Below are 56,824 nucleotides of genomic sequence, written 5' to 3'. Positions count from 1 at the left end.
AAGAAGGACACAGAACTCAATTCGGATAGCGGCCGCGCCGACGGTGAAGCACTCCAGAACGGCGCTGGCCGAATGATGATGCCTGAGTACCGCGACGCCTCCTTGAGGCCGGAACATTATCTGAACAGCAGCTGGCAGACCTAGCTGCCGGTAAGGACGTGGTAGTCGGAAAAAGACCGAATGGCGTATCTCTATCAACTTTCACAATCCCTCAACGGTAAATCGCCCGAAGAGATCAAGGCCATTGAGGCTGCCCTGCCGGAAGATCAACGCAAAGCCCTGGCACAAAGTCTACTCATCGTATCGAATGCCCACGCTTTATCGGGTGCACCCAATACCGAGGGCGTGACCGACACTACCCGCGATAACTTCGTTCCAGCCGCTGGCAGCATATCGAATCTTCCCGACGGAGTAGTCAAGGAGCTAACACGCGATGATCGCTTTACGCCAACCACGGCGACTCCGTCTTGGGGCCAAAAGGCATTTGATAGTACCATCGGCGCCGTCCTCGGGGGTGATCCCAACGCTCACGATGTGCAAACAGTTCATATGAATGGCGTGGCGGGGCTACAGGATGTTAAGGACATCTTTACGCCAGCAGGATCCGGATATGCGAATGGCAGCGAGGCAACCAAAGCCATGCTCGCGACTGCGTCGCAATACGCGAACGCAGACATTGACCACCCATACGCCAGCAGCGACGCTCACGGATCATTGAAAGGGGCTCTTGCTGATGTGGTTCAATACGCGGGCTCCAATGATCACGTCAGCATGCGCGATCTGACCAGCGACGATCAATTCCTGCGCGGACTGTTGCAAGAACATTGGGTCGAAAACTCCAATAAGATCGGAGATGCATTCCGGTGGATAGACGACGATCCCTCAAATAAGGTGAACGGCACGACCGCCAACGAAGTCGCTCATTATATTGCCGACCACAAACCGCAACTGGAAAATTTGCCCGGCGGAGGAGGCACGTTCGGGGATAAGAATCCAGGGGTTGCATCTGGAGTTGCCGAAGCCTTGTCTCCTTACGTAGGACAACTCGCCGGATTAAGCGGTCCAGAAAACGGTATCGAACATTTCAAGAATTCCGGCGAAAGCAGCGCGGTCGGTATGAGCGATATGTATTCAGTACTCGACCAGAACCATGAATCCGCCGGCATTATTAACGCTGCAACAAACAACGCGTACCACAATATTCTCGCCGACACCGCCAAGAACGGCTACAACAGCTACGACCTCGAGGTTGGCGGGCGGCTTCTCGATTCCATGTCACTAGGGGCTCAAGATTCCGACCTCTTCAACCGTGAGACCGCGCAGTGGGAACAAGCCGTAAAGGAAGGCGACGAGAAAGACAACCTCGGTAAATGGAAGGATCTCATCTCACTCCTCCCGGAGGGCGACAAAGGATGGGCATTGGCGCAAGCCGGGCTTGGCCTCGACGCCGGACCCGGACAAAACCCGGCGACAATAGCCGGTGGCGATATCATGCGATCTCTCATCGAAAACGCCAGTCCAGCCGAGAACACCGCACAGTACCGCAGTTCAATCCTTGAGGGTCTCATGCAGAAGCACCCGGCTATCGCTGACGATCCGTCGCTCACCCCACTCTTAACCGACGGCAAACTCGATCCCGACAAGTTCCTCAACAACAGCAATGCCTCCAGAATTATAGCCAATTGGTTTGATAACAACGCTAACGCAAATGGAGTGAACGAATCAGATTGGAAGACCGCGATTAGTAATGGCCAGGATAACGACAACTGGGGATAGGTGGATGGCTTCCAAAATTGGCAGATTTCACAAATGCTGGGCGACCAGCATCGCCGCGATCACGTTAATATCGTGCTCCCCTGCTGATTCCATCCCAGAAAAACCTGCTACACCACTCCCAGAAACAAATAACCGCATAACTTCCCGTTGGATAGAGAACCCTACAGTGGACCTCATGTCAGCGGACGGGACGTTCATCAGGGCGGTGATGGAAGCGCAGCGGGCGGCGGACCTCGCGCTGGTACGCAAGCGTGAAGCTCTCGACAACACGGGTTTCCCTGGCTTCGCACGTGCTTTCAACAACCCCGAACTGGCCGACGAATACTTCTCTCTCCCCAACAAAGGATGGTCCTACGCTGGGACCGACTACTACGAGGTAGTGGAGTTCGGCCGAGATGGCGAGATGCGGACAGCGGGTGTCTGCAACTACAAATCGATGACCGCATCCAAGCGTCCTGGCAATGACCTGTACGAAACAGTGGCCGCGGACAATTACGGGTTTGGGTCGATCATCACCTACGGACCAAACCCCAACCTCCCCACCGAGAAACAGCACACACCCCCGGCGATGCAGCGCGGCCCCGCGAACCGCCCCACTGATGACGTCTTCGGGACATGGGTGATCACCGACATCACCGCTCTGGTTGGGGGGCGATTGCCTTGCGGCAAACCAGCGCCAGGTACACCTCCGGGCCGAACTGATCGCCATACCTCGCCCGAGCCGCCGGCATCTCTGCCGCCAGACCCCGGTTGGCCCGACGGTGAACCTAGCTAGACAGAGCAGACCGCGACGTGCAATCGCCTCTATGCTCGTCTGCCTGGTTCCCGTTGTCTCAGCGTGCAACCCGGCTCCCGAGGCATCACCGAACGCTCCCGCGGCCAAGACAACGTCCAATCCGGTCCGGCACGAACTCGAACCGTTGACCAAGCGCTTTCCTGCACTCGGATCGCCGGTCTCGGCATCGTGGGTAAGCGGCGATATGGGTGACCCACGAGTGCCCGGCCCGTCGTTGTACTGGATCGACGCCATCATCGAAGTGAGCCCAGCGACCGCGGACCGTTTGAAGGCGACGCATCGACCCGTTCCGACCGCCGACCAGCCCGACGTCTGGGAAACCCTGCGCGGCAACCTGCCACAGGGCGGTTACCTCGCCAGTGACCAGTTGGACCGGGCATTCCGATCCACCAAGATCAACGCGCACGTATTCCTGGCCGCGGACGCACCCGTCGTCATCATCACCGCCACCGGCGAGTAGCCCGTCGCGCACATGCCAAGCTGGCAGGCATGACTGACGACGTACGTGAACAGGGTCTGCGCGTCCTCCAGGAGATGGTGCCGCATCTGCCGGCCGACGTTGTCGAGCCGGACGGAACCTTCGGCGACGAGCTGATGGCCATCGGCGTCGACAATGTCTTCGGCCGGCTGTGGAGCCGTGACGGGCTCAGCCGCCGTGACCGCAGCCTGGTCACCATGGGCATCCTGATCGCCCTGCGGGCCACCGATGAGTTCGAGTCGCACGTCAGGATCGGCCTGCGAAACGGCCTCACCGAAGATGAGATCGCCGAGGTCATCTACCACGCCAGCGGCTACGCGGGATTCCCCGCCGCGAATACCGCCCGCAACGTGGCGCGTGCAGCGCTGAGCAAGGACTAAAACCTATGCGTTGACTTTGAGCTGACGCCGCAATTGTGCGAGTAGCGGTGTGCGTGGTTTCAAAGTCAACGACCAGCCCAAAAGAAATGGAGCCACCCAGGGGAATCGAACCCCTGACCTATTCATTACGAGTGAATTGCTCTACCGACTGAGCTAGGGTGGCGCACCCGGCAGACCGGGCGGCACCACTTTACGGCAGACGCCGCCCAGGACCCAACTCACCCACGTAGCGCCTGCCCGACGGTCGCCACCATGGCATCGACGGCGAACTTCGGCTTGACGTTGACGGCCAGGGCCTCGCGGCAGTCCAGCACCGCCTCGATACAGCGCAGCAGCCGGTCCGGGGACACATGGTCGGCCATGGCAGCCGCTTTCTCGGCCATATCCGGGTGGTTGGCGGTCACCGCCGTGGCTCCCGACGACACCAGCAGGGCATCGCGGAAGTAGGTCGCCAGGTCGATCAGCGCCCGGTCCAACGCATCGCGGGAGGCCCGGGTCCGGCGGGATTTCTGCCGGCTCTCCAGCTCCTTGAGCGCTCCGGCGGCACCCCGGATCGTGCCCGCGGTGCCTTTTCCGGTCCCGCCGGCGCCCAGGGCGGTCTTGAGCTCCTCGGTCTCGGTCTCGTTGCGCCCCGCAGTCAGGGCCAGTGCCTCGGCCTCGGCGACGGCGACCATCTCCTCGGCCGCGGCGAACGCCCGCGCCGGGGTCGCGGCGTCTCTGGCCAGACCCAACGCGCGCTTCCGCCGCTCCCGGGCCTCCGGATCGGTGGCGAGCCGTCGAGCCCGGCCCACATGGCCGCCGCTGACCGAGGCGGCCCAGCGGGCATCCGCCTCCGGCAGCCCGTCACCGGAGATCAACACGTCGGCGATGGCGTCCACCGACGGCGTGGCCAGCGCGACGTGCCGGCACCGCGAGCGCAGCGTGATGGCGATGTCCTCGGGATCCACCGACGGTGCGCACAACAGGAACACCGTCGCGGCCGGCGGTTCCTCCACCACCTTGAGCAGCGCATTGGCAGCGCCCTCGGTGAGCCGGTCGGCATCCTCGATCACCACGACCTGCCAGCGTCCGGTCCCGGGCCGGCGCGAGGCGATCTGGACGATCCCGCGCATCTCCTTGACCGCGATCGACAACCCCTCGGGCACGATGCGGCGCACATCGGCGTGGGTTCCGGCCATAGTCGTCGTGCAGGCCCGGCACTCACCGCACCCCGGCGGCCCCTCTGACGTGCACTGCAAGGCCGCCGCGAAGCACAGCGCGGCCACCGAACGCCCCGATCCCGGCGGGCCGGTGATCAGCCACGCATGTGTCATAGTCCCGACAGTGGTGCCACTGTGTGGCGAATCACCACGGGCCGCCGACGCGGCCGCCACCAGCTCCTGTTCGACCGCGTGCTGGCCCACCAGCCGCGAAAAGACCCCGCTCATCGTCCCCAACAGTAGTGGTCAAGCCGACACAACCACGTCACAGCAGGCGCGCAACGTCCCTGCGGCCCGATACGGTGAACGGGTGACCGCGGAGGCAATACCCACGAGGCGAATCAACGCATTCGTCCGGTGGGTGGCCCGTACCCCGTGGCCGGTATTCACGCTGGGCATGTTGCAGGCCGACATCATCGGGGCGCTGTTCGTGCTGGGGTTCCTTCGCTTCGGCCTGCCACCCGAGGACCGCATCCAGCTCCAGGACCTGCCGGTGCTCAACCTGGCGATCTTCCTGACGTATCTGTTCGTGTCGTTCACCGTCGGCGCCTACCTGGCCCTGCGGCTGCTGATCCCGGTGATCCGGTGGCAGCGCCGCGACACACTGCTGACCAAATCCGACCCGGCCATCACCGAACTGGCGCGCGTTCGGGCGCTGAAGATGCCCTTCTACCGCACCCTGATCAGCGTCACGAACTGGTTGCTGGGCTCGATCGTGTTCATCGTGGCCAGCTGGCCGGTGGCCAGCAAGTCCGCTCCCGTGGTGCTCGTCGCCACCGCGCTGGGGGCGACCGCGACCGCGATCATCGGCTACCTGCAATCCGAGCGGGTGCTGCGGCCGGTCGCGGTGGCCGCGCTGCGCGGCGGGGTTCCGGAGAACTTCCGGGCCCCCGGGGTGATCCTGCGTCAGGTGCTGACCTGGGTTCTCTCGACGGGCGTGCCGGTCCTGGCCATCGTCCTGGCCCTGGTGGCCAGCAAGTTCTCGATCCTGACCGCATCCGCGGACCGGCTGAACACCCCGCTGTTGCTGCTCGCCGTGGCCGCGCTGGTGATCGGACTGTCCGGCACCGTGCTGGTGGCGATGTCGATCGCCGACCCGCTGCGCCAGCTGCGCTGGGCGCTGGGAGAGGTGCAGCGCGGCAACTACAACGCGCATATGCAGATCTACGACGCCAGCGAGCTGGGTCTGCTGCAGGCCGGATTCAACGACATGGTGCGCGAGCTGGCCGAGCGGCAACGGCTGCGTGACCTGTTCGGCCGCTATGTCGGTGAGGACGTGGCCCGGCGCGCCCTGGAACGCGGCACCGAACTAGGTGGCCAGGAGCGGGACGTGGCGGTGCTGTTCGTGGACCTGGTGGGTTCGACGCGGCTGGCGTCGACGATCCCGGCCGGCGACGTCGTCAACCTGCTCAACGAGTTCTTCCGCGTCATCGTCGACACCGTCAATCGTCACGGCGGGTTCGTCAACAAGTTCCAGGGTGACGCGGCCCTGGCCATCTTCGGTGCCCCCATCGAGCATCCCGACGCCTCCGGCGGTGCGCTGGCGGCATCCCGTGAACTCCACGACGAGTTGCTCAGCGTGCTGGGGACCGATACCGAGTTCGGCATCGGAGTCTCGGCCGGCCGCGCGATCGCCGGCCATATCGGTGCTCAGGCCCGGTTCGAGTACACCGTGATCGGGGACCCGGTGAACGAGGCCGCGCGCCTCACCGAGCTCGCCAAGCTGGAGGAAGGCCACGTGCTGGCCTCGGCGATCGCCGTCAGCGGGGCACTGGACGCCGAGGCACTGAGCTGGGATGTCGGTGAGACCGTCGAACTGCGCGGTCGCACCGCGCCCACCCAACTGGCGCGTCCGATGAACCTGGTCCTGCCAAAGGATCTCGAGCGCGACGTCACCGACAGCGACGTCTCCACCTAAGCGGTTCAGGCCTTCTTTGCAGCGGCCTTCTTGGCCGGAGCCTTCTTGGCAGCGGTCTTCTTGGCGGCAGCCTTCTTCGCCGGCGCCTTCTTCGCGGCCTTCTTCACCGGCCCGCGGGCCCGGCGATCGGCCAACAGTTCCGAGGCCCGCTCGTCGGTGATCGAGGCGACGTCATCGCCCTTGCGCAGGCTGGCGTTGGTCTCACCGTCGGTGACGTAAGGGCCGAATCGCCCGTCCTTGATCACCATCGGCTTGTCCGAAGCCGGATCGATGCCCAGCTCACGCAGCGGCGGGGCCGCAGCGGCCTGACGCCCACGGCGTTTCGGCTCGGCGTAGATCTTGAGTGCCTCGTCGAGGGTGATGGTGAACATCTGCTCCTCGGTGGCCAGCGAACGAGAGTCGGTGCCGCGCTTCAGATATGGGCCGTATCGACCGTTCTGCGCGGTGATCTCCTCGTTGTTCGCCGGGTCGACCCCGACCACCCGCGGCAACGACAGCAGCTTGAGCGCGTCGTCAAGGGTCACCGTCTCCAGATCCATGGTGCGCAACAACGATCCGGTGCGCGGCTTGGGTCCGGTCGGCTTCTTACCCTTCTTGGCCGGCGTCCCCGCTGCGCCGTCGTCGGGACCTTCCTCGGGAGCCGGGAGGATCTCGGTGACATAGGGGCCGAATCGTCCGTCCTTGGCGACGATTTCGTGTCCGGACACCGGATCGATACCCAGCACCCGGCCCTCTTGCGGTGTGGCGAAGGCCTTTTCGGCCAACTCCAGCGTCAGCTCGTCAGGGGTCAGCTCGTCCTTGAGGTTGGCGCGCTGCGGCTTGAGCTCACCCGGATTGTCCGGATCGGCGATCATCCGCTCCAGGTACGGACCGTTGCGGCCCACCCGGACCACCACTGCGCGGCCTTCTTCGTCGTCAAAGAGCTTGATGGAGTTGACTTCTCGGGCGTCGATACCCTCGAGGTTCCCGCCGACGAGATGCTTGAGCCCACCGGCGCGCGCGATCGAGCCTTCGACGCCGTGGTCACCGCCGAAGTAGAAATTCGACAGCCAGTTGGTGCGCTGTTCCTGGCCGTTGGCGATCTCGTCGAGCTCGTCCTCCATGGCCGCGGTGAAGTCGTAATCGACCAACCGGCCGAAGTGCTGCTCCAGCAGGCCGACCACGGCGAACGCGACCCACGACGGGACCAGCGCACTGCCCTTCTTCACCACGTAACCGCGGTCCTGGATGGTCTTGATGATCGAGCTGTAGGTCGACGGACGGCCGATACCGAGTTCTTCGAGGGACTTGATCAGCGAGGCCTCGGTGTAGCGGGCCGGCGGGCTGGTGGTGTGTCCGTCGGCGGTCAGGTCGGCGGCGTCGACGCGCTGGCCCTGGGTCAGGTTCGGCAGCCGGCTCTCGGCGTCGTCGGCCTCACCACCTGCCTGCTCGTCGAGGCTCTCGACGTAGGCCTTCAGGAAGCCGGCGAACGTAATGGTGCGGCCGGACGCGTTGAAGACGACCTGTTCGCCGCCCCCCGCGGTCCCGGCGATACGCAGCGACAGCGTCGTGCCGCGCGCGTCGGCCATCTGCGAGGCCACGGTGCGCTGCCAGATCAGCTCGTAGAGCCGGAACTCGTCGGTGTCGAGCTGCGCATGCAGCTGGCCCGGGGTCTGGAACACGTCACCGGCGGGGCGGATCGCCTCGTGCGCCTCCTGGGCGTTCTTGACCTTGCGGGTGTACTGCCGCGGCGTCGGGTGCACGTACTCCGAGCCGTACAACTGGCCCGCCTGGTTGCGCGCAGCGTTGATTGCCGACTCCGACAGCGTCGTGGAGTCGGTACGCATGTAGGTGATGTAGCCGTTCTCGTACAGGCGCTGCGCGATGCTCATGGTGCGCTCCGAGGAGAACCGCAGCTTGCGGGCGGCTTCCTGCTGCAGCGTGGAGGTCATGAACGGCGCATAGGGCTTGCGCGTGTAGGGCTTCTGTTCGACGGAGCTGACGGCCAACTGAGCGCCGCGCAGACCGGCGGCCAGTGCCCCGGCGCTGGCCTCGTCGAGCACCAGCACCTCATCGGGCTTGCGCAGCTGGCCCAGCGAGTCGAAGTCACGACCGGCGGCGACCCGGCGGCCGTCGACGGTGTTCAGCTTGGCGGTGAACTTGGGCGGCGCAGCACTGGCGTCGGAAACGGACGCGTCGAGTTCGGCGGTGACGTCCCAGTACCCGGCGCTGCGGAACGCCATGCGCTCCCGCTCACGCTGCACGATGATGCGCGTGGCCACCGACTGCACCCGGCCTGCGGACAGCTTCGGCGCGACCTTCTTCCACAGCACGGGCGAGACCTCGTAGCCGTAGAGGCGGTCGAGGATGCGTCGGGTTTCCTGCGCGTCGACCAGGGCGATGTCCAGGTCACGGGGGTTTTCCGCGGCGGCGCGGATGGCGGGTTCGGTGATCTCGTGGAACACCATCCGCCGGACCGGCACCTTGGGCTTGAGTGTCTCCAGGAGATGCCAGGCGATCGCCTCACCCTCGCGGTCACCGTCCGTCGCGAGATAGAGCTCGTCGACGCCCTTGAGCAGGTCTTTGAGCTCGGTGACGGTGCTCTTCTTCTCCGGGCTGACGATGTAGAGCGGTTCGAAGTTGTCGTCGACATTGACCCCGAGGCGCGCCCATGGCTCGGACTTGTACTTGGCGGGCACGTCAGCGGCATTACGCGGCAGGTCACGAATGTGCCCGCGGGAAGATTCGACCACATAATTGGAGCCCAGGTAGCCGGCTATCTTGCGCGCCTTGGTCGGCGACTCGACAATGACGAGTCGCCGGACGTTCCCCTTGCTACCGCTGCCGCTATCGCCAGCCAACGTGCCTACGCTCCACTTCTATAGTTGCCGCGCCACGCCCGGCAACTGACAATTTCGCATTACCCGCGAGCCTACGCAAACTGGCTCTCCGCGTGTCCACCATTAAATACGTGGCCAATGCGCCAACGCGGAGGCATCCCCGGGTGGTTCCCCCACGTTCTCCACCAGGCGTGACAGGCGTCTTCGACCGCTGATCCGCAGGGCCGGATGGGATCCTCGGGTCCCGATCAATGTCGGGGCAATCCCGACCCGCATCATGGCCGCGGCCAACGCCGCGTGGGTATCGGGGGCGTGCGGGTCCAGGCCCAGCAGGTACCGGTCGTCCCCCTCCGGCGAGCCGGCCGCCAGCGCCCAGGCCCGCAGCTCACGAGAGCCCGGCAGCCACCCCGGCGGCACGGTTTTGACGGCCCCCCGCGTCCACTCGCCGGCGATCAACATCAACTGCGGATCCAGCGCGGTGCGCACCAGCGGGTTGTTCTCGTCGGTCCGGGAAATTTCCGACACCAACCCGGCCTCGCTGATCATCTGGGCCAGGCCCTGGGCCCGCCACATCTCGTCGACGACCACCGAGATCCGGGCTGCCTGCCTGACACCGTTGCCGGCCAGCACAATCTGTCCCGGCCCGGCGAGCACCCCGGTCAGGTCGGCCACCGCGGGCGGCACCGACTCGGCCGAGAAGAAGGACAGCTGACTCACAAATCGACACTAGGCCAGTGCGGGCCCTAACAACGAGAACACCCCCGCGGTGTCCGGTACGGACTCTGCGGGGGTGTCTGTGTTGGGTTTGTCTCAGACGGCCCGAACACCCGTGGCCTGCGGGCCCTTCGGGCTCTGGCCAACCTCGAACTCAACCTTCTGGTTCTCCTCCAGGGTGCGGAATCCGCTGCCCTGGATTTCCGTGTAGTGGACAAACACGTCGGCAGAGCCGTCCTCCGGAGCAATGAAGCCGAAGCCCTTCTCCGCGTTGAACCACTTCACAGTTCCCTGTGGCATCTTTTGTTCTTTCCTTCTCTTCAACCGGGTGCGGTCCACCGACTTCCGGTGCACCGGGCCCGTTCCGACCGCCATACCAACGCGCGAGTCGACCGGAACTGACCCGACCTACAACCCTCGCAGGAACCGCGATCGCAACGACGATCCTGCGTGTGCGAGTACAAACACAGAAGCTGCGACCGCGATCAGTCAACCATGTTCGGGGCCACTGCAACAGTCTCGGTATGCGGCGCGTGGTGAACAATTCGTTTACAAATCCGGGCCGATGTCGGTGGGATAGATCGAGGGAGGACGAACGGTGCGTGATCAGGGGTCGGATTTCGGCCGTGAGCTGCTGGCTTGCGCTGTCGACGGCACCCCTTCCGGCGAAGATCCGCTACGCCATGTTGCGGATATCCCGCCGCGACACGGCAAACCCGGTCAGTGGCCGGAATGGGCCAATCCGGAGGTCGTCCAGGCCTTCCGAGACCGCGGAATCAGTGCGCCCTGGTCGCATCAACTCGCCGCGGCCGAGTTGGCACACGACGGACGGCACGTGGTGGTGTCCACCGGAACCGCATCGGGCAAGTCATTGGCCTATCAACTACCGATCCTGTCGACGTTGGCCGAGGACCGGCAGGCGCGGGTGCTCTACCTGTCCCCGACGAAGGCGCTCGGACACGACCAGCTGCGCACCGCACAGAATCTTGCCGACACCGTCACCGCCTTGCGCGACGTCGCACCGGCCCCCTATGACGGTGACAGCGCCACCGAGGTGCGCCGGTTCGCCCGGGAGCGGTCGCGGTGGATCTTCTCCAACCCGGACATGATCCACCTGTCGCTGCTGCGCAACCACGCCCGCTGGGCAGTGTTCCTGCGTCACCTCAAGTTCATCGTCGTCGACGAATGCCATTACTACCGAGGCATTTTCGGCTCCAATGTGGCCATGGTGTTGCGCCGGCTGCTGCGGTTGTGTGAGAGATATTCCGCCGACGGCGCTGGTTCTTGCACGCCGACGGTCATCTTCGCGAGTGCCACCACGGCATCACCGGCCGAAACCGCCGCCGAGCTGATCGGGCAGACCGTCGCCGAGGTGACCGAGGACGGATCACCGCAGGGCGCACGCACGATCGCACTGTGGGAACCGGCCCTGCTCGACGACCTCACCGGCGAGAACGGCGCGCCCGTGCGGCGTTCGGCCGGCGCCGAGGCCGCGCGGGTGATGGCCGATCTCATGACCGAGGGGGCACGCACCCTGACGTTCGTCCGGTCCCGGCGCGGCGCCGAACTCACCGCGCTCAGAACGCGGGCCCGACTGGAAGACACCGCACCCGAGCTGGCCGATCAGGTGGCGTCCTATCGGGCGGGCTATCTCGCCGAGGACCGCCGCGACCTGGAACACGCGCTGACCAACGGGCGGCTGCGCGGGCTGGCCACCACCAACGCGCTGGAACTCGGCATCGACATCGCCGGTCTGGACGCGGTGGTCATGGCCGGGTTTCCCGGCACCGTCACCTCGTTCTGGCAGCAGGCCGGCCGGTCCGGCCGGCGCGGGCAGGGCGCCCTGATCGTGTTGATCGCACGCGACGACCCCCTGGACACCTACCTGGTGCACCATCCCGCGGCGCTGTTGGACAAGCCGATCGAGCGGGTGGTGATCGACCCGACGAATCCGCACGTACTGGGCCCGCAATTGCTCTGCGCCGCGGCTGAGCTGCCACTCACCCGGGCCGAAGTGCGGTTGTGGAATGCCGAGACTGTGGCCGAAACGCTGGTCGACGACGGGCTGCTACGGAAACGCCCCAGCGGTTACTTCCCCGCCCCCGACGTCGATCCGCACCCGGCCGTGGACATTCGCGGCTCCAGCGGCGGTCAGATCGCGATCCTGGAGGCCGACACCGGCAGGATGCTGGGCAGTACCGGCGCCGGGCGGGCGGCGGCCTCGCTGCACCCCGGCGCGGTGTACCTACACCAGGGCGAGACCTATCTGGTCGACTCGTTGTCCTTCGAGGACGGGGTGGCGTTCGTGTATGCCGCCGACCCCGGTTACAGCACGTTCGCCAGGGAGTTGACCGACATCGAGGTCACCGGCCCGGGTGAGCGCAGCACCTTCGGCCCGGTCACCGTGGGCCTGGTTCCGGTGTCGGTGACCAACACCGTGGTCGGCTACCTACGTCGCCGCATCGACGGCGAGGTGATCGATTTCGTGGAGCTGGACATGCCGCCCAGCACCCTGGACACCATGGCTGTCATGTGCACGATCACCCCGGAAGCATTGCAGGACAACGGCGTTGACCCGCTAGCCATGCCGGGCAGTCTGCATGCCGCCGAACACGCGTCCATCGGCCTGATGCCCCTGGTGGCCAGTTGCGACCGGGGTGACATCGGCGGGGTCTCGACGGTATCGGGGCCCGGTCCCGGAGAGTTGGCCGGGCTGCCCACCATTTTCGTCTACGACGGCTATCCCGGCGGTGCGGGTTTCGCCGACCGCGGATTCCGCAATCTCGGTACCTGGTGGGGCGCGACGGCCGACGCGATCGAAGCATGCGAATGCCCACACGGTTGCCCCTCGTGCGTGCAGTCACCGAAATGCGGCAACGGCAACGACCCCTTGGACAAATCGGGCGCGGTAAAAGTACTCCGCCTGGTGCTCGGCGCGCTGAGTACAACATCCTCAGCGGACCCCCGACCGCATTGACGACCGACCCCTCGACGGCCGACTACGCGGATCTGCAACTGCATGGCTGCATTCGGCCACGCCGAACACACAGACGGTGCGACGAACGGTCGGACAACGCGATCCGTTCCCAATCCCGGAGGCCGGGCGCAGTGGCAAATTACGTGAACTCACTCATGTTTGCAACCCCACAGACCTCACTTCGGAGATCTGCGACCGTAATCCGCAGTTCGTCGCCGCGGATTACGTCGCCCTCGAGTGGCAAGACAGCTACGGCAGCGCCGGTAAAATCCTCCCCATGACCCACGACTGGCTGCTCGTGGAGACACTGGGTGGCGAGCCTCTTGTGGTCGCACGAGGTCTACAGACGAAGCACCTCGTCCCGATCAGTGTGTTTCTGCGCCGAAATCCGCACCTGATGGCGATCCAGAGCGCGATCAGGGAAAGCGTCCAGGCCGGCCAGGGCGTCAGCACCATCACGCCCAAGAATGACCGCGTGATCCGCACCGAGGTGGTGCGGATGTCCGACGGACACATCCACGGGGTCCACATCTGGATCGGGCCGACCGACGTCGACCCGCCCCAGCGCCCCATTCCCGGCCCGCTGATCTGGGACCTGACCGCGGGCGTGGCCACCGACACGCCCGAATCCCTCCGCAACAGTGGGATGAACCCGGACACCGAAGCCACCCACGACCGGACCTTCGCCGACGACCTGCCGTCCCGCGACCTCAACGGCAGCGAGGCCAAGGTGCTGGCCATGACCGTCAAGCCCGTGGTCGGCCGCACCTTGTGCACCACCTGGGACGTCACCGACTACCGCGGAGAGCTCATCACAGTGGGATTCGTCGCCCGGGTGACCCTGGAACCTCACGATGACGGCTCAGACCGACTGATCTGCCGGGCGATGAACTGGCGTGGCGAACGCGAGCATCCGGCGCCACCCACCGACAACCTGGCCCAGCGCATCCTCAACGGCCTGGCCCAGCCCGGCGTGCACCGGGCCCTGGTCGGCCTCGACGACTGGAAGTTGCTCAAATGGCTCGACGAGCCCGCACCGTTCTTCGACTGGCGTAACAACGAGGGCGGGCCGGCCCGCATCCACTCGGCCGACGCCCGACACATGGCCCGGATGACCACCGATTTCTCCGATGGCGTCGCCACCGCCGTATTGCGGATGCGCGCCGAGGACGGCGGCTGGCAACCGGTGCACATGACCGTCAACCGAATCGAACTCGACCACGACACCTACGCGGGGCTGATCGCCCTTCGGCTTCCGACCGACGACGAAGTCGCCGCGGCGGACCTCGACCGGCTCGACTAGGCAGCGGTGTCCACCGGTCCGGCGCGAGCAGTGGCGCGGGCCGGGCCGACGCCCCATCGGCCGAGGCGAACCGGAACCGACACCTCGAGCACCACGTCGAGCCCCTCGATCCGGCAGGCGCCGAGTACCGAACGCATCCGTACTGCGATCCGAGTGGCCTGCGCGCACGCTGCGTCCGGCCCGGACACCACCGTGCCGGCTGCGCCCAGGGCGGCCAGATCCGCCACCGACTGGGCCCGGTGCCGGGCCGTGACGGCGGCACCGAGGTAGGCGCCACCCGTGGCGAACGCGATGAGCATCGCGATCATCGCCGAGGCCAACAGCGTGGCCGAGCCTCGCTCACCCGACACCTGGTTCGGGTGCCGCTGCCGCCTCGGCCGACACGGTGAACCCCGGCAGCGCCGTGGCGGCGCTGACCCGGGCCACCACCAGGCCGCCGTCGCGACCGACATGTACCACCGCGCCGGACGGAGCGACCCGGCGAGCGGCCGACGACGCCGCTTCGCCCTCACCACGGGCGGCCAGCCGGGCCGCCTCGCGCGCCGCGTCGATGCAGCGGATCTGCATGCCCACGGCACCGAGGCCGCCGACACACAGCACCAGGACCGCCACCAGGGTGGCGATCGCAAAGGCCGCCTCGACGGTGACCGCACCCCGGTCATCCAGCCGGTCATCCAGCCGGTCATCTAGACGCTGGTGTTCAGCGCCCGGCTGATGATGTTGGTCAGCGCGCTGACGATCGAATCCCCCGTAACCACCGTGTACAGGATCGCCCCGAACGCCGCCGCGGCAATGGTGCCGATCGCGTATTCCACGGTGGACATTCCCGATTCGTCCACCACCAGCAGCGCCGCCCTGGCATTCGCCCACTGAATCATGTTTCCCGCCATGATATTTCCTCCCTCTGCGATGTGTACTCACAACAAACCTGAACCCAGCACGTCACCGGCCAGGCCGGCCACCACGGGGATGACGCCCAGGCACAGGAACGCCGGCAGGTAACACAGGCCCAACGGTCCGGCGACCAGTACCGAGGCACGTTCTGCCACCGCATCGGCCGCGGCAGTGGCATCGTGCCGAGCCTGGGCAGCCAGCTCGGCCACCCCGTCGGCCAATGCACTGCCCGAGGCCGCCGAGCGTCGGGCCAGCCGCAACAGGGCCTCGGCGTTCTTGTCCTGCGACACCACGTCACCGCCGCCGGCCCACGCCCTGGCCGGGTCCGCCCCGAGCGCGAGCAGCTCAGCTGCGCGGCGCAACATCGGCGCCAGTGTCGGTGGAGCCGATGCGGTGGCGGCCGCAGCCGCGGTCGACACCGCCATCCCCGCGGCCAGACAAGCGGAGAACAAGTCGAACGTCGAGGCCGCGGCGAGCGGATCATCGGTGTGCACCCGCCGCGTGTCCACCCTCGTCGCCGGTGCGGGTGCGGCGCGGGACCGTACCAGGGCCGGATCCGCACCGATCAGCAGCGCGGCAGCGAGGAACATTGCTGCCCAACTCATCTCAACGCCCGTTCGATGATTCGGTCCGACCACATCAGTCCGGCGCAGGCCAGCAGGACACCGATCACCAACAGCCAACCCCCCACGCCCGGTCCGCACAGAAAAGCCAGGGGCTGAGCACCGATCAACTGCCCCAGAGCAATCCCGACCACGGGCAGCCCGGCCAGAACCGCCGCCGTCGCCCGCGGGCCCGACATCGCCGCCTCGACATGGGAGGAAAATCGTTCGCGCTCAACGATGTCGCGCTGCGCGGCGTGCATGAGAGTGACGATCGAAAGTCCGTATACGTGGGCCAGCCGCCAGCAGACCGCGAGCCGTTCCCAATGCATCGGCGACTGCGATGCTGCCGCAACATCTTCCAGCCCGGCCGCGACATCGGCACCCAGGCGGGCCCGCGCGGCGACAGCTCCCATGCCTTGACCTACCGGCCCGGCCACCTCGCCGGCGGCAGCGTCGAAGGCGTTGACCGGGTGGACACCGGTGCGCAGTTCACCCACCAACACGTCCAGGGCAGCCTGCAGAGCCGCTGATTCCTCTTGTCGCTGCCGCCGCACCGCGCGGCGCCTGCGGCGTACCACGACCGTGCCGGACAGCAGGGCCGTCACCACAGCTACGGGCAGCGAAACCAACCAGGCCAGAACGACTCCCAACACCACCAGGATGGGCGCTGCGCGCACGCGGTGCCCATCCGGTGCATCCGCCCGCCGTAGCGCAGCCGCCCGGCGGGGCGTGGCCGGCCACAGCAGAAGTGCGGCGGCCAACGCCAGTGCACCCGCGGTCACGGCGATACCCGCTTTTCGACGAGGGCATGGAGAGTCTCTGCGCCACAGCCCACACCCGTGTCGGCGTGCCACGCCGTCACCACCTCCAGATCACCCCGGACCGCCCGGCGCAGTACCGCGATCTCGACGAGCCTGCGCCGACCGGCGCCGTCACGCCCGACGTGAAGCAGCACCTGCACGGCCGCGGCGAGCTGGCTGATCAGTGCGGCGCGGTTCAGCCCGCCGAGCGCACCGAGGGCCTCCAGCCGGGCCGGCACTTCCGCGGGATTGTTGGCGTGCACGGTGCCTGCCCCGCCGTCGTGACCGGTGTTGAGCGCGGCCAGCAGATCGACCACCTCGGCCCCACGAACCTCACCCACGACGATCCGGTCCGGACGCATCCGCAACGCCTGTCTGACCAGGTCACGCACCGTCACCTCACCGACGCCCTCGACGTTGGCGCCCCGCGCCACCAGCGTGACCAGATGCGGGTGCGGAGGGGCCAGTTCGGCGGCGTCCTCGACGCAGACGATGCGCTCATCGGCGGGTACGGCACCGAGTGCTGCGGCCAGCAGCGTGGTCTTTCCGCAGCCGGTACCGCCCGAGATCAGAAACGCCAGCCTGGCCCGGATGATCGCGCGCACCAGTTCGGCGGCCCGCGGTGGGATCGCCCCGGACCGGGTGAGAGTGTCGAGATTCTGGGTGGCCGGACGCAACACCCGCAGTGACAGGCAGGTGCCTGCGGCCGCGATCGGAGGCAACACCGCGTGCAGCCGCACGGTGAACGGGCCGATTCCGCTGAGTTGACCGTCCACCCACGGCTGCGCCTCGTCGAGGCGGCGCCCGGCCAACAGCGCCAACCGCTGGGCCAGCCTCCGGACCGCGCTCTCGTCGGGGAAACGCACCCCGCTGCGGTGCAACCCGTTGCCGTCATCCACCCATACCGCGTCGGGGCCGGTGACCAGCACATCGGTGGTGGTCGGCGCGCACAGCAGAGGTTCCAGGACACCGGCGCCGGTCAGCTCGGTCTCCAGCAGCCGAAGGTTGCTCAGCACCTCGGTGTCTCCGAGCAGACCGCCGGACTCCGCCCGAATCGCGGCGGCAACCACGCCGGGGCTCAGCGGAGAGGCTTCGGCCACCAGTCGTTCGCGTACCCGGTCGATCAGCGAGGCACTCACGCCGGCTCCTGCACGGGGTGACCAGCCAGGACCGCCAGCACCCGCCGCGCGGCCGAACCGAGCGGCGATCGTGACCGCACCCGTAGGCCGCCGCGCTCCAACACCTCGGCGATACCGGCCTGTGGACGCATCGATGCGAGCAGCGGCAGGTCCACGATGCGGGCCACCTCGGTTGCCCGAAGGCCGCCTGGTGACGGGCCCCGCACCACCACCCCGGTATTCGGGTTGCAGGCGAGCATCCACGGCCGCGCGGCGGTTGCGGCGGTGCACGAGCGCACGTCGGCCGGTGTCACCAGGACCACCAGATCGGCTGCGTTCAAAGCGGTTTCGGCCGCCTCGGTGGCGCGCCGCGGCACGTCGCACACCACCGTGACACCGCCCCGGCACCCCGCCTCGATGACCGCGGCCACCGGCTCGGCCGCGATATCGGCACCCGAGCGCCCGCTGGAGAGCACGCTGACCCCATCGCGACAGGGCAGCGCGTCGCGCAGGGCCGGATAGCCCAACCGGCCACCCTGCAGGGCCAGGTCCGGCCAGCGCAGACCGGCCAGGTCCTCACTGCCCGCCACCAGGTCGATGCCACCGCTCCAGGGGTCGGCCTCGATCAACAATGCAGCCGGCGCCGATTGAGCCAGCGCCACCGCGAACACCGATGCACCGGCGCCGCCCCTGGCGCTCACCACCGCCACCGCGGGGCCGCGACCACCGTCGTCACAACAGGCCGCCTCGGACAGTGCCGCCACGAGATCGGCGTCCTGGGCAGGCAGTGTCACCACGTGCTGGGCGCCGACGGAGATCGCAGCCTGCCAGTCCTCCGGCTGCGGATCGTCGCGACCGACGAGGACCACCCGGGTGCGACGGGGCAGGCCCCGGGCGGCGCACCGCACTGCCGCCGAGGCATCGAGCAGCACGGCGGCAGCAGCCGTCCAGGCCTTGCGTCCGGAGGGGTCGTCGACGAGGACGAGTCCGACGCCTGCGGCAGCGGCCACCCGGGACACGTCCTCACGCAGCTGGGGGTCACCGATCAGCGCCAGCACGGTGCCGGACGGGCTGATCGAACTGCTCGGAATGGCCATATGCCCAGCCTGCGGGCAACGACAGGGCCGGCACCATCACCAATCCGCGGATTGTGGATGAACTTCGGCCTGTGGATCAACGCCGGGCCGAGGACGCACCGGGCGACACGCTGAAAACGCGGTTCCGCAACCACAGCGTCCGGGCCGACCGGGGTTATTTCCCCCCAGAAAAGGGACGACCCCCGCCAGGGGGGGAGGAGGCGGAGGTCGTCGTGTATCAGCCCCGGGGGGTCGGGCTGATACACCCTCGGCATAAGCCGAGTAATGCTCACTATACACACGGAACTGCCAAAACATGCAAGGGACACCGGTGCGGGCTACCACGCGGGATTCCGGAATCGCCGCCCGAAAGAATGTGTCGTGAACTGCCATTTTGCATTCACAGCCAGTACCGCGGCCGTAGCTGCCTCTATGCTGGCGCTCGTGACCGCTTCCGATCGGGCTGCCGAGGAATTGACCACACCGCAATCCGGGCCGGCCAATGATCGGCCGGTGCGCACCGCGGCCTTTTTCGACCTCGACAAGACCGTAATCGCCAAGTCGAGCGCGTTCGCTTTCAGCAAACCTTTTTTCAATCAGGGCCTGTTGAACCGTCGGACCGTATTGAAGTCGACCTATGCCCAGTTTCTGTTCCTGATGTCGGGTGCCGACCACGATCAGATGGACCGGATGCGCAGCTACGTCACGAACATGTGCACCGGTTGGGACGTCGAGCAGGTCAAGTCAATCGTCGGCGAGACCTTGCACGACATCGTCGACCCGCTGGTCTTCGCCGAGGCCGCCGAGCTGATCGCCGACCACAAGCTGTGCGGCCGCGACGTCGTGGTGGTGTCGGCCTCGGGCGAGGAAATCGTCGCGCCGATCGCCAGGGCGTTGGGCGCCACCCATGCGATGGCGACCCGGATGGTGGTCGAAGAGGGGCGCTACACCGGCGAGATCGCGTTCTACTGCTACGGCGAGGGCAAGGTCGAGGCGATCCGCGCCCTGGCCGCACGCGAGGGCTACGCCCTGGACCACTGCTACGCCTACTCGGATTCGATCACCGATGTTCCGATGCTCGAATCGGTGGGCCACCCCACCGCCGTCAATCCCGACCGTGGCCTGCGCAAGGAGGCCGCATCGCGCGGCTGGCCGGTGCTGACCTTCACCCGACCGGTGTCGTTGCGCGACCGGATTTCGGCTCCGTCGACGGCCGCCGTCGCCACCACTGCGGCCGTCGGGATCAGCGCCCTGGCGGCCGGCGCACTGACATATTCGCTCTTGCGCCGCTTCACATCCTGAACTACCGCGTGTCGTTGCTGACGACCTCGGCGTAACGATCGGAACTCGGGTGCATTTCACCCTTGCTGTGACCGTGGTCACGTAGTACAAAGGAACCACGGAAGCTTGATGAGGCCAAGAGGTAGTCGGAAGAGAAGGCTAAATCTCCCGCACCAGGTTTCCCAGCACGGGTCCCGGCACCCACGCGGAGCACATGCCGCGGAATAGGCAAAAGTGTTGCGGGCCTGCGTGATTGCGGAGAGCGAACGGCCACGACGACTCCTTGGGTGGGGTTGCAGCCGAAGCGCATCGCAAGGACGCCGAGGTCACCCACGCAACCCACCTGGCACGCTTGGTAACCGGTATCCGTGCTAGCGGGCGACGAGCCGAGACATCGTTTCGGAACGTCGCCCGCTTTCGTTTGCTGAGAGCGCCGCGAGCTGCGGGTTCAGCCGGCCGCCGACTGGGCGATCTGCAGCGCTTCGCGCGCACCGTCCTGCAGGGCCTCACTACTGAGCAACAGCCACGCGGTCAGCCCGTCGGCCGTGCCGGAGGCGAATCCCCGTGCAGCAGCCCGGTACTCCCCCGACTTCCGCATCCAGTGCGCCTCAGGAACCCCCAGCCCGTGCGGATCCAGCCCGCTGGCGATGGTCACCAAGCGCGACACCGCGCGTGCCACCACCCCGTCGGCGGTCCCGAATGGAGCCAGGCTGATGAGTTCGCCATGGGCCACCGCGGCCAGCACGGGAGCGGGAACTTTGGAGCCGCCCGTCACGATCTCCGCCAAAAGCTCGAGACGGCGCCCGACGTCAGGGTCGGTCCGCGGCCGGCCCAGGTGCTCGTCGTCGGTGAGGTCGGCTGCGGCCAACGCGTGCAGTCGGGCCAGGGCCTGCATCGGCGCCCGCTGCCACACCCCGACGAGCGAGCTGGCACCGCCTTCCAGTGCCTCGGCGACGCGGATGGCGCCCGCGGTCACCGCATCGGGTTCACCGTCGGCGGACAACTGGACGGCCCCACCGTCGAGCACGGCGGAGGCCCGCGCCGCACGCAGGGCGGCTTCGGCCGCCGTCTGCGGCCAGCCGCGCAGGTTGAACTTGTGTCGATGGGCTCGGCCCAAGGCCTCACGCGCCTCGTCGCTCGCCGCAGACACGCCGGGCAGGTCGACCAGTGGTGCGAGTGGATCGGTCATACGCGAAACGCTAGCCGACCGCTGAACGCCATCTCGCCGACCGTTGGGCGCATCAGGACCGCCGCCCGACAACCGTCTTGCGACGTCCCAACGCCACTGCAACGTTTGGTGACTACGCTCACATTCATGTCACACGCGCCAGCGACGTCTAGCGAAGTTCCGTCAGCCTATCCGCCGCCTGCCAGTTTCGCGGCCAATGCCAACGCGACAGAGCAGTTGTACGCCGAGGCGCAGGCCGACCGGCTGGCGTTCTGGGCCGCCCAGGCCAATCGACTGTCCTGGCAGACCCCTTTCGGCGAGGTGCTGGACTGGTCGGAGGCCCCGTTCGCGAAGTGGTTCGTCGGCGGCAAGCTGAATGTCGCCTACAACTGCGTGGACCGTCACGTCGAGGCCGGCAATGGCGACCGGGTGGCGATCCACTGGGAAGGCGAACCGGTCGGTGACGCCCGCGACATCACCTACGCCCAACTCAAAGACGAGGTCTGCAAGGCCGCCAATGCGCTGGCTGCCCTGGGCCTGACCGCCGGTGACCGCGTCGCCATCTACATGCCGATGGTGCCCGAGGCGATCGTGGCGATGCTGGCCTGTGCCCGGCTGGGCGCCATGCACAGCGTCGTGTTCGCCGGGTTCTCCGCGTCTGCGCTGCGGGCCCGCGTCGAGGACGCCGAAGCCAAGCTGGTCATCACCACCGACGGTCAGTACCGGCGCGGTAAGGCCGCCTCGCTCAAGGACGCCGTGGATGAAGCCGTCTCCGGCCAACCGTCGGTCGAGCACGTCCTGGTGGTGCGCCGCACCGGAATCGACGTGAACTGGACCCAGGGCCGCGACCTGTGGTGGCACGAGGCTGTGGAAAGCCAGTCAACGCACCATGATCCAGAGTCCTTTGATTCCGAGCAGCCGCTGTTTCTGCTGTACACCTCGGGCACCACCGGTAAGCCCAAGGGCATCGTGCACACCTCGGGCGGCTACCTGGCCCAGTCGGCGTACACGCATTACAACGTGTTCGACCTCAAACCCGAGACCGACGTGTACTGGTGCACCGCCGACATCGGCTGGGTGACCGGGCACACCTACATCGTCTACGGACCGCTGGCCAACGGCGCCACCCAGGTCGTCTACGAAGGCACCCCGACCTCACCCACCGAGCACCGCCACTTCGAGATCATCGAAAAGTACGGTGTCACCATCTATTACACCGCACCGACCCTGATCCGCACCTTCATGAAGCTGGGTCGGCAGATCCCGGCCGCCCACAACCTGTCCAGCCTGCGGCTGCTGGGTTCGGTGGGTGAGCCGATCAACCCCGAGGCCTGGCGCTGGTACGCCGAAGTCATCGGCGCGGGCAAGACCCCCGTCGTGGACACCTGGTGGCAGACCGAGACCGGGGCGATCATGATCTCCCCGCTGCCCGGTGTCACCGCGGCCAAGCCCGGCTCGGCGATGACCCCGCTGCCCGGCATCAGCGCCAAGATCGTCGATGACGACGGCAACGAGTTGATCCCCGGCGCTGATGAAGCCGAGCACGTCACCGGTTACCTGGTGCTCGATCAGCCGTGGCCGGCGATGCTGCGCGGCATCTGGGGCGACCCGAAGCGGTTCACCGAGACCTACTGGTCACGGTTCGCCGAGCAGGGCTGGTACTTCGCCGGTGACGGCGCCCGCTACGACTCCGACGGAAACATCTGGGTGCTGGGCCGCATCGACGACGTCATGAACATCTCCGGGCACCGGATTTCCACCGCCGAGGTGGAGTCGGCACTGGTCGGACATTCCGGAGTGGCCGAGGCCGCCGTCGTGGGTGCCTCCGACGACACCACCGGCCAGGCGATCTGCGCGTTCGTCATCCTCAAGGAGTCTGCGCACGGCGGGGCCGACACCATGATCGACGAACTGCGCGCACAGGTGTCCACCGAGATCTCCCCGATCGCCAAACCCCGCGAGATCCACGTCGTGCCCGAACTGCCCAAGACCCGCAGCGGCAAGATCATGCGCCGGCTGCTGCGTGACGTCGCCGAAGGCCGCGAACTCGGCGACACCTCAACCCTGGTCGACCCCAGCGTGTTCGAAGCCATCCGCGCCAGCAAGTGATTCCGCGCTAACCGACCGGGACGAAACCCGTTCCCGGTCGGTTCTTGGCGGTGATGTCTGCCAGCTGCGTGTTGAACGACATCGTCACCGCCGGCGTATGCAGCGGCACGAACTTCACCACACAGGTCGGCAATTCCTCGGAATAGGCGCCGTGAATCATGCCGACCAGCCGGTTGTTGACCGTGACCGGCGCACCCGAGTCTCCGGGCTGGCCGCACACCTGGTTGACGATGGTGCCCGGATCCTTACCCGGCCCCCACGTGACACCGCAGGAGTAGCCCGTCGTTCGGCCCAGCTTGCAGGCGATCTCGCCGAACGCCGGGTCCGGTCCGAGCCCGTCGATCTGGAAACCGTTGACGTTGTTGGTCGGCGTCACCTTGGCCGGATCGAATTCGATGACCGCGTAGTCGAGCAGGTCGTTGCCGGCCACCATCGTGCCCACCACTCCGGCGCTGTCGGCACCTTCAGCCGACACCGTGGCGCCCGGCCCGCCGCAGTGTGCCGAGGTGAAGCCGATGAGCCGGCCGGCGTTGTCGTGCCCGATCGCGGTGAGCGTGCAGAATGCGTCGCCGTTGACCACGATCCCCGAGCCGCCACCGAGCACCACCGGCGGATCGGCATGCGCAAGGGCCGGAGTCAACATCGCAATGGCGGCGATGACCGGGGCACCAATCAACAACTGCCAGCGGTGTCTGCTCGTCAAGTGTCCTCCGATCGACGCGCCCGACCCGCGCAACTCAAGAATGGGCTCAGTCTACTAAGACCCGGATGTCGACCGGGATCGTTAACGGCTTCGTCGCATGGCAACATGAACGCCATGAGCACAGGCGACCGCAGGGACGGCGTTCCGACGACGGTGACCTCGATTCCGCTCGTCGACCCGCATGCGCCCAAGCCGGACCCGTCGATCGGCGACCTGGTCAAGGACGCCACCGCGCAGGTCTCCACCCTGCTGCGCGCCGAGGTGGAGTTGGCCAAGGCCGAGATCACCCGAGATGTGAAGAAGGGTCTGACCGGCAGCGTCTTCTTCATCGCCGCGCTGGTGGTCCTGTTCTACTCGACGTTCTTTTTCTTCTTCTTCGTCGCCGAGTTGCTCGACACCTGGCTGTGGCGCTGGGTGGCCTTCCTCATCGTGTTCGGCCTGATGGTGCTGACCACCGGGGCGCTGGCGTTGTTCGGCTTCCTGAAGGTGCGACGGATCAAGGGTCCGCAGCAGACCATCGAGTCGGTCAAGGAGACCCGCGTGGCCCTGACGCCGGGCCACGACAAGGGCACCGCGGCGGCCGTCCCGGCCAAGCCCGCCACCGACCCGTCAGGCTGGTAATGCCTCCACCCGCCCCGTCGATCGCGAGAATCGACGGGCCGTGGCGGCATCTGCAGGTGCATGCCAATGGGATTCGGTTTCATGTGGTGGAGGGCGAGAGCTCGCAGCCCGACCATGTGGTGGAGGGCGAGAGCTCGCAGGCCGACGCGGACCGCCCACTGGTCATCCTCCTGCACGGGTTCGGCTCGTTCTGGTGGTCGTGGCGACACCAACTCACCGGACTGACCGACGCCCGTGTGGTGGCGGTCGACCTGCGCGGCTACGGCGACAGTGACAAACCGCCTCGCGGTTACGACGGCTGGACCCTGGCCGGGGACACCGCCGGCCTGGTCCGCGCGTTGGGGCACAAGACCGCGACGCTGGTCGGGCATGCAGACGGCGGTCTGGTGTGCTGGGCGACCGCGGCGCTGCACCCGCGTGTGGTCGACGCGATCGCACTCATCAGCTCACCGCACCCGCTGGCTCTGAGGGCGTCCACGTTGACACGCCGCGATCAGGGCCGCGCCCTGTTGCCGTCGATGTTGAGGTATCAGCTGCCGGGCTGGCCCGAGCACACGCTGACCCGCCACGGCGGCGCGGAGTTGGAGCGCCTGGTCCGCACCCGGGCCGGGGCCACCTGGCAGACCAGCCAGGACTTCGCCCTCACCATGAACCACCTGCGTCAGGCCATCCAGATTCCCGGGGCCGCGCACTGTGCACTGGAGTACCAGCGGTGGGCGGTGCGCAGCCAACTGCGCGGTGAGGGTCGGCGATTCATGCGTTCGATGAAACGCCCGATCAACGTGCCGGTGCTGCACATGCGCGGTGACGCCGACCCGTACGTGCTGCCCGACCCGGTGCACCGGACCCAGCACTACGCACCCCATGGACGGTACGTATCGATCACGGGCGCTGGACATTTCAGCCACGAAGAACAACCGGAGGCGGTCAACGGGCAGCTGAGCCGGTTCCTGGCCCAGCTGCACGCCAACTGATCAGGAGTTGATGCAGGTGCCGGTCTGGACCCGCTCGGTGTTGTCGATCTTGGCCAGCTGGTGCTCGACTTCCTTGGCGGTCAGCACGAACCCGGTGTCGACGTCGTCGACTGCCGCACCGAACACCACGCCCAGCACCTTGCCTGCCCGGTTGATCATCGGCCCGCCTGAATTGCCTTGCCGCACTGTGCCTCTGACCGTGTAGACCTCGCGGGTGACGGTGGTGGTGCGGTAGATGTCGGGCCCGTTGAGCTCGATGATCTCGCGCACGCGGGCCGGGGTGGCCAGGAAGTCGCCGCCGCCCGGGTAACCCATCACCACGGCGTCGGTACCCTTCGGGGCCGGTTGGTCGGCGAACTGCAGCGGGGCGATCGGCAGGTTCGGTACGTCGAGGATGGAGATGTCGGCGTTGGGGTCATACGACACCACGCCGGCGTCGTAGGTCTTGCCGTCGGCCTCGATGGTGACGCTGTCGGCACCGGCGACCACGTGGGCGTTGGACATCACCCGGTTTTGGGCGACCACGAACCCGCTGCCCTCAAGCACTTTCTGGCAACTCGGTGCGACGCCACGGATCTTGACCACGCTGGGCCGGGAGGTCGTCACGATGGGATCGGTGGCCAGCGCGGCGTCCGGGGCGTCGACGTTGACGATCGGGGTCCGGCCGAACGGTTCGAGCACATCGGGCAGCCCCGAGGTGTCCAACAGCGCCGACAACCGGTTCGGCACCGAGCGAAGCCAGTCCGGCGCCACCTTGTCGACCTCGGTGAGTACCCGCGAATTCTTCACCGCCGCAGCCAGATTCGGCTGGTCCGAGGAAGTCAGCAGGCTCCCCAGCAACCAGGATGCGACGAGGACGGCGACCAGCATCAGACTCACGCCGACCGCCGAGTCCACCACCCGGAACACGGGGTTTCGGATGGTGCCGCGCACGGCACGGCCCAGCACCACACCGGCGATCTCACCGATCACCACGAGGGCAAGGATCAGGAACAGCGTGGCGAACAGCTTGGTGCGGTCACCCGAGATGTGCGGAATCACGTGCGGCGCCAGCAGCACGCCTGCCACCGCACCGAGCACCACGCCGATGAAGGACAGCAGGGAGCCGAGCGCACCGGAACGCCAGCCGGAAATGGCTGCGACGAACCCGATGCCGAGGATGGCGAAATCGAGCCAGACCGAAGGTGTCATCTATATCCACTTCAACATTGGGCTTAACCGTAACCGTTGTCATGCCCGACAAGGGCCATTGCATCGTCGAGTCCGCGGACATCGTCGGTGTTCCAGGGCTTGGCCCAACCCGCGACGTCGAGGATCGCCGAGATGATCTGGCCGGTGAAACCCCACACCAGCATCTGGTTGAGCAGGAAGGCCGGCCCCGCGAACCGGCCGGCGTTGGCGTCCCGGTACACCATCAGCCGATTCTCCGGGTTGATGAAGGCGCGCACCGGAACCCGCGTGACGACGGCGGTCTCGGATTCGTTGACCACGGCGACCTGCCCCGGGTCGGGCGAGTAGGCCAGCACCGGGACCACGTGGAACCCGGACGGCGGGATGAACATCTTCTCCAGCGTCGCCAACGGGTAGAGCCGGCTGGTATCGATACCCGTCTCTTCCCAGGCCTCGCGGAAGGCCGTACCCACCGGACCCTGGTCGCCGGGATCGGTCGCCCCGCCGGGGAACGCAGCCTGGCCCGCATGATGGCGCAGGGTCGAGGCGCGGACCGTCACCAGCAGGTCGGCATCCTCGGGAAGCAGTGGGGGTGCGCCCTCGGGCGGGCCGGAGAACAGCACCAGAACTGCGGCGTCGCGCAGCGCGCCGGCCCGGGCCGCTTGATTGTTGGCTTCGACGATGCCCGCCAGCACGTCCGGGGGGACCCGCCGACGGTAGGCGTCGGGCACCCGGTCGAGGTTGTCCACCAGCGGTTTGAGCCAGGCCGGGGCGGCATCCGGGAACAGCCCGCCGTGCGTCGAACTCACCCGGGTGCTCCTATCGGCTAGAGCGGATCAACTCGTCGACCGCCGCCGCGATCTCGTCGGCGCTGACGAACGATCTGGGTAGGGTCCCGGCCACGCTACCGTCCGCGCGCAGCACCACGGTCGCAGGCATGACGTTGGGCACCTTGAGTGCGGCCGCCACCAATCGTCTGCCGTCCTGCAGGGTCGGCAGCCGCACTCCGAGTTCGGCCAGGCGGACCAGTGCCGCGGTCTCGTTCTCGTCCTGGTGCACGGTCACGACCAGCACGTCGTCGCCGACACGGCGCTGGTATTCGGCCATCGCCGGCAGTTCGTCGGCACATGGGCCGCACCAGTACGCCCACAGATTGAGCACCACGGTCCGGCCCGCCAAGGCGCGGGCCACATCCACGGACTTCCCGTCACCGGCGCACTCCAGGGTGATGCCGCGCAGCGCTTCGGGGCCCTCACCCTTGCCGGGGCCCGGGCACGGCGGCAGGTCCGCGCGGGCCCGGGGACCGGCCAGGGCCTCGGGGGTATCGGCGTCACGGTGATCACGGGAGGTGGACTGCCCCGCCCCGGCCTGCGGGGCCGGTTCGTCGCGCAACTCCATCCAGAACGCGGTACCCAACGCCACCAGGATCACCAGAACCACCACGGTCCAGCGGGCCGGTCTGCTCATCGTGGGTTCACAGCCCGGCCAGGGCCAGCAGATGCTCGATCTCGGGGCCTTTGACCAGCGCGGCAGCGGTGGGCGGATCGGTGGGCCCCAGTCCGAACGACGGGCAGTCCTTGGCCAGCACACACACACCACACGCCGGCTTACGGGCGTGGCAGACCCGACGGCCGTGGAAGATCACCCGGTGGCTGAGCAGGGTCCATTCCTTGCGTTCGATGAGCTCACCGATCGCGAACTCGACCTTGACCGGATCCTCTTCGGCCGTCCAGCGCCAGCGCCGCACCAGCCGACCGAAGTGGGTGTCGACGGTGATCCCGGGAATGTCGAAGGCGTTACCGAGGATGACGTTGGCGGTCTTGCGTCCCACACCGGGCAGCGTCACCAGGTCTTCGATATTGTCCGGCACCTGCCCGTCGAACCGCGCCACCAACTCCTGCCCCAGCCGGATCAGTGAGTTGGTCTTGTTCCGGTAGAACCCGGTCGGCCGGATCAACTCCTCCATCTCGGCGCGGTCGGCCTGCGCGTAGTCCAGCGCCGTGCGGTATTTGAGGAAGAGCGCCGGAGTGGTCAGGTTCACCCGTTTGTCGGTGCTCTGCGCCGACAAGATGGTGGCCACCGCCAGTTCCAGCGGATTGGTGAAGTCCAGCTCGCAGTAGACGTGCGGAAATGCCCGGGCCAGTTCGCGATTCATCCGTCGAGCCCGACGAACCAGGCCCAGGTGGGTCTCGGTGTCCCACTTCTTGGACCGGCGCGTTTTCCCTGTTGGGGCGGCAGCCTCAGTCACGTCTGTCAGCGTACTGATCTCGTCGGACGTTCTCCTGCGCGGACCGGTGATGATTCGTGACCACGCTGAGACCTACGCCGTGTTAACTACTGCCTTGTGTCGTGGTTGCTGGTCTCGTTCACCCCGGGGTTGCTCATGATGGCGGCGTTCGGGCTCGAGCGACTCGAAGCAGGGTTGGACCGAAAGCCCGGCCCGGCGCCGGCCATGCCGCGGGTCAAGCCGGTGATCCTCGGCGTCGAGAGTGAAGGTTTGCCGACGCGGTACCACGAACCGCAGGCCATAAATACCGGGTTTCCTGCGTCTCGACACGTCAATCGTGTGTAGCGTGGGCTAGTCGCGAAACCGCGTACCTCTAGACTGAGCAGGAATTCTCAGTAAGAGGACAACACACCCAATAGCTTAAGGGGCAACGTGGACGAGATCCTGGCCAGGGCCGGAATCTTCCAGGGCGTCGAGCCGACCGCCGTTTCGGCGTTGACGAAGCAGTTGCAGCCCGTCGACTTCCCGCGCGGGCATACCGTCTTCGCCGAGGGCGAGCCCGGCGACCGCCTGTACATCATCATCTCCGGCAAGGTGAAGATCGGCCGCCGTTCACCGGACGGCCGCGAGAACCTGCTGACCATCATGGGTCCGTCGGACATGTTCGGTGAGCTGTCGATCTTCGACCCGGGGCCCCGTACCTCGAGCGCCACCACGATCACCGAGGTGCGCGCGGTGTCGATGGACCGTGACGCGCTGCGCGCGTGGATCGCCGACCGTCCCGAGATCGCCGAACAGCTGCTGCGGGTGCTCGCGCGTCGTCTGCGCCGCACCAACAACAACCTGGCCGACCTGATCTTCACCGACGTTCCCGGCCGGGTGGCCAAGCAGCTGCTGCAGCTGGCCCAGCGGTTCGGCACCCAGGAGGGCGGGGCGTTGCGCGTCACGCACGACCTCACGCAGGAAGAGATCGCCCAGCTCGTCGGCGCCTCCCGCGAGACCGTCAACAAGGCACTGGCCGATTTCGCCCACCGCGGCTGGATCCGGCTGGAGGGCAAGAGCGTGCTCATCAGCGACAGCGAGCGGCTGGCACGCCGAGCGCGCTGATCGCCCGCTAGTTTTCCGCGAAACGGTATTCCAGCAGCTTTTGTTCGAGTAACCAGCTGCCGGAATACCGTTTCGGCGTTGAGGGCGTTGAGTCAGTCCCGCAGGTAATCCAGTTGGGCTTGGACGCTCTTTTCGGCGGCGTCCCAGAGTTTCTGGTCGACATCGGTGTAGACGTGCTCGACGACCTGTCGGGCCGAGGCGTCCTCACCGAGTTCGATCAGCGCCGCCCGGATCTGGTTCAACCGCTCCTCGCGGTGCGCCAGGTACATCGCGGTTACTTCGTGGAGATTCGGCAGATCGGGGCCGTGCCCGGGAAGCACCCTGCGCGGGCCGAGGCCCTGCAGCCGTTGCAGCGACTCCAGGTAGTGACGCAGGCTGCCGTCCTCGGTGTCGATGACAGTGGTGCCGCGGCCCAGCACGGTGTCTGCGGTCAACACGGCCCCTGGTCCGTTGTCGTCGTCGAGCACGAAGCTCAGTGAATCGACCGTGTGGCCGGGCGTGGCCATCACCTTGATCTTCAGGCCGGCAGCGTCGATCACGTCGCCGTCGGTCAGCGGACCGCCGAGGCCTCTCAGGAAGCCGCTGCCGACCGAGCGGACGGTGGCGCCGGTCAGGTCCACGAGCTTGTCGATGCCGCCGGTGTGGTCCTCGTGCTTGTGACTGATCAACACCAGTGCGACGGTGCCCAGTTCGGCGATGCGGGCGATGTGTGCCTCATCGTCGGGACCGGGGTCGACGACGACGATCTCGTCGCTCCCCGGGCCACGCAGCACCCACGTGTTGGTGCCCTCCAGGGTCATCAGCCCCGGGTTGTCGCACAGCAGCACCGAGGCGGATCGGGTGACCGGCCTCAACAGCCCGTAGGCGGGGTGCTGCGCTGCTGTCACGCGGTTTCGACGATGATCTCGACTTCGACCGGCGCATTACGCGGCAGTTCCGATACGCCGACGGCCGAACGCGCGTGCGCGCCCGCCTCACCGAAGATCTCGCCGAACAGTTCGGAGGCACCGTTGACGACACCGGGCTGTCCGCTGAATCCGGGTGCGGAGGCAACGAACCCGGTCACCTTGACGATTCGGACGACGGAGTCGATGCCCACCAGCGCGTGCACGGCGGCCAGCGCGTTGAGGCCGCAGACCCGAGCCAGCTCGTTGCCCTGATCGGGGCTGATCTCCGCGCCGACCTTGCCGGCGGCCAGCAGCTCACCGGCCCGGATCGGGAGTTGACCGGCGGTGTAGACCAGGTTGCCGGTCCGCACCGCGGGCACGTAGGCGGCCAGCGGCGCGACCACGTCGGGCAGTTCGATGCCCAGTTCGGTCAGCCGTTGCGAGTTGGTCACTTCGGCCGCTTCAGATACGCGACGTGCTGCTCGCCGGTCGGGCCCGGCAACACCGAGACCAGTTCCCAGCCGTCCTCACCCCATTGATCGAGAATTTGTTTGGTGGCGTGAGTCAACAACGGCACCGTGGCGTATTCCCATTTGTTCGCTTCGCTCACGCTGCCCACCTAGTTCCTTCGCTCATGACCCGAGCCTATCGGGCGGACACCCGGGCTTGGCTAGCATGCAGAGGTGGCAACCACAGAGAGCGGCGCCAAACACGTCGGCTGGCCGTCAAGGCTGACGAAGGCCCGCCTGCATTTCGTATCCGGTAAGGGCGGCACCGGCAAGTCCACCGTCGCGGCGGCCCTGGCCCTGGCTCTGGCGGCCGGCGGCCGAAAGGTGCTGCTCGTCGAGGTCGAGGAACGGCAGGGCATCGCGCAGTTGTTCGACGTGCCACCGCTGCCGTACGAGGAAGTCAAGGTGGCCACGGCCGATGGCGGTGGACAGGTCAACGCGCTCGCGATCGACATCGAGGCCGCGTTCCTGGAGTACCTCGACATGTTCTACAACCTCGGTCTGGCCGGCCGGGCGATGCGCCGGATCGGTGCCATCGAATTCGCCACCACCATCGCACCCGGCCTGCGCGACGTGCTGCTCACCGGCAAGATCAAAGAGATCGTGACGCGCGAGAAAAAGGGAGCCAAGGACTCCAAATCCAGCCGTGGGGTTTACGACGCCGTGGTGGTAGATTCCCCTCCCACCGGCCGTATCTCGCGATTCCTGGACGTCACCAAGGCGGTCTCCGACCTGGCCAAGGGTGGGCCCGTGCACTCCCAGGCCGATGGCGTGGTGAAGCTGCTGCACTCCGAACAGACCGCGATCCACCTGGTGACACTTCTGGAGGCACTACCGATCCAGGAGACCCTCGAGGCGATCGACGAGCTCACCGAGATGGGTCTGCCGATCGGCAGCGTGATCGTCAACCGCAACATCCCGGCATTTCTTCCGCCCGAGGACCTGATCAAGGCCGCCGAGGGTGACATCGACGCCGACGCGGTCCGCGCAGGTCTGGCCAAGACTGGAATCACGTTGTCGGACGACGACTTTGCTGGCCTACTGACCGAGTCCATCCAGCACGCCACCCGGATCTCGGCGCGCGCCGAGAGTGCCGAAATGCTCGACGCCATCGATGTGCCCCGCCTGGAGTTGCCCGCACTGACCGACGGTGTCGACCTGGGCAGCCTGTACGAACTCGCCGAAGCACTGGAACAGCAAGGGGTCCGATAGTGAGTGCCAAACCGCCCGCATTGGATATGCACTCGATCCTGTCGGACACCGCCAACCGCGTCGTAGTCTGTTGCGGCGCAGGCGGAGTCGGCAAGACCACCACCGCAGCAGCGATGGCACTGCGGGCCGCCGAGTACGGCCGCACCGTCGTGGTGCTCACGATCGACCCGGCCAAGCGGCTGGCTCAGGCGCTGGGGATCAAGGATCTCGGGAACACCCCGCAGCGGGTTCCGTTGGCCCCGGAGGTCACCGGTGAGCTGCACGCGATGATGCTGGACATGCGCCGCACGTTCGACGAGATGGTGGTGCAGTACTCCGGGGCGGACCGCGCCGATTCGATTCTGGAGAACCAGTTCTACCAAACCGTGGCGACCTCGCTGGCCGGCACGCAGGAGTACATGGCGATGGAAAAACTCGGTCAGTTGCTGGCCGAGGACAAGTGGGACCTGGTGGTGGTGGACACCCCGCCGTCGCGCAACGCCCTGGACTTCCTCGACGCGCCGAAGCGGTTGGGCAGCTTCATGGACAGCCGGTTGTGGCGGATGCTGCTGGCGCCCGGACGCGGGATCGGGCGTCTGGTCACCGGTGCCGTCGGACTCGCCATGAAGGCCCTGTCCACCGTACTGGGGTCGCAAATGCTCTCTGACGCAGCAGGTTTCGTGCAGTCACTGGATGCCACCTTCGGCGGCTTCCGGGAGAAGGCCGACCGTACCTACGAATTGCTCAAGCGGCGCGGCACCCAGTTCGTGGTGGTGTCGGCGGCCGAACCCGACGCGCTGCGGGAGGCCTCGTTCTTCGTCGACCGGTTGTCGAACGAGCACATGCCGCTGGCCGGCCTGATCCTCAACCGCACCCATCCGACCCTGTGCGAGCTTCACGCCGACAAGGCCGAGGAAGCCGCCGACGAGTTGGCGGCCGAGGATCCGGACTCGCTGACCGCGGCGGTGCTGCGCATCCACGCCGATCGGGCGCACACCGCCAAGCGTGAGGTACGTCTGCTGTCCCGGTTCACCGGGGCGAATCCGCATGTGGCGATCGTGGGGGTGCCGTCGCTGCCGTTCGACGTGTCTGATCTCGACGCGCTACGCGCGATCGCCGATCAGATCACCGGCGTCGGGGAATCCGTCTAGACGGACGGGACGAGCGCGGTCAGACCGCGCTGCGGTGGTGCTTGCGCTGGGCGGCGAAGAACTCGGCCCAGGAATTGACTTCGGGATGCTGCTTGAGCAGGGCACGACGCTGACGCTCGGTCATTCCGCCCCAGACTCCGAACTCGACGCGATTGTCCAACGCATCGGCGCCGCATTCGAGGATCACCGGGCAGTGCCGACAGATCACCGCGGCTTTCCGTTGGGCGGCCCCCCGGACGAACAGCTCGTCCGGATCGGCCTGGCGGCACCGCGCCTGCGAAACCCAGGCGATCCGGGCTTCACCTTCACCTCGGTGGACCAGGGTGGCGGCGGGGGCGGAAGCGTTCATGTTGTCTGCGACAGTTCGTGTACCTGACACCAGCGATCCCTTCGTTCCAGCCATCTCCCCAGATGGCGGGCGGTTGAACCTCCCGGGTAGAAAGCCATTGCGATCTACGCCACATTGCGCCAGCCCGTGTTACCTGGATCGCACTGTGTGTCCAAGCTAGGTGGTCAGAGGGTATTTACGCAACAGTTTGTCACGCCCTTTTTTGGGACGGCCGTGCCGTCTGACCGGCACCCGGGCCCACCGAGGTATTTCTGCAGGCAACTGGGATGAAGCCAACAGCGCCTGCTCTCAGACAGGGTCCCCGAGCGAGCTGGCTACTCTGTACCCATGCCGGAGCCGCCGACTCGACCGCCCGCGCAGCCACCCCAAGCGGTCACCGTCATCAAACTCGCCTGGTGCGTGCTGCTCGCGAGCGTGCTGGTGGCCACGTTCATGTTCCCGGTGGTGGGTGGATTCGGCCTGATGTCCAACCGCGCTTCCGACGTGGTGGCCAACGGCTCGGCCGCCCTGGTCGACGGTGAAGTTCCGCAGGTCTCGACCATGGTCGACGCCAAGGGCAACACCATTGCGTGGCTGTATTCGCAGCGCCGCTTCGAGGTGCCGAGCGATCAGATCGCCAACACGATGAAGCTCGCGCTGGTCTCGATCGAGGACAAGCGCTTCGCCGAACACAACGGTGTGGACTGGCAGGGAACGCTGACCGGTCTGACCGGATATATGCGTGGCGACTCCGACACCCGCGGCGGTTCGACGATCGAGCAGCAGTACGTGAAGAACTACCAGCTGCTGGTGATCGCCCAGACCGATGCCGAGCGCCGCGCCGCGATCGAGACCACACCGGCCCGCAAACTGCGTGAGATCCGGATGGCTCTGACGCTGGACAAGACCTTCACCAAGCCTGAGATCCTGACCCGCTATCTCAACCTGGTCTCATTCGGCAACGGTGCGTTCGGTATTCAGGACGCCGCACAGACGTATTTCGACGTCAATGCCTCCGAGCTGAACTGGCAGCAGGCCGCCCTGCTGGCCGGCATGGTGCAGTCCACCAGCGCGCTGAACCCGTACACCAATCCCGACGGCGCCCTGGCCCGGCGGAACCTGGTGCTGGACACCATGATCGAGAACATCCCGGGCGAGGCCGACGCGCTGCGGGCCGCCAAGCAGCAGCCGCTGGGCATCCTGCCGCAGCCCAACGCACTGCCCCGCGGCTGCATCGCGGCCGGTGACCGGGCGTTCTTCTGCGATTACGCGTTGGAGTACCTGGCCCGCGCCGGCCTGTCCAAGGAGCAGGTGGCCAAGGGCGGTTATCTGATCAAGACCACGCTCGATCCCGAGGTGCAGGGCTCGGTGAAGTCGGCGATCGACAGCATCGCCCGCCCGGACGCTCCGGGCATCGCCAGCGTGATGAGCGTGATCAAGCCGGGCAAAGAATCCCATCCGGTCCTGGCGATGGGCAGCAACCGCACCTACGGCCTGAACACCGACGCCGGCGAGACCATGCAACCGCAGCCCTTCTCGCTCGTCGGCGACGGCGCCGGATCGATCTTCAAGATCTTCACCACCGCCGCGGCGATGGACATGGGGATGGGCATCAACACCCAACTGGCGGTGCCCGCGTTCTTCCAGGCCAAGGGGCTGGGCAGCAGCGACACCCCGGGTTGCCCGAAGGAAACCTGGTGTGTGAAGAACGCCGGCGGCTACCGGGGTTCGATGAGCGTCACCGATGCCCTGGCAACCTCGCCGAATACGGCGTTCGCCAAGCTGATCTCGCAGATCGGCGTGCAGCGGTCGGTCGATATGGCGGTCAAGCTGGGACTGCGGTCCTATGCGTTGCCCGGCACCGCCCGCGACTACGACCCGGAGAGCAACGAGAGCCTGGCCGACTTCGTCAAGCGTCAGAACATCGGCTCGTTCACGCTGGGCCCCATCGAGGTCAACGCGCTCGAGCTGTCGAATGTGGCTGCCACCTTGGCCTCCGGCGGAACCTGGTGCCCACCCAACCCGATCGCCCAGGTGCTCGACCGGCGTGGTCAGGAGGTGTCGGTGACCACCGAGACCTGCGATCAGGCGGTTCCCGAGGGTCTGGCCAACACGTTGGCCAATGCGATGAGCAAGGACGACCAGGCCGGCGGTACCGCCTCCGGTTCGGCCGGTTCGGTGGGCTGGGACCTCCCGATGTCGGGCAAGACCGGCACCACCGAGGCGCATCGCTCGTCGGGCTTTCTCGGCTTCACGAACCAGTACGCCGCGGCCAACTACATCTATGACGATTCCACCAGCCCCGGCGAGCTGTGCTCGTTCCCGCTGCGCCAGTGCGGGGACGGCGACCTGTTCGGCGGTAACGAACCGGCCCGCACCTGGTTCACCGCGCTGAAGCCACTCGCCAACAGCTTCGGCCCGGTGGTCATGCCGCCGACGGACCCGCGCTACGTCGACGGCGGCCCTGGCTCGGTCGTGCCGACCGTGATCGGACTGGACGAGACGGCTGCACGTCAGCGGCTCAGGGAGTCCGGATTCCAGGTCGCCGACGGCGCCGCCTCGGTCAACAGCAGCTCGCGTTACGGGACCGTGGTCGGCACGGCGCCCAGCGGGCAGACGATTCCCGGTTCGATCATCACGATCCAGATCAGCAACGGGGTTCCGCCGGCCCCGCCGCCGCCTCCGGTCGCGTTCCCGATTCCGGGAGGTCCGCCGCCCGAGATCGGCCAGACTGTGATCGAGATCCCCGGGCTGCCTCCGATCACCGTTCCGGTGCTCGGGCCTCCACCCCCGCCCCCGTGAGGACCGGTCCGCAGTAGGCTTGCCTGCATGTCCGTCAAGAAGGCAGCTGCCGTCACCGCCGGTTCGCTGGTTGCCGGGATCGGCTACGCGTCCCTGATCGAGCGCAATGCGTTCGTGCTGCGGGAAGCGACCATGCCGGTACTGGCCCCGGGCTCCTCGCCCCTGCGGGTGTTGCACCTGTCCGATCTGCACATGCGTCCCAATCAGCGTCGCAAGCAGGCCTGGCTGCGCGACCTGGCGCGTCTTGAGCCTGATCTGGTGATCAACACCGGCGACAACCTGGCCCATCCCAAGGCCGTGCCCGCCGTCGTGCAGTCACTGAGCGATCTGCTGTCGGCGCCCGGCCTGTTCGTGTTCGGCAGCAATGACTATTTCGCGCCGCGCCTGAAGAACCCGCTGAACTACATCACCAACCCGGACCATCGGACGCACGGTGAACCGTTGCCGTGGCAGGATCTGCGGGCGGCCTTCACCGAGCGCGGCTGGCTCGACATGACCCACCTCCGCCGCGATGTCGAGGTCGCCGGGCTGCACATCTCGGCAGCCGGCGTCGACGATCCGCACCTCAAACGCGACCGCTACGACACCATCGCCGGCCGGGCCAACGGCGCGGCGAACCTGACATTGGGGCTGACGCACTCCCCCGAACCGCGGGTGTTGGACCGCTTCGCCGCCGACGGCTATCAGCTGGTGCTGGCCGGGCACACCCACGGCGGCCAGTTGTGCCTGCCGTTCTACGGAGCCATCGTGACCAATTGCGAGCTCGACCGCTCGCGGGCCAAGGGCGCTTCCAAGTGGGGGTCGCACATGCAGTTGCACGTGTCCGCAGGCATCGGTACCTCGCCGTTCGCGCCGGTGCGGTTCTGCTGCCGCCCCGAGGCCACCCTGTTGACGCTGGTCGCGGCGCCGACCGGCGGTGGGCACGTGGGGACCAGGGCCGGGCAATCCAGCCCGGCCGTCTCGGCCCGGTGAGCCAACCTGGCTGTACCGCGTCCCGCCCCCGGCCGCGCGGGTGGGTCGACACTGCGGTGCGGCTGATCGAGGCCGATTCCAAACGGAGCGCCGACACCCATCTGCTGCGCTACCCACTGCCGGCCACCTGGTGCAATGACGTCGACGTGCAGCTGTACCTCAAGGACGAGTCCACCCACATCACCGGCAGCCTCAAGCACCGGTTGGCCCGGTCCCTGTTCCTGTACGGGTTGTGCAACGGCTGGATCGGTGAGGACACCACGATCATCGAGGCGTCCTCGGGGTCGACGGCGGTGTCCGAGGCGTATTTCGCGGCGCTGCTCGGGCTGCCGTTCATCGCGGTGATGACCGCGTCGACCAGTGCCTCCAAAATCGCCTTGATCGAAGCCCAGGGCGGGCGTTGTCATTTCGTCACCGAGTCCTCGCAGGTGTATGCCGAGGCCCAACGATTGGCCGAGGAGACCGGCGGGCACTATCTCGACCAGTTCACCAATGCCGAGCGGGCCACCGACTGGCGCGGTAACAACAACATCGCCGAATCGATCTACGAGCAGATGCGTCTGGAACCACATCCGGTTCCGGAGTGGATCGTGGTGGGCGCCGGCACCGGCGGCACCAGCGCGACCATCGGTCGCTACATCCGCTACCGCAGGTATGCCTCACGGCTGTGTGTGGTCGACCCGGAGAATTCGGCGTTCTTCCCGGGCTACGCGCAGGACCGCGACGACGTCGTCACGGGGGCTTCGTCACGCATAGAGGGCATCGGCCGGCCGCGCGTGGAGCCGTCGTTCCTGCCGGGCGTGGTCGATCAGATGATTGCCGTCCCCGACAACGGATCGGTGGCCGCGGCGCATCACGCCAGCCGGGTCCTGGGCCGTCGGGTCGGGCCGTCGACCGGTACCAATCTGTGGGGCGCGTTCCAGCTGCTGGCCGAGATGATCGCCCACGGCCGCAGCGGGTCGGTGGTGACCCTGCTGGCCGACAGCGGTGACCGCTACGCGGATACCTATTTCGATGCCGACTGGCTCAGCGCCCAGGGGCTGGACACCTCGGAGTCCGCGGCGGTGCTGTCGGAGTTCGAACGCTCGGGCAACTGGTCCTGATCCGTCTCGGCCGTCAGCACGAGCCACAACACCGCCAGGGCAATGAACCCCAGATAGACGGTGGCACCCATGACAGTCATGTGTGCTACAACGCCATCGACACCGGTTTGCTTCCCGGTTTCGCGCTACCAAACGACGCGCGATCCATGGTGTCGGCGCAGAGGTGGCCGTTTGGCGTTCGGTGCACCCGGTGCGATAGGCTGTCGAAGCTTCACGCGGGGTGTGGCGCAGCTTGGTAGCGTGCTTCGTTCGGGACGAAGAGGTCGTGGGTTCGAATCCCGCCACCCCGACTGGTGTGTTCGCAGGTAGAGGCCCTGACCGGGAATTCTGGTCGGGGCCTTCTTACTTCCCAGTCCGCAGCTGGTCCGCAGTGGATTCCAAAGACCGCATCCGCGCCGCATCTAGTGCAACCGAAACCTGCTCCAGGTCGTCCGGGAACAAGTCTGCATAGGTGTCCAGGGTCAGGACTGCGGACGCGTGCCCGAGCATCGTCTGGACGGCCTTGACGTTGGCCCCCGCGCTGATCGACAGCGACGCCGCCGTGTGGCGAAGGTCGTGCGGTGTCACGGTGGGGTACGCCGGGTCTGCTGCCTGGAGACGTTGGACGGCCACGTTGAAGACCCGCGGCCGCCACGTCGACACTCGCAGCAGTGCTCCTCCTGGCGATGTGAACACCAAGTCCTCACGCCGCTTACCCATCATGAGCACGGCCAGCGGCTCGGCCAGGAACGCCGGGAACGGCACCGAGCGACGTTCGTGGGATTTCGGCGACGACCACACCACACGTCCCTTCACCTCGGCGACCGCCTCACGGATATTCACCCTGCGACGCAGCATGTCGAATGACTCCACCCGCAGCGCTGCCATCTCGCCCCAGCGCAACCCGGTGTAGGCCAGAAATCGAACAACGATGGCGTACTCGCCGACCTCGCGGGCCAGAAGTTCCACCTGCCGGTGCGTCAGGTAGCCCCGTGCTCGGTGCTGTCGTCGCGGCGACTTCACTCCCATACACGGATTGCGGGGGATCCGTCGATCGTCGACGGCCATCTCCAGAATCTGTCTCAGGACGCTAAGCGCATTCTCGATGGTGGCCGGTTTGGCTCCACCCGCCGCCAATTGCTGCACCCACGCCCTGATATCCGACGATTGCACGTCGGCTACTGCGACCGCGGCCCACCGGCCTTCGACGTAGCCCGACCATGCGAACGCGCGTGTCGCAACCGTCGTCTCCTTCAAATGGCCCTGGGTACCAAGCCACTTGGCGTGCAATTCACGGACGGTAATGCGCCCGGCTTTTGGCGCGACATAGGTTCCTATCGTCTGCGCGGCTGTGATCTCGTTGAGAAAGGCCTGAGCGTCCACCTTGCGGTCGAACGAACGGGTGTTCTCACCGCCTTGATCATCGACATACCGGGCCAACCATCGGCGCCCTTTGCCATTGCGCGCGGCAGGGGTCCCGTCCGATCGACGCCACCTGTCCTCGACGCCGGCGCGGCGGTTTCGTCGCTGCATGTGAGCCACCTCCGTTGGGTGCCAGATTCCCACCGACCACCGACAGCCGACGAAATCGTTCGACTGGAGCCAATTTATAGGCGAAGTTGAGGGTACTGGTGGACAAATGCAGGGCGCCACCACCACCGTTGGATTCGTTGACAGAACCCACTATTGAGGAGCAGCTACATGGATCTACTGAGTGCCAAACAGGTTTCAGACATCATCGGCATTCCCGTTGGAACTCTCCGCTACTGGCGCCACTGCGACATCGGACCGGCCAGTTTCACCTTGGGCCGCCGAGTCGTCTACCGGCGCGACGAAGTGCTGCGATGGATCTCGGAGCAAGAAAGCGCAACCCGGCGCGGAGGCGGAGACGCCGCGTGAACCGCACCCACGAAAAAGACCCCGGGGCCTAGCCGAGGTCTTTGTTCGAACCACCTGATCATCCGACACGGAAGTTCCACATGAGAATAGCTCGTCAACGCAGCCTGCATAAGCACCGTATGCAGGAAATCCTATGAGCGACAACACCGAGACGGACAAGAAGTCGGTAGCCGCACGCTTGGTCAGCATGGCACAGGAACGCTACCTGCTCGGGCTCTCAGAAGAGGGCGAGCCGTTCGGCGCTGACCGCGACCGCCCGCACTTGGTGATGCTGCTCCGCGCCGGCAAGGCCGGTCTACGCGCCGACCTCGCCGCACGGTACTTCGCCGAAACCGGCGCGGTCGCCGGCGGCCAGGCGCTGACTGACGCCACCCTGATCCTCGAAGGTTTGGCTGCCACGAAGCCGCCCGAACGCCTCAACCTCCGCGTCGCTGACGATGACGGCACCATTTACATCGACACCGGACGGCCCGATGTCCAGACGATTCGTATCCGACAGGGCCGGTGGACGCTCACCGAACGGGCACCTGTGCGCTTTCTGCGTACCAAGTTGACCGGGGCGATGCCGCTGCCGGCTCAGGGCGGGAATGTCGAGAAGCTCTGGGATTTCGTCAACGTCGACTTTGAAGACCGACCGGTCCTCCTTGCTGCCCTCGTTGCCGCTCTTGTCCAGACGGACGTCCCCCACCCGATCTTGGCGCTGTTCGCCGAGCAGGGCAGCGCCAAGAGCACAACCACGCGCATGCTGGTCGATCTCATCGACCCGTCACCGGTCCCCCTGCGGCAGGCACCGCGTGACGCCGACTCGTGGGTCACTGCAGCCTCCGGTTCGTGGGTCGTTGCCTTGGACAACCTGTCGACTATCTCGCCGTGGTTGTCGGATTCTCTGTGCCGCGCCGCCACCGGCGACGGCAACGTCAAACGGGCGTTGTACACAGACTCCGATCTCGCAGTCATCAAATTTCGGCGGTGCGTCATCATCAACGGCATCGACGTCGGAGCAGTGCGGCCCGACCTCGCGGAGCGACTGGCGACTGTCGACCTGCGACGCATTGATCGCCACATGCGACAACCGGAAGCCACGATGCGACAACAGTGGCGCACGGCTCTACCAGGGATTTTGGGCGGGCTTCTCGATCTGGCCGCCGTCGTCCATCAACGGCTGGAAACCATTTCGGTCGACGTGTCGCCACGGATGGCGGACTTCAGTCGCACGCTGGCGGCCGTTGACGAGATTCTGTCGACCCATGGCTTCCGGCGTTACCTGTCACGCGCCAATCAACTCTCCGAAGACAGCCTGTCCGCCGACCCGTTCATCGAACAGCTACGGCTGCACATCCGGGAACCGCTCGTCGCAAAGTCCGGAGGCGACCTGCTGGCGACAGTCACGCCAACCGGCGACACCTGGCGCAGGCCGAAGGAGTGGCCCCGGAACGGGCGGGATGTCACGGCCGTCCTACGACGGCACGCACCCGCGCTACGGAGTCTGGGTTGGGCGATCGAAGACGATGGCGCTCGAAATCATCGGAATGTCCTGTTGTGGACCGTCTACCCGCCCTACAAAGATGTGTCGGCCAAACAACACTCGCAATCCTCGCGTCCCTCGCGCATTTCGGCTCCGCGGGAGCAGTCGTCCTCTGTTCAAGAGCTGCCCGCGCACCGCCAGACTGTCCCGAAGGGTCATTCAGCCGACGATCTAGACGTCGAGGCGTCGTGACCGCGCTTGTCGGGCTAGCGGCGTCGGCACCATCGGGCAGAATCTGGACCAGGTCCCTCAACGGGAGGAGTGGTCTTCGTGAGCACGCAATTCGACGCGATCGTCCAGGCGGTCATCCACGACTGGCCTGACTACGGGTGGTCAGGCCAGTTGGAGGCGGCCATCAAGCAGCTGTATCTGTCAGATCTTTCTTATCCAGCAACATGGTCCAGCGAACGCCGCGAGGAGTTCGCAGAGCGCCACGCCGGCGACGATGCGCTTCTTCTCACCACCTCGTTGGACGATCTCATCGATACCGTCACAGATCGCTATGCGCGCGATCACGGAGTTCTCCCCCATCGTGACGATGCGACCCTGCTTCTCGAAGCGGCGCGACGAGACGCAATCGACGAACTGGAGCTCCGCTTCGTGGCTGACCTACCTGCCGAGATCGCCGCGTTGACAGCCCACGGTGTTGGAAGGGCAAATGGCTCTCTGACGGCGTGCGGGCCGGCCCAACGGCGGCAGAGCAGCACACTGCGCCTAAGCCGTCCTTAGGTAGGTTCCGTTTTGCGGCGGCACCATCCGCTTCGAAATGGCCTTTCGCACTCCCGTGTCGACAGACGAGATGCGATCGAGCGGCGCATAGATCCCTTGAAGCCGCGTTCGCTATTTCCGGACCGGGGGCCGCTGCCTCTCCTGCTCCTCATCTCTGACGATAGCGCCTACACTTGTCGGTAGGTGCATCTAAGGTGCATCTCTATGGACAGGACAGTATGACCATCGATCCACACACACTTCGCCCAGCTGAGGACGTTCCATTGGGGGGGCTGCCCTCGGCCGATCCGACCCTGCTCGGAAACGCTCCCCTCGAAGTCGCAGTGATCGAGATCCGGTATACCGCCCGTACCGACGAGATCACACCGGAGGTCGCCGCTGCTTTCCGGGACGACCTTGTGGAGAACACGGGGGTGGACTTCCCGAGCATTCAACCCACCGTCCAACAGCAGATGAGGATCGACTTCGGGGCCAACGGCGTTTCCCAGGTGGCAGCGGAGTCCAGTGGGTGGCAAATTGCTTCCGCGGACGGAGCACACGTCACGCTCATGCCCGACATCCTGATCATGCAGGTCAACCGCTACGAGCGGTGGCGTACCAGCATGAAGGCTCCGCTAACCGTTCTGGTCGAATCTCTCGGACGGTTAGTCAAGCCATCGTTGGTGCACCGCATCGGTCTGCGGTACGTCGACCGCTTCCATGACAGTGGGTTCAACTCTGCAGAGGCTTGGCGTGGCCGGATCGACGACACCCTTCTGGGCCCTGTGCTTAACCCAGTGTTCGGCGGCAGTGTTCGAGGTGCTCAACAGCAGGTGGAGATCCGGCTTGATGATCATCACGGCGCGTTGCTGCGGCATGGACCAGTTCGCGATGATTCGGGCAAGTGCGTGCAGTATCTACTCGATACGGACGTGTTCCGCCACTCCTCATTCACGTTCGACGTGCGAGAGGTCGTCATCTCAGCGGAGCGGCTGAACCGCACTTCGTTGTCACTTTTTCAGGCGTCGGTTACCGATACCTACCTGAAAGAGCTTCGAGAAGGGAGCGCGAAATGACGATCATGGAGCAGCAGCCGACCGGCTCCCGCGTGCTCCGGTCACCTTCCTGGGCCCGAGCACAAAAGGGCCTGTACCCGGCCCCTTGCGAGGACGGACTCTGGTCCAGCACGTTCGTGGAGATGAGTTCATCGCCGGGGTTGCGGGATGTCGTCGCGCATTTCTCTGGAGCCCTCGACCCGTGCGGATGGGATCAGGTTCGCGTCGAAGTTTTCAAGAGTCTCGACGGGCAGATGAACCTTCCGGGCTCGGCGCTGTGGTTGACGATGCCGTATACATTCATCGATACGGTGCTGTCCGACGAGCAACAGGTCGACGAGACGGTCGATGTTCTTGATGCCTTCGAACGAATCCGAGCCGAACTGGGCCTAACGCAGAAGGAGATGTTCAAGGCCACCGGCATCAACAAGCGCACGTTCCACTCGTGGGCGGCAAAGCCCCCCGCCAGCCGGCCCCGTGTAGCCAGCTTGGGTGGACTGTGGGAGTTGGCGGACGCCGTCGACGACCTCCGCAGCACACTGGACCAGCCGATGAACAGGTGGCTGCGTGCCGACAAGAAGCGAGCCTCCGCACTACTCGACGGCCGGTTCGACGACCTCGTTGACCTGGCTGTGGATCGGACGCCGTTCCCTCGGCGAGAGATCGGCACTTCGGTATACGAGGGGATCGCCGAACACGTCGAGACACCGATCATTCGAACCGGTGGTCCGGTGGTGACCGAGAACGTCGAGGACGGATTCGCCCGGTGACTATTGATCGACTCCTGCCGGAGCGATGGCCCCCGCACACGCTTCTCGCTCTGGAGCGGTGGCGGCAAGGGCATCTTCTCCCGATGGATCGCGGCGCATGGATCGTCCCAGCGTGGGTAGACGACCCTGTAACCGGAGAACCCGCTGCCGATGGAGCGTTGGGTGAGGTGCGTGCTCGGTCAGCACCATTGAGTGACAGCGGGTATGCCGCGGTGGTGTCACAGACCTGCGACATTGCGGGCGGTCCCGGGATGCGGCATCCGCTGGTGCAGGCATGCCCGGTACGCGACATCTCAGTCTTTTCGACGGAGAAGGTCCAGCAGATCAAAGACCATCAGCTCTCCGACTACGTCTGGCTAAGTGAGCCTCCGGTTCCTGGAGCGGTTTGGGCCGTGGACCTGCGCGCGATCGTTCCGGTCAGCAAGGGTTTGCTCGCTGCGCAGGAACCGGTCGTGGGGTTCGCCTCGATTGAGGACGAGCTCATTCTCGGACAGCGCCTTGCCAGCAAACTTGGCCGGCCTGCTGTGCACGATGCGCTTGCCGGTCCGGTATTCGAAGCTCTGCGCAAACTCATTTCGAAGGCGAAGAAGTCGCAGGACTGGTGCGATGACGTCGAACAGCTTCGTTTGGAGATCGTCGAGGGGACCACACTGTATCCGAAGCGTGTGCGACTACTCGTGCTGACAGACGTCCGCTTCGGACCGTCGGAGAAGAAACCGCTTCGCGACGAATGGAAGTCCCATCGGAAGTCATTGAACGCCGCCGGGATTACTTGGGAACCAATCCATTTCCTCACGGTCGACAAATGCCCCGTGCGACTCTATCGCGCGTCGGTACCCATCGAAGCGCCGACTCTCGAGCGCGGACGGTTTGCATAGACCCACTCGGGGTGTCCGCCTCACCAATCGCACAGCTGATTTCGGACAGGGTGGCCCCACGTACCTATCGAAGCACGCCGCGGTCCGCTCCCGGCCGGATCGCGGAGTCAGAAGGCAGGTTACGAGCGACTGCGCTCACTGGCGACGGATCCGCCCTAGGGCGCTCGGCAACGCCGATGCCGATGTTGCGCAGGACGCACATCGATTGCCTGGCGGGTTATCTGCCACGTGACCCAGGTTACGCAGCGCGCATCACGCGGGCACAACGGGCGTTGACGACCAGATGATCGATACGGTTGCTGAGCCGTTCAGGCGCGATACGGATAAACAGCTTTGGCGAGATCACGCGCCGCCGTCAGAGTCGCTCGGTCGAGGTCCTTGTGCCGTGCCCGTTCCGTGAGCCTCGCTAGCAGCGTGCACAGCGCCCGCTCGTCCCGGGAGGCAATGTCTGCGGCGTCGAGCGCGCTGACAGGGACAGGAGCCGGTGAATCTTCAGGCGTCAGGGCGAGGTCGGTCGCGGAACCGGCCCTCGGCACCTCGACGACGCGGATCGGCGTTCCGTGGCGCTCGGCAGCCATGCGTGCAGCAGATGAGTCGCGCCGACACGTGTCCGAGCAGTAGAGCCGGCAGCGTCCGCGACGTGGCCTGTCTTCAGGATCCATCATCAACACATCGCATCGCACGCACCGCGGCCACTCCGTGTCCACACGAGCGTCGCGCCATGCATCAGCGCGCGCAGCCGGTTGCTTCTTAACGGCTTTCGCCGCCTTGCTGCGCAGCAGCGCGCGTATCTCTCTGACATCAACACCGACCAGCTCGGCGATAGCCGCCAACGTCGCGCCACGTTCCCGCATGTCCTTGATCGATGCACAGGCTTCCGCGTAATAGCGGCTGCGCCTGCGCTGCGCCTCCGCCTCCGCTTGCTGGCGAGACTGCGCGACGCGACGGGCCTGCCATTCGTCCACATCCTGCAGGCGTCCGATCAACGCCCGAACGGCGGTCGCGTCATCGGCGTTGGCACGGTCCTGCTGCGCTCGCACTTCGTTCGCTCGGCGTTGCGCCTCGACGGCGCGACGACGCGCCTCCAGTTTCGACACAGCAGTCATGGGGTAAGTCCCCTGGGGTGGTGGGGTTTCGGGCCTGAGGCTGACCCGGCCGGACTCTGTTCGGTGTGTCGTTGAGGGCTTTGGGGTGGGGCATCGCGTAGTGGTCATTGAGTTACCGACCAAAGTGACTCAAGCAAAGGACGCACCACGCGATGACCCAGGACCATTCTGCCTTGCTCGCCCAGCTCGATGCGCTCAAGTCCGCTGATGCCGGGGCGGTGTTCGCCGAGCTGATCCGCGCCGGGCTGCAGGCGTTGATCGAGGCCGAGGCCACCGAGGCGATCGGCGCCGGCCGCTACGAACGCAGCGGCGATCGCAGTACGCATCGCAACGGGCACCGTCCCAAGACGGTGTCGACCACCGCCGGGGATATCGAAGTCCAGATCCCCAAACTGCGGGCCGGATCGTTCTTCCCGTCGCTGCTCGAGCGGCGACGCCGTATCGACAAGGCCTTGCACGCGGTGATCATGGAGGCCTACGTGCACGGGGTGTCGACCCGCAACGTCGATGACCTCGTCGCAGCGCTCGGTGTCGGTTCGGGGGTCTCGAAGTCGGAGGTCTCACGCATCTGCGCCGGCCTAGACAAGGAGATCGAGGCCTTTCGCACCCGCAACCTGACCCACACCCAGTTCCCGTACGTCTTCTGCGACGCGACGTTCTGCAAGGTCCGTATCGGGGCTCATGTGGTATCCCACGCTTTGGTGGTGGCCACCGGGGTGTCCATCGACGGCACCCGCGAGGTGCTGGGCACCGCCGTTGGTGACAGCGAGTCCTTCGAGTTCTGGCGGGAGTTCCTGGCTTCCCTCAAGGCCCGCGGGTTGGCCGGGTGCACCTGGTGATCTCCGATGCCCACGCCGGGCTCAAGGCCGCCGTCGCCCAGCAGTTCGCCGGATCCTCCTGGCAGCGGTGCCGGGTCCATTTCATGCGCAACCTGCACGGCGCGGTGGCCGCCAAACACGCCCCGGCGGTGACCGCGGCGGTCAAGACCATCTTCGCCCACACCGACCCCGCCGACGTCGCCGCCCAATGGGACCAGGTCGCCGACACGCTGTCGTCGAGCTTCCCGAAAGTGGCCACAATGATGGACGAAGCGAAAACTGACGTGCTGGCGTTCACGGCGTTCCCACGCGGACACTGGCAAAAGATCTGGTCGAACAACCCCATCGAACGCCTCAACAAGGAGATCAAACGCCGCGCCGATGTCGTGGAAATCTTCCCCAACCCCGCAGCATTCCTGCGGTTGGCCACCGCCGTGGTCATCGAAGCCCACGACGAATGGCAAGTCACCCGCCGCTACCTATCCGAGGTCTCCATGGCTGAACTGCGCAAAGTCATCGCCGCCAAACACGCCGCCGCCCAAACAGAGACCGAACCGGTTCCCGAACAACGCCAAATCGCCTAGCATTCACCACGACTCGTTGATCACCACGCGTGAACCCACGCCGATCCGAAGTCCACCACCCCAAGGGGCACTATCCAGTCATGTCGACAACCTACGAAGCAACACGAGGTTTCGTCCACGACCACAGCCACATTCGTCTCAGTTCCGCGCGTCGCTCAGCGTCACTTCCGATGGCGCGCCCCGGCCGCTGTCGTCACTGCCGAGTAACCCGCCCCGCTTGCCACCAAGCCATCCCTGCCAGCCAGTTCCTCCAATTCCGACACACCTCTTGCACTCTGGGGCCAGCACGATCACTTTTCGTCGGACGATAAACACGCATCGATCCGCAATGCCATTGACGAAAGTGCTACGGGGTCTCAACGCGAGCAACCGCACTGCGAACGCTGAGGCGGTTCACGTCGCCTGGCCCGACATAGTCGTCGTGGGCATGCCTGCGATCTGCGTGCACGGCCCCTAGCGAGTGACGGCGAACATTTCGCCGGTGCCATCGCCGACGTGACTGGAGTGCAGAGGAAAGTTCGAAGACCAGCCAGACTGGGCGCAGTGAAACTCGTTGCCGCTAGAGGGCTATGCGAGCGGTCGCCCTGCATGCAGACTGGCGGCCTTCACGCGCTTGGTCTCGCCATCGTCGCTCTTGCAGTGGGCGGCGAGAAAGCCATCGACGAGGTTCTCGCAGTCGTCGTGAGTGATGCCGCGAATCCCGGTCATCCGGGCAAACGCCAGTGGGCCGACCAGTTGGCACAGCGCCAGTTCTCGGTCGAAGTTCTCCAACTCGGCTTGCGCCGTCGGGCTAGAGAGTATGGCGTCGAACGGTTGCCGGTACTGGTCGACGACTCGGGCCCGCAACGCGCCGGATGTGTGTCGATCATCGGCTTCGTTCGTCGGGCCGGTGGGACCAAGGGACAGCCATGCCAGCGTCGTGACATGCAGTGGCGCGTCGTTGAAAAGAGCGGCTTGGCGGCTTAGCAATTCGATCAACTGGTCACGCAGAGGGCCGCTGGTCGGTACCGGAGTCGCCACCTGGGGAAGCAAGCGTTCGAACGTGGCTGCGAGCAGGTGCGACGAACTTTGGAAATGGCGGTAAAGCGTGGTTCTGGCCACTTTGGACGCTTTGGTGACGGCATCGATCGTGACGGCTTCCACGCCGCCAGTGCTCAGAAGGGTCGCGGCTGCATCCAGCAGTCGATTTCGAGACCGGATTCGCCGCGGGTCCACGTCATCGTCAGGGACCGGCGCTGGCTGACTGTCGCTCACTCATTCACCTCGGCGGTCGATTTCACGCGATGCTGTCCTGGCAGTCTAGCAGTGTGGTACTAACGGTATCGAAGCGAAACCGATAGTATTGGAGCGTGATTGTGCCGGAAAGCGCGTCGCTGCCGAAGCGGTTACCTTCGCACACGACAACGTGCATGGGTTGCGGCCCCGACAATCCCCACGGACTGCAGTTGGTGGTGCACCGCCGCGGCGACGCGGTGTACTCCGACGTGATTTTCGACGAGCGCCACATCGGGGCTCCTGGGCTGGCCCATGGCGGAGCAGTTGCGGCGGCGTGCGATGACGTCTTGGGATTCACATTGTGGATCGCCGGCACACCAGCGGTGACTCGCAGCCTGACAGTGGAGTATCTGCGGCCGGTACCTCTGCATCAACCCCACAGGATCACCGCCCACATCCGGTGCCGCGAAGGACGGGCTCTGCACGTCATGGCGACGGGCACTGATTCCGATGGGGCCAACCGCTTCACCGCCACTGCGGTATTTGTCGCGGTCAGCCAGGATCACTTCGCTGCGCACGGCGACGTCAGTGCTTTTGGCGGCCTTCTCGAACAGTTCTCACGTCACGGCGGCCTCGACGACGGGCGACCATGACGCTCCCCCTTTCTCGCAGCCATGGCAAAACCCGACCGCTGGAGGCAAAATCAGCCGGCGGCCGGACGCGGACCGCTGTAGCGCCCGCCTCGCATTCATCCACCCAGCGCCGGGAAGCGATTCTGGACGCGGCCCTGCTCGTGGCCACGTCAGGTGGCTATGAGGCGGTTCAGATGCGGTCGGTCGCCGAGCGGGCCGGTATCGCCGTCGGCACGCTCTACCGCCACTTCCCGGCGAAGACCAACTTGTTGGTGGCGGCGCTATCGCGCGAGTTTCGCCGACTCGACTCGGCTGACGACTGGGCTAGCGGTGACGGCACGCCATTGGAACGGCTCGAACGTCTCACCACACACCTACATGACCGCTGGCAGCGCGATCCCTGGCTGACATCAGCCATGACACGAGCGTTCGCCGTTGCAGACACCCGGGCAGCCGCAGAACTAGACTGCGCCGCCGCCGAAATTCAGACCCTGCTGGCCCGCACGCTCAGGGGCGGCGAACCGACTCCAGCCGATTTACACATCGCCGCGATCATCTCCGACGTGTGGCTGGCCAACCTCGTGGCCTTTTGTGGCCACCGAGCGTCGGCCGCCGATACTCGCGAACGCATCGACCTGGCCACTCGGCGCGTGGTGACCAGCCGCGCACGACCCGCGGAAACCGCATAACGATACTAGTAGTATCGCAGCGCTACCTGAAGTACCCTTAGGGCGAGGCTCGATGACGCGGCGAAGGAGAGTGCCATGTATACCCAATGGATCGAAAATTGTGTCGTGCAACGCGTCTCCGTGCGCGACGGCCTGGTCCTGGACCTGGACGACTACAACGAGATTGTCATCTCGTGCCCCTTGCTGCTGACACTGCCTGCGGTCGACCCGTATCCCGCAGAAGCGGTACGCATCGATCCACTCAAGATCGCGACTGACGAACGCCCGTTGTTGAACCTCGCCGGCGCGGTGTGCACTCAGGCCTGGTCCGGCGACGATGGAGGGCTACACCTGAGGTTCTCGCGTGGACACAGCATCGACGTCGACCCCGATTCCGAGGAAACGGCATGGGAGTTGTACGGCAAGCGCCACGGCTACATGGCATGCCTACCCCGGGGGCGGGTACGCGTGGTCCGCCACGACCTCCCCGACAGCGACGACGCCAACATCCTCAACAACGCCGCACAACCGTCGGCGGGGTCGGCGCGACAGACGCACTAAATGCGACCGCGGACGGGGACGGGTCAACTTCGGCGGCAATGCGTGGATCAGATTGAACGTGGACCGGACTGCCCTGGCGACATCGAGGCGGGCGAGCATTCCCGAATGATGCTGTCGAGGTTTTGCTGCACGCGCTCGGGAGCGATGCCAACCGATGGTGAATACAGCATGATGTGGTCGAGGACGCCGTCGTAGCGTCTCAGCTGTTCACGGACCTCGTGTGCCGTCCCCGCGACGCCCATGGTGTCGATCATCTCCTCGGACACCGCGGCGAACATCGCCGGGAAATCGCGCTGGGCGAATGCTTCCCGGATGGTTCGGCCTTCGCTGGCGAAGCCGTTCACATCAAGTACCGTCTCGTAGGATTTGACCGAGGAGTAGAACGCAATCTGCTGCGCCAGTTCGCGCCTGGCGACCTCGGCGTCGTCGTGGATGGCGCACATCACCATGGAAATGATTTCCACGTCATTGGGGTCGCGGCCGGTGTGCGCGGCACCCCTGGCGATAGCGGGCCGGACGATCTCCTCGACGTAGGTGGTGGTGAACAGGGGATGTCCGGCCAGCCCGTCGGCCACCCGCCCGGCCGCCTCGCACATCCGAGGCCGGACACCGGCGGTGACGATCGGGATCGGCCGGCTGGAGGGTCCCACGTCGCCGGTCGGCGTGAGATTCATTCTGTAAAAACGACCCTCGTGATGGATCGGGCCTTCATGCAGGTTCCATATCCGGCGCAGCAGCATCACGAGTTCTTCCATCCGCAGCGCGGGCGCGGAGGTGTCGGGCACGCCGTGCCAGTCGCTCATCATCCGCTTGGTGCCGTTGCCGATGCCCAGCACCAGCCGTCCGTTGGAGAGTTCGTCGAGATCACGCGCCTCGGTGGCCAGCACCAGGGGGCTTCGGCCGACGCCGTAGAGAATGGAGGAACCGATCCGGCAGTTCTGTGTGCAGTTGGCCATCGCGGCCATGGAGATCGAACCCGACCGGGAGTAGAACTCCGAGGCCCATACGGCGTCGAACCCGGCCGCATCGGCGGCGTGTGCGGTCTGGGCCAGTGACTTCAAATCCGCGCCGAGAACCGACAGGCCGTAGGTGCTCATGACCGGTCTCCTGTGCGCGGGCGCGGGCCGTCGAATACGACGGCGCTGACCCGTGGCCGCCGTCTGGTGGAGGTGATCCTCGGCGACCAGGTACATGAGTGCGTTGATGATGTTTGCGTCGAGCGGGGTAAGAGACGTGGAACGCGCGCGGCCAGCCGTGCGCCACCTCCAAGGCTGGTGCTCAGCATCTTCCCTCCCTGGGTGACCGCACAATGCAGGGTGTCGAAGTCGCCTTCTGTATGGAACTAGTGAAGTGCGCCATCGTGACGACGACGAATAACCCTGAGGCGGACGCGACTAGCTGACCGGTAGTCTCCTCGCGCAATTCTGTCCGGACTTCGAGTTTCCGGCCGGTCTTGGACACCAGCTCCGCGCTGACCTCGTAGGGGACCCCCAGCAACACCGGCGCGTAGAACTCGGTATCGAACCTGCGGGTGACGGCCATCTCACCGACGACGTACAGCAACATGCCCACCATGTCGTCGAGTACGGTCATGACTGCGCCGCCATGTGCGATACCGGGTGCGCCGCGATGTCTGCCGTCGAAGATATGCCTGGCACCCACCCCGTCGCCATGCCGACGCGCTCGCAGGCGATGACCGTGCGGATTGTCTGTGCCGCAACCAAGGCACCACGGGTGGTGCGCATCAAGGTAGTCGCCGTCGGCGGCGACAGCACGATCCTGAAAGCTATGCCACCATGCGATGGCCGAATCTTCTTCCGCTTGCTCTTCGATGACGAAACCCTCCTAAATAGACCCTCGTAGCGCGTGGTTCACCACACGACTGAAGAATTGCGCCGGCGTCGACTGGGCTGATCGCCGGTAGATATGTATGTAGGACTCGTTAGCCCGCCGAGATCATCGCTGCGACACACCTTCCGATTAGGACACTGTCGGCTATCTGGTCCTGCCCGTAATCCCTTGGACTGCAGTGTATTCATAGCCGGCCAGATCGCGTCACAATGAACTGGCACACAGTCCGCAGCGCCTCACAACTCCTGGGAGAAGGCGTCACGCTGGGCTCCAGCGCCAGCCATGAGCGGGCCGTACCGGTGATGCAACTCTGTAACGATGTCGGTGAAGGGGAGATCGTGGTACCAACCGCGGTCGTTGAGGTACTCCATGTGTTGGCTTCCCCCACCGTCGTAGGCATGGAGGAGCGCATCGGTGTGGCCGTCGAAGTCGATCGGAGGTACACCGAATCGCGCGCAGAGCTCGGCATTGAACGCCGGAGTGGCCTTCACCCAGCGGTTGTTGAGTTGTAATTCGCTATATCCGTGGTAGACGAACACGTCGGTACCTCCCATCCGGGCACGCAATGTGGTGGTCTGCAGATGGTTGCGCACGTCCGCGAATCCGAGCCGGGCCGGAATGCCCGCCGCACGAGCTGCCGCGGTCAGCAGCACCGCCTTCGGTATGCAATACGCCCTCGACGCTGTCGCTACATAGCTCGCCCGATAATGCTCGGGATCGTCGTCGGTGCTATAGGGATCGTACCAAATCCTGTCCCGCACAGCGGTGAAGATCAACCTCGCCTTCTGCACAGGGTCACGAACGTCACCGACCGCGTCCTCGGTGAAGCGCTGTACATCGTCGTGCTGCCAATCGAGGAACCCAGTTGTCTCCAGGAAACTCGATTCGTTTGAAGTGTCGCTCACAGATAGCCTTTCAGATAAGCCTCGAGGCCGGTATCGACAGTGCCAACGGATCGACTGGCCGTTTCGAGGGCTTCGACGAGGCGTGTTTCGGAGTCCGGGATCGTCGCGGCGATTTTGGCCGCAGCGAGACTACGACTCCGTAGCGATGTGCCGGCATCGGTGGCTGCGGCCGCAAGCTCAGACCACGCTTGGGAAGCGTGTCGGGCCGCGGCCGCCGCTTCGGCTGCGGCGGCGTCCCCGAGGAGATCGGCGATATTCTGGCAACCTTGTGCTTGCAGCATACGAAAGAGCCCGCCACCGGTTCCGGCTTTCTCGATGAACGCCCCGAGCCCGAACAATGCCGCGGTCAGGGCGTCGTCATCAAACACCGTTGGCCAATGCCGTACGTCATCGGCGAACTCCTGCACACCCTTCAAACCGGAGGCCTCGACTTCAGCTGCCTCGATGCGCAGTAGCGGCGCACCTACGGCACCGCCGCGCATGAAAGCTGCGCTCGCGGCTAATGCAGTGGCGGCAATCGGCCCAAGGTCGGGCACTCGCTCCGGCCAGTCGACGTGATATGTGGTGTGCCGGGTCGGTGTAGGGAACCCTACCGAGGACCGCGCCCGGCGCAGGTCGTCATAAGCCACCGTTTGGGTGGTCTCGCGGTCATTATCGACCACATAGGCAACCCCTTGTTCGTCATCATATCCGGTGATGACGATGTCGTGACGGCTCATGTGCAATCGGACGCGCAGGTAAGGAAGTTCGCCGATGTCAGCCCAGACCATGACGGGTCGGCCCTTGTCGACTTCGTCGGTAACAAATGACCATCCCACGTCTGCGTCATCGGTCGATCGCACTACGCAGTTTGCACCAACTCGGGAGAGGTAGTCTTTTTCCAGGTCGCTTCCTCGTCCTACCAGGTAGATCTGGGGAAACAATTGCGTAGAGCGGACGTACGAGAAGTCCAAGGCTCCGCCGAGGGTGAAGACCAATCCTTCACTGAGTGTTTCTGTCCCCCATCCTAGTTGTGCCCATTCAGTAAGGTCACGCAGCGCACCGGAACCACAGTGCCCTCCTCTCCTGTGGGGATAGGGAATTTCAATCCTCGCCATCGCCGCTTCCTCTCTTGTCCAATAGCACTGTTAAGACTCATCGAAAGCTACGTTCCATCAAGGCGTCGCGGCTGGCGGTAGGTGCCAGAACTGGTCGACCGCAGCCAATCTCACCCGCGCAGCTCGACCGCCTATGACTATGGGAAACATTGCTTTCGATCGCTATCCGCATCAAAGCGTCAACGGTGAGAGCCCCTGACCCGCAGCATCGCCATCGTTGTACTGAGCTCGCTTGGTGCCGTTTTGCGCTTCCCTGCTTTCGGTGCTCTGTCAGAATCGGATGAGTCCTCGGATGTTGCGGCCTGACCGCATGTCGTCGTAGCCCTCATTGATCTCATCGAGGGTGTACTCACGGGTGATCAGCTCGTCGAGTTTGAGTTGTCCGGAGTTGTAGAGTTCGACGAGCCGCGGGATGTCGTGGGCGGCGTTGGACGAGCCGTAGAGGGCACCGCGGATCTGCTTTTCATACAGCGTTAATTCCAGCAGCGAGCCCGACATCGACGTGTCTTCGGGGTGTCCGATCGCGGTAATGACCACACGGCCGCGTTTACCGACCAGTGATAGCGCCTCAGCGGTGTAGGCCCCTTCGGCGACGTCGGTGGTCAAGACGCAGACGTCGGCGAGTTTGCCACGGGTGATGTCGCTGATCAGTGACCAGGCCTCATCGATGGTGGCAACGGCATGCGTCGCGCCGAAACCGCCAGCTTGTTCGCGCTTGAACTCCACTGGGTCGACAGCCACGATGGTCAACGCGCCAGCGATGCGGGCGCCTTGGATCGCATTCATGCCGATGCCGCCGGCGCCGATCACGACCACGGTATCCCCGGCGCGCACGTCACCGGTGCGTACCGCCGAGCCGTAACCGGTCGTGACACCGCAACCGATCAAGGCCGCCTTGTCCAACGGTGTCCCGTGGTCAACCTTGACCAAGGAGGCCTTCGGCACCACGGTGTATTCCGAGAACGTGCCCAGCAAGCACATCTGGCCGACATCCTCGCCGCGGGCATGGAAGCGGTAGGTGCCGTCGATCTGGGGTCCCATCATGATCGCCGCACCCATGTCGCACAGGTTTCCCATCCCGCGCGCGCAGTAAGAGCAGTGCCCGCAAGACGGCAGGAACGTCAGGATGACCGAATCGCCCTCGGCCAGGTCCTCGACACCTGCACCCACCTCGACCACGGTGCCGGCGCCTTCATGACCACCGACGACGGGCAGCGGAAACGGCAGATCACCGGTCACCAGGTGTTCGTCTGAATGGCACAACCCGCTGGCGGTCAACCGGACCAGCACTTCATCCGCACCGGGCGGATCCAGCTCGATCTCATCAACCTCCCACTTCTCTCCCAAGCCCCAGAGCACGGCAGCGCGTGTTTTCATGTGTGTCCTCTCCTCAACGTCGGTGCTTCCGTAGCAGTGG

At 65.7% G+C, this 56,824-nt stretch carries 57 protein-coding genes, 2 tRNA genes and 1 pseudogene (1 of these 60 cut by a window edge); 30 read left to right on the top strand and 30 right to left on the bottom strand.

Going from position 1 to position 56,824, the window contains the following annotated elements; all coding sequences use genetic code 11:
• The 5 genes from G6N44_RS20415 to G6N44_RS20395 all read left to right on the top strand — a co-directional run.
• Positions 1-144: the 3' portion of an EspA/EspE family type VII secretion system effector gene (locus G6N44_RS20415; RefSeq protein WP_163666915.1), read on the top strand. 558 nt of this gene lie to the left of the window's left edge; the window shows 144 of its 702 coding nt (coding positions 559-702); its start codon lies beyond the left edge, outside the window; the stop codon is at positions 142-144.
• A gap of 36 nt (positions 145-180) precedes the next feature.
• Positions 181-1,776 (top strand): TPR repeat domain-containing protein, encoded by a 1,596-nt coding sequence (locus tag G6N44_RS20410; protein WP_163666913.1) that lies wholly within the window; start codon positions 181-183, stop codon positions 1,774-1,776.
• Positions 1,777-1,951: 175 nt separating this feature from the next.
• Entirely contained in the window at positions 1,952-2,551 is a 600-nt protein-coding gene (locus G6N44_RS20405) for a hypothetical protein (protein WP_163666911.1), read from the top strand.
• 31 nt (positions 2,552-2,582) lie between these two features.
• Positions 2,583-3,032 (top strand): hypothetical protein, encoded by a 450-nt coding sequence (locus G6N44_RS20400; protein WP_179964418.1) that lies wholly within the window; start codon positions 2,583-2,585, stop codon positions 3,030-3,032.
• Between the two features lie 29 nt (positions 3,033-3,061).
• Positions 3,062-3,430: a carboxymuconolactone decarboxylase family protein gene (locus G6N44_RS20395; RefSeq protein ID WP_163666909.1), complete on the top strand. Its 369-nt coding sequence runs from the start codon at positions 3,062-3,064 to the stop codon at positions 3,428-3,430.
• An 87-nt stretch (positions 3,431-3,517) separates the two neighbouring features.
• On the opposite strand, the gene G6N44_RS20390 is transcribed toward G6N44_RS20395, so the two are convergent.
• Both G6N44_RS20390 and G6N44_RS20385 read right to left on the bottom strand, forming a co-directional pair.
• Positions 3,518-3,593 (bottom strand) — tRNA-Thr (locus G6N44_RS20390).
• Between the two features lie 55 nt (positions 3,594-3,648).
• On the bottom strand, positions 3,649-4,857 hold the full coding sequence (locus G6N44_RS20385) for a DNA polymerase III subunit delta' (RefSeq protein ID WP_163666907.1): 1,209 nt from the start codon (positions 4,855-4,857) through the stop codon (positions 3,649-3,651).
• 82 nt (positions 4,858-4,939) lie between these two features.
• Here G6N44_RS20385 and G6N44_RS20380 point away from each other — a divergent pair, with 82 nt between their 5' ends.
• Positions 4,940-6,547, top strand: a complete 1,608-nt coding sequence (locus G6N44_RS20380) for an adenylate/guanylate cyclase domain-containing protein (protein WP_163666904.1) — start codon at positions 4,940-4,942, stop codon at positions 6,545-6,547.
• Between the two features lie 5 nt (positions 6,548-6,552).
• Here the strand turns inward: G6N44_RS20380 and topA are convergent, their stop codons facing one another.
• From topA to G6N44_RS20365, 3 genes are all read right to left on the bottom strand, one after another.
• Positions 6,553-9,387: a type I DNA topoisomerase gene (topA, locus tag G6N44_RS20375; RefSeq protein ID WP_163666903.1), complete on the bottom strand. Its 2,835-nt coding sequence runs from the start codon at positions 9,385-9,387 to the stop codon at positions 6,553-6,555.
• A gap of 102 nt (positions 9,388-9,489) precedes the next feature.
• Positions 9,490-10,083, bottom strand: a complete 594-nt coding sequence (locus G6N44_RS20370) for a hypothetical protein (RefSeq protein WP_163666901.1) — start codon at positions 10,081-10,083, stop codon at positions 9,490-9,492.
• A 93-nt stretch (positions 10,084-10,176) separates the two neighbouring features.
• A complete protein-coding gene (locus tag G6N44_RS20365) occupies positions 10,177-10,380 on the bottom strand; it encodes a cold-shock protein (RefSeq protein ID WP_006243848.1) in 204 nt (67 codons plus the stop codon).
• A 298-nt stretch (positions 10,381-10,678) separates the two neighbouring features.
• Here G6N44_RS20365 and G6N44_RS20360 point away from each other — a divergent pair, with 298 nt between their 5' ends.
• Complete coding sequence (locus G6N44_RS20360; protein ID WP_163666899.1) at positions 10,679-13,057, top strand: DNA 3'-5' helicase SftH; 2,379 nt, start codon at positions 10,679-10,681, stop codon at positions 13,055-13,057.
• 277 nt (positions 13,058-13,334) lie between these two features.
• On the top strand, positions 13,335-14,360 hold the full coding sequence (locus tag G6N44_RS20355; protein WP_163666897.1) for a PAS domain-containing protein: 1,026 nt from the start codon (positions 13,335-13,337) through the stop codon (positions 14,358-14,360).
• Here the strand turns inward: G6N44_RS20355 and G6N44_RS20350 are convergent.
• The 7 genes from G6N44_RS20350 to ssd are packed head-to-tail and all read right to left on the bottom strand — an operon-like array spanning position 14,357 to position 18,874.
• Complete coding sequence (locus G6N44_RS20350; protein ID WP_308213843.1) at positions 14,357-14,710, bottom strand: Rv3654c family TadE-like protein; 354 nt, start codon at positions 14,708-14,710, stop codon at positions 14,357-14,359. The genes G6N44_RS20355 and G6N44_RS20350 overlap by 4 nt on opposite strands.
• On the bottom strand, positions 14,700-15,026 hold the full coding sequence (locus G6N44_RS20345) for a TadE family type IV pilus minor pilin (RefSeq protein ID WP_170309457.1): 327 nt from the start codon (positions 15,024-15,026) through the stop codon (positions 14,700-14,702). Before G6N44_RS20345 ends, G6N44_RS20350 begins: the two co-directional genes overlap by 11 nt.
• A gap of 20 nt (positions 15,027-15,046) precedes the next feature.
• Entirely contained in the window at positions 15,047-15,250 is a 204-nt protein-coding gene (locus tag G6N44_RS20340; protein WP_163666893.1) for a DUF4244 domain-containing protein, read from the bottom strand.
• Between the two features lie 27 nt (positions 15,251-15,277).
• Positions 15,278-15,859, bottom strand: coding sequence for a type II secretion system F family protein (locus G6N44_RS20335; RefSeq protein ID WP_163666891.1), 582 nt, complete (start codon positions 15,857-15,859; stop codon positions 15,278-15,280).
• The gene (locus tag G6N44_RS20330) at positions 15,856-16,641 is read right to left on the bottom strand and encodes a type II secretion system F family protein (RefSeq protein ID WP_163666889.1); all 786 of its coding nucleotides are present in this window, start codon (positions 16,639-16,641) and stop codon (positions 15,856-15,858) included. The genes G6N44_RS20335 and G6N44_RS20330 overlap by 4 nt, the downstream gene beginning before the upstream one ends.
• Entirely contained in the window at positions 16,638-17,798 is a 1,161-nt protein-coding gene (locus G6N44_RS20325; protein ID WP_163666887.1) for a TadA family conjugal transfer-associated ATPase, read from the bottom strand. Before G6N44_RS20325 ends, G6N44_RS20330 begins: the two co-directional genes overlap by 4 nt.
• The gene (ssd, locus tag G6N44_RS20320; protein WP_163666885.1) at positions 17,795-18,874 is read right to left on the bottom strand and encodes a septum site-determining protein Ssd; all 1,080 of its coding nucleotides are present in this window, start codon (positions 18,872-18,874) and stop codon (positions 17,795-17,797) included. The genes G6N44_RS20325 and ssd overlap by 4 nt, the downstream gene beginning before the upstream one ends.
• A gap of 411 nt (positions 18,875-19,285) precedes the next feature.
• Here ssd and G6N44_RS20315 point away from each other — a divergent pair, with 411 nt between their 5' ends.
• Positions 19,286-20,155 carry an HAD-IB family hydrolase gene (locus tag G6N44_RS20315; protein ID WP_163666883.1) on the top strand — a complete coding sequence of 290 codons (870 nt, stop codon included), beginning with the start codon at positions 19,286-19,288 and terminating at the stop codon, positions 20,153-20,155.
• Between the two features lie 427 nt (positions 20,156-20,582).
• Here G6N44_RS20315 and G6N44_RS20310 read toward each other — a convergent pair whose 3' ends face one another.
• Entirely contained in the window at positions 20,583-21,323 is a 741-nt protein-coding gene (locus tag G6N44_RS20310) for a Fic family protein (protein WP_163666881.1), read from the bottom strand.
• A gap of 126 nt (positions 21,324-21,449) precedes the next feature.
• Between G6N44_RS20310 and acs the strand changes: the two genes are divergently transcribed.
• Positions 21,450-23,411: an acetate--CoA ligase gene (gene acs, locus G6N44_RS20305; RefSeq protein WP_163666879.1), complete on the top strand. Its 1,962-nt coding sequence runs from the start codon at positions 21,450-21,452 to the stop codon at positions 23,409-23,411.
• 7 nt (positions 23,412-23,418) lie between these two features.
• Here the strand turns inward: acs and G6N44_RS20300 are convergent, their stop codons facing one another.
• Entirely contained in the window at positions 23,419-24,054 is a 636-nt protein-coding gene (locus tag G6N44_RS20300) for a S1 family peptidase (RefSeq protein WP_163670183.1), read from the bottom strand.
• Positions 24,055-24,228: 174 nt separating this feature from the next.
• Here G6N44_RS20300 and G6N44_RS20295 point away from each other — a divergent pair, with 174 nt between their 5' ends.
• Together G6N44_RS20295 and G6N44_RS20290 are read left to right on the top strand one after the other, a co-directional pair.
• The gene (locus tag G6N44_RS20295) at positions 24,229-24,735 is read left to right on the top strand and encodes a phage holin family protein (protein WP_163666876.1); all 507 of its coding nucleotides are present in this window, start codon (positions 24,229-24,231) and stop codon (positions 24,733-24,735) included.
• On the top strand, positions 24,735-25,709 hold the full coding sequence (locus G6N44_RS20290) for an alpha/beta fold hydrolase (RefSeq protein WP_163666874.1): 975 nt from the start codon (positions 24,735-24,737) through the stop codon (positions 25,707-25,709). The genes G6N44_RS20295 and G6N44_RS20290 overlap by 1 nt, the downstream gene beginning before the upstream one ends.
• Here the strand turns inward: G6N44_RS20290 and marP are convergent, their stop codons facing one another.
• From marP to nth, 4 genes are read right to left on the bottom strand one after another with little or no spacing between them, the layout of a single operon-like run.
• Positions 25,710-26,900 carry an acid resistance serine protease MarP gene (gene marP / locus G6N44_RS20285; protein WP_163666872.1) on the bottom strand — a complete coding sequence of 397 codons (1,191 nt, stop codon included), beginning with the start codon at positions 26,898-26,900 and terminating at the stop codon, positions 25,710-25,712.
• 23 nt (positions 26,901-26,923) lie between these two features.
• Entirely contained in the window at positions 26,924-27,688 is a 765-nt protein-coding gene (locus G6N44_RS20280; protein ID WP_163666870.1) for an NUDIX hydrolase, read from the bottom strand.
• A 10-nt stretch (positions 27,689-27,698) separates the two neighbouring features.
• Positions 27,699-28,346, bottom strand: a complete 648-nt coding sequence (locus G6N44_RS20275) for a TlpA family protein disulfide reductase (RefSeq protein WP_163666868.1) — start codon at positions 28,344-28,346, stop codon at positions 27,699-27,701.
• Between the two features lie 7 nt (positions 28,347-28,353).
• Positions 28,354-29,127, bottom strand: coding sequence for an endonuclease III (gene nth / locus G6N44_RS20270; protein WP_163666866.1), 774 nt, complete (start codon positions 29,125-29,127; stop codon positions 28,354-28,356).
• Positions 29,128-29,538: 411 nt separating this feature from the next.
• Here nth and crp point away from each other — a divergent pair, with 411 nt between their 5' ends.
• On the top strand, positions 29,539-30,213 hold the full coding sequence (gene crp / locus G6N44_RS20260; RefSeq protein ID WP_003883807.1) for a cAMP-activated global transcriptional regulator CRP: 675 nt from the start codon (positions 29,539-29,541) through the stop codon (positions 30,211-30,213).
• A gap of 92 nt (positions 30,214-30,305) precedes the next feature.
• Here the strand turns inward: crp and G6N44_RS20255 are convergent, their stop codons facing one another.
• Genes G6N44_RS20255 through G6N44_RS20245 form a run of 3 tightly spaced genes read right to left on the bottom strand, consistent with a single transcriptional unit; the run spans position 30,306 to position 31,710 of the window.
• The gene (locus G6N44_RS20255) at positions 30,306-31,100 is read right to left on the bottom strand and encodes an MBL fold metallo-hydrolase (RefSeq protein ID WP_163666862.1); all 795 of its coding nucleotides are present in this window, start codon (positions 31,098-31,100) and stop codon (positions 30,306-30,308) included.
• On the bottom strand, positions 31,097-31,552 hold the full coding sequence (locus G6N44_RS20250) for a RidA family protein (RefSeq protein WP_163666860.1): 456 nt from the start codon (positions 31,550-31,552) through the stop codon (positions 31,097-31,099). Before G6N44_RS20250 ends, G6N44_RS20255 begins: the two co-directional genes overlap by 4 nt.
• Positions 31,549-31,710: a Sp36 family protein gene (locus G6N44_RS20245; protein WP_098002231.1), complete on the bottom strand. Its 162-nt coding sequence runs from the start codon at positions 31,708-31,710 to the stop codon at positions 31,549-31,551. Before G6N44_RS20245 ends, G6N44_RS20250 begins: the two co-directional genes overlap by 4 nt.
• Positions 31,711-31,783: 73 nt before the next feature.
• Between G6N44_RS20245 and G6N44_RS20240 the strand changes: the two genes are divergently transcribed.
• Both G6N44_RS20240 and G6N44_RS20235 read left to right on the top strand, forming a co-directional pair.
• Complete coding sequence (locus tag G6N44_RS20240) at positions 31,784-32,821, top strand: ATPase BagA (protein ID WP_163666858.1); 1,038 nt, start codon at positions 31,784-31,786, stop codon at positions 32,819-32,821.
• Entirely contained in the window at positions 32,821-33,951 is a 1,131-nt protein-coding gene (locus tag G6N44_RS20235) for an ATPase BagB (RefSeq protein WP_163666857.1), read from the top strand. Before G6N44_RS20240 ends, G6N44_RS20235 begins: the two co-directional genes overlap by 1 nt.
• A 19-nt stretch (positions 33,952-33,970) precedes the next feature.
• Here G6N44_RS20235 and G6N44_RS20230 read toward each other — a convergent pair whose 3' ends face one another.
• The gene (locus G6N44_RS20230) at positions 33,971-34,300 is read right to left on the bottom strand and encodes a WhiB family transcriptional regulator (RefSeq protein ID WP_234938270.1); all 330 of its coding nucleotides are present in this window, start codon (positions 34,298-34,300) and stop codon (positions 33,971-33,973) included.
• Between the two features lie 327 nt (positions 34,301-34,627).
• Here G6N44_RS20230 and ponA2 point away from each other — a divergent pair, with 327 nt between their 5' ends.
• From ponA2 to G6N44_RS20210, 4 genes are all read left to right on the top strand, one after another.
• Complete coding sequence (gene ponA2 / locus G6N44_RS20225) at positions 34,628-37,081, top strand: transglycosylase/D,D-transpeptidase PonA2 (protein WP_163666855.1); 2,454 nt, start codon at positions 34,628-34,630, stop codon at positions 37,079-37,081.
• Positions 37,082-37,108: 27 nt separating this feature from the next.
• Positions 37,109-38,053, top strand: coding sequence for a metallophosphoesterase (locus G6N44_RS20220; RefSeq protein WP_163666853.1), 945 nt, complete (start codon positions 37,109-37,111; stop codon positions 38,051-38,053).
• Positions 38,050-39,156 (top strand): L-cysteine desulfhydrase Cds1, encoded by a 1,107-nt coding sequence (cds1, locus tag G6N44_RS20215; RefSeq protein WP_163666851.1) that lies wholly within the window; start codon positions 38,050-38,052, stop codon positions 39,154-39,156. Before G6N44_RS20220 ends, cds1 begins: the two co-directional genes overlap by 4 nt.
• A 216-nt stretch (positions 39,157-39,372) precedes the next feature.
• A tRNA-Pro gene (locus G6N44_RS20210) sits at positions 39,373-39,446 on the top strand.
• 52 nt (positions 39,447-39,498) lie between these two features.
• Here the strand turns inward: G6N44_RS20210 and G6N44_RS20205 are convergent.
• Positions 39,499-40,668 (bottom strand): tyrosine-type recombinase/integrase, encoded by a 1,170-nt coding sequence (locus tag G6N44_RS20205; protein ID WP_067992226.1) that lies wholly within the window; start codon positions 40,666-40,668, stop codon positions 39,499-39,501.
• 168 nt (positions 40,669-40,836) lie between these two features.
• Between G6N44_RS20205 and G6N44_RS20200 the strand changes: the two genes are divergently transcribed.
• From G6N44_RS20200 to G6N44_RS20175, 6 genes are all read left to right on the top strand, one after another.
• Complete coding sequence (locus G6N44_RS20200; protein WP_062657835.1) at positions 40,837-41,034, top strand: helix-turn-helix transcriptional regulator; 198 nt, start codon at positions 40,837-40,839, stop codon at positions 41,032-41,034.
• 133 nt (positions 41,035-41,167) lie between these two features.
• Positions 41,168-42,751 (top strand): AICE element replication initiation protein, encoded by a 1,584-nt coding sequence (locus G6N44_RS20195; RefSeq protein ID WP_067992223.1) that lies wholly within the window; start codon positions 41,168-41,170, stop codon positions 42,749-42,751.
• A gap of 78 nt (positions 42,752-42,829) precedes the next feature.
• Entirely contained in the window at positions 42,830-43,288 is a 459-nt protein-coding gene (locus tag G6N44_RS20190; protein WP_131822210.1) for a transposase, read from the top strand.
• 218 nt (positions 43,289-43,506) lie between these two features.
• On the top strand, positions 43,507-44,343 hold the full coding sequence (locus tag G6N44_RS20185) for a TIGR04255 family protein (RefSeq protein ID WP_070953156.1): 837 nt from the start codon (positions 43,507-43,509) through the stop codon (positions 44,341-44,343).
• Positions 44,344-44,465: 122 nt separating this feature from the next.
• The gene (locus tag G6N44_RS20180) at positions 44,466-45,092 is read left to right on the top strand and encodes a helix-turn-helix domain-containing protein (RefSeq protein WP_133052440.1); all 627 of its coding nucleotides are present in this window, start codon (positions 44,466-44,468) and stop codon (positions 45,090-45,092) included.
• Between the two features lie 83 nt (positions 45,093-45,175).
• Entirely contained in the window at positions 45,176-45,970 is a 795-nt protein-coding gene (locus G6N44_RS20175) for a hypothetical protein (protein ID WP_070953155.1), read from the top strand.
• 308 nt (positions 45,971-46,278) lie between these two features.
• On the opposite strand, the gene G6N44_RS20170 is transcribed toward G6N44_RS20175, so the two are convergent.
• Positions 46,279-47,076 (bottom strand): coiled-coil domain-containing protein, encoded by a 798-nt coding sequence (locus tag G6N44_RS20170; protein WP_067992214.1) that lies wholly within the window; start codon positions 47,074-47,076, stop codon positions 46,279-46,281.
• Between the two features lie 152 nt (positions 47,077-47,228).
• On the opposite strand from G6N44_RS20170, the pseudogene G6N44_RS20160 reads away from it, so the two are divergent.
• Positions 47,229-48,478, top strand: a pseudogene (locus G6N44_RS20160) (IS256 family transposase).
• Positions 48,479-49,045: 567 nt separating this feature from the next.
• Here G6N44_RS20160 and G6N44_RS20155 read toward each other — a convergent pair.
• Complete coding sequence (locus G6N44_RS20155) at positions 49,046-49,732, bottom strand: TetR/AcrR family transcriptional regulator (RefSeq protein WP_067992211.1); 687 nt, start codon at positions 49,730-49,732, stop codon at positions 49,046-49,048.
• A gap of 155 nt (positions 49,733-49,887) precedes the next feature.
• Between G6N44_RS20155 and G6N44_RS20150 the strand changes: the two genes are divergently transcribed.
• The 3 genes from G6N44_RS20150 (at position 49,888) to G6N44_RS20140 (ending at position 51,554) form a co-directional block, all read left to right on the top strand.
• The gene (locus G6N44_RS20150; RefSeq protein WP_218620378.1) at positions 49,888-50,346 is read left to right on the top strand and encodes a PaaI family thioesterase; all 459 of its coding nucleotides are present in this window, start codon (positions 49,888-49,890) and stop codon (positions 50,344-50,346) included.
• Positions 50,343-51,014: a TetR/AcrR family transcriptional regulator gene (locus G6N44_RS20145; protein WP_067992207.1), complete on the top strand. Its 672-nt coding sequence runs from the start codon at positions 50,343-50,345 to the stop codon at positions 51,012-51,014. The genes G6N44_RS20150 and G6N44_RS20145 overlap by 4 nt, the downstream gene beginning before the upstream one ends.
• 75 nt (positions 51,015-51,089) lie before the next feature.
• Complete coding sequence (locus tag G6N44_RS20140; protein WP_062655118.1) at positions 51,090-51,554, top strand: DUF6188 family protein; 465 nt, start codon at positions 51,090-51,092, stop codon at positions 51,552-51,554.
• A gap of 47 nt (positions 51,555-51,601) precedes the next feature.
• On the opposite strand, the gene G6N44_RS20135 is transcribed toward G6N44_RS20140, so the two are convergent.
• Both G6N44_RS20135 and G6N44_RS20130 read right to left on the bottom strand, forming a co-directional pair.
• Positions 51,602-52,651: an LLM class flavin-dependent oxidoreductase gene (locus tag G6N44_RS20135; protein WP_062655119.1), complete on the bottom strand. Its 1,050-nt coding sequence runs from the start codon at positions 52,649-52,651 to the stop codon at positions 51,602-51,604.
• A 181-nt stretch (positions 52,652-52,832) separates the two neighbouring features.
• Positions 52,833-53,147 (bottom strand): PaaI family thioesterase, encoded by a 315-nt coding sequence (locus G6N44_RS20130; protein WP_043985053.1) that lies wholly within the window; start codon positions 53,145-53,147, stop codon positions 52,833-52,835.
• A gap of 36 nt (positions 53,148-53,183) precedes the next feature.
• Between G6N44_RS20130 and G6N44_RS20125 the strand changes: the two genes are divergently transcribed.
• Positions 53,184-53,417 carry a hypothetical protein gene (locus G6N44_RS20125; RefSeq protein ID WP_162291742.1) on the top strand — a complete coding sequence of 78 codons (234 nt, stop codon included), beginning with the start codon at positions 53,184-53,186 and terminating at the stop codon, positions 53,415-53,417.
• A gap of 224 nt (positions 53,418-53,641) precedes the next feature.
• On the opposite strand, the gene G6N44_RS20120 is transcribed toward G6N44_RS20125, so the two are convergent.
• The 3 genes from G6N44_RS20120 to G6N44_RS20110 all read right to left on the bottom strand — a co-directional run bounded on the left by G6N44_RS20120 (position 53,642) and on the right by G6N44_RS20110 (position 56,784).
• Positions 53,642-54,310, bottom strand: a complete 669-nt coding sequence (locus G6N44_RS20120) for a transglutaminase-like domain-containing protein (protein ID WP_043985051.1) — start codon at positions 54,308-54,310, stop codon at positions 53,642-53,644.
• Positions 54,307-55,407 carry a BtrH N-terminal domain-containing protein gene (locus G6N44_RS20115; RefSeq protein WP_067992202.1) on the bottom strand — a complete coding sequence of 367 codons (1,101 nt, stop codon included), beginning with the start codon at positions 55,405-55,407 and terminating at the stop codon, positions 54,307-54,309. Before G6N44_RS20115 ends, G6N44_RS20120 begins: the two co-directional genes overlap by 4 nt.
• Positions 55,408-55,677: 270 nt before the next feature.
• Positions 55,678-56,784: an NDMA-dependent alcohol dehydrogenase gene (locus G6N44_RS20110; RefSeq protein ID WP_067992199.1), complete on the bottom strand. Its 1,107-nt coding sequence runs from the start codon at positions 56,782-56,784 to the stop codon at positions 55,678-55,680.
• Positions 56,785-56,824 lie beyond the last annotated feature (40 nt).

Origin of the sequence: Mycolicibacterium alvei, from assembly GCF_010727325.1 — a bacterium.
Classification (GTDB): Bacteria; Actinomycetota; Actinomycetes; order Mycobacteriales; family Mycobacteriaceae; genus Mycobacterium; species Mycobacterium alvei.
Note: the sequence above shows the minus strand (reverse complement) of the source record. Positions and strands in the feature narration are given on the sequence as shown.

Bases quoted from the DNA above. Each gene is read 5' to 3' on its own strand.
- G6N44_RS20410 (WP_163666913.1), top strand. From the start codon at position 181: ATGGCGTATCTCTATCAACTTTCACAATCCCTCAACGGTAAATCGCCC.
- G6N44_RS20405 (WP_163666911.1), top strand. From the start codon at position 1,952: ATGTCAGCGGACGGGACGTTCATCAGGGCGGTGATGGAAGCGCAGCGG.
- G6N44_RS20400 (WP_179964418.1), top strand. From the start codon at position 2,583: ATGCTCGTCTGCCTGGTTCCCGTTGTCTCAGCGTGCAACCCGGCTCCC.
- G6N44_RS20395 (WP_163666909.1), top strand. From the start codon at position 3,062: ATGACTGACGACGTACGTGAACAGGGTCTGCGCGTCCTCCAGGAGATG.
- G6N44_RS20385 (WP_163666907.1), bottom strand. From the start codon at position 4,857: ATGAGCGGGGTCTTTTCGCGGCTGGTGGGCCAGCACGCGGTCGAACAG.
- G6N44_RS20365 (WP_006243848.1), bottom strand. From the start codon at position 10,380: ATGCCACAGGGAACTGTGAAGTGGTTCAACGCGGAGAAGGGCTTCGGC.
- G6N44_RS20355 (WP_163666897.1), top strand. From the start codon at position 13,335: ATGACCCACGACTGGCTGCTCGTGGAGACACTGGGTGGCGAGCCTCTT.
- G6N44_RS20340 (WP_163666893.1), bottom strand. From the start codon at position 15,250: ATGGCGGGAAACATGATTCAGTGGGCGAATGCCAGGGCGGCGCTGCTG.
- G6N44_RS20335 (WP_163666891.1), bottom strand. From the start codon at position 15,859: ATGAGTTGGGCAGCAATGTTCCTCGCTGCCGCGCTGCTGATCGGTGCG.
- ssd (WP_163666885.1), bottom strand. From the start codon at position 18,874: ATGGCCATTCCGAGCAGTTCGATCAGCCCGTCCGGCACCGTGCTGGCG.
- G6N44_RS20315 (WP_163666883.1), top strand. From the start codon at position 19,286: ATGCTGGCGCTCGTGACCGCTTCCGATCGGGCTGCCGAGGAATTGACC.
- G6N44_RS20310 (WP_163666881.1), bottom strand. From the start codon at position 21,323: ATGACCGATCCACTCGCACCACTGGTCGACCTGCCCGGCGTGTCTGCG.
- acs (WP_163666879.1), top strand. From the start codon at position 21,450: ATGTCACACGCGCCAGCGACGTCTAGCGAAGTTCCGTCAGCCTATCCG.
- G6N44_RS20300 (WP_163670183.1), bottom strand. From the start codon at position 24,054: ATGTTGACTCCGGCCCTTGCGCATGCCGATCCGCCGGTGGTGCTCGGT.
- G6N44_RS20295 (WP_163666876.1), top strand. From the start codon at position 24,229: ATGAGCACAGGCGACCGCAGGGACGGCGTTCCGACGACGGTGACCTCG.
- G6N44_RS20290 (WP_163666874.1), top strand. From the start codon at position 24,735: ATGCCTCCACCCGCCCCGTCGATCGCGAGAATCGACGGGCCGTGGCGG.
- marP (WP_163666872.1), bottom strand. From the start codon at position 26,900: ATGACACCTTCGGTCTGGCTCGATTTCGCCATCCTCGGCATCGGGTTC.
- G6N44_RS20275 (WP_163666868.1), bottom strand. From the start codon at position 28,346: ATGAGCAGACCGGCCCGCTGGACCGTGGTGGTTCTGGTGATCCTGGTG.
- G6N44_RS20230 (WP_234938270.1), bottom strand. From the start codon at position 34,300: ATGAACGCTTCCGCCCCCGCCGCCACCCTGGTCCACCGAGGTGAAGGT.
- ponA2 (WP_163666855.1), top strand. From the start codon at position 34,628: ATGCCGGAGCCGCCGACTCGACCGCCCGCGCAGCCACCCCAAGCGGTC.
- G6N44_RS20220 (WP_163666853.1), top strand. From the start codon at position 37,109: ATGTCCGTCAAGAAGGCAGCTGCCGTCACCGCCGGTTCGCTGGTTGCC.
- G6N44_RS20205 (WP_067992226.1), bottom strand. From the start codon at position 40,668: ATGCAGCGACGAAACCGCCGCGCCGGCGTCGAGGACAGGTGGCGTCGA.
- G6N44_RS20200 (WP_062657835.1), top strand. From the start codon at position 40,837: ATGGATCTACTGAGTGCCAAACAGGTTTCAGACATCATCGGCATTCCC.
- G6N44_RS20195 (WP_067992223.1), top strand. From the start codon at position 41,168: ATGAGCGACAACACCGAGACGGACAAGAAGTCGGTAGCCGCACGCTTG.
- G6N44_RS20185 (WP_070953156.1), top strand. From the start codon at position 43,507: ATGACCATCGATCCACACACACTTCGCCCAGCTGAGGACGTTCCATTG.
- G6N44_RS20180 (WP_133052440.1), top strand. From the start codon at position 44,466: ATGAGTTCATCGCCGGGGTTGCGGGATGTCGTCGCGCATTTCTCTGGA.
- G6N44_RS20175 (WP_070953155.1), top strand. From the start codon at position 45,176: ATGGATCGCGGCGCATGGATCGTCCCAGCGTGGGTAGACGACCCTGTA.
- G6N44_RS20170 (WP_067992214.1), bottom strand. From the start codon at position 47,076: ATGACTGCTGTGTCGAAACTGGAGGCGCGTCGTCGCGCCGTCGAGGCG.
- G6N44_RS20150 (WP_218620378.1), top strand. From the start codon at position 49,888: ATGGGTTGCGGCCCCGACAATCCCCACGGACTGCAGTTGGTGGTGCAC.
- G6N44_RS20145 (WP_067992207.1), top strand. From the start codon at position 50,343: ATGACGCTCCCCCTTTCTCGCAGCCATGGCAAAACCCGACCGCTGGAG.
- G6N44_RS20140 (WP_062655118.1), top strand. From the start codon at position 51,090: ATGTATACCCAATGGATCGAAAATTGTGTCGTGCAACGCGTCTCCGTG.
- G6N44_RS20135 (WP_062655119.1), bottom strand. From the start codon at position 52,651: ATGAGCACCTACGGCCTGTCGGTTCTCGGCGCGGATTTGAAGTCACTG.
- G6N44_RS20130 (WP_043985053.1), bottom strand. From the start codon at position 53,147: ATGACCGTACTCGACGACATGGTGGGCATGTTGCTGTACGTCGTCGGT.
- G6N44_RS20125 (WP_162291742.1), top strand. From the start codon at position 53,184: ATGTCTGCCGTCGAAGATATGCCTGGCACCCACCCCGTCGCCATGCCG.
- G6N44_RS20115 (WP_067992202.1), bottom strand. From the start codon at position 55,407: ATGGCGAGGATTGAAATTCCCTATCCCCACAGGAGAGGAGGGCACTGT.
- G6N44_RS20110 (WP_067992199.1), bottom strand. From the start codon at position 56,784: ATGAAAACACGCGCTGCCGTGCTCTGGGGCTTGGGAGAGAAGTGGGAG.